Annotated in this window: 32 protein-coding genes (2 of these 32 only partly in view); 24 read left to right on the top strand and 8 right to left on the bottom strand. The window is 40.9% G+C overall.

From position 1 onward, the window contains the following. The 8 genes from DXD68_RS13930 to DXD68_RS13965 all read left to right on the top strand — a co-directional run. On the top strand, positions 1 to 504 hold the 3' end of the coding sequence (locus DXD68_RS13930) for a radical SAM protein (RefSeq protein ID WP_122362170.1). The gene continues 711 nt to the left of window position 1, outside the view; only the last 504 of its 1,215 coding nucleotides appear in the window; the start codon falls outside the window, past its left edge; it ends in the stop codon at positions 502 to 504. A 169-nt stretch (positions 505 to 673) separates the two neighbouring features. Beyond that, positions 674 to 1,258, top strand: coding sequence for a DUF417 family protein (locus tag DXD68_RS13935; protein ID WP_122362171.1), 585 nt, complete (start codon positions 674 to 676; stop codon positions 1,256 to 1,258). 1,023 nt (positions 1,259 to 2,281) lie between these two features. Continuing rightward, positions 2,282 to 3,358: an SH3 domain-containing protein gene (locus DXD68_RS13940; protein WP_122362172.1), complete on the top strand. Its 1,077-nt coding sequence runs from the start codon at positions 2,282 to 2,284 to the stop codon at positions 3,356 to 3,358. 201 nt (positions 3,359 to 3,559) lie between these two features. Then, positions 3,560 to 5,764: an alpha-galactosidase gene (locus DXD68_RS13945; RefSeq protein ID WP_122362173.1), complete on the top strand. Its 2,205-nt coding sequence runs from the start codon at positions 3,560 to 3,562 to the stop codon at positions 5,762 to 5,764. A gap of 56 nt (positions 5,765 to 5,820) precedes the next feature. Beyond that, positions 5,821 to 7,818: an alpha-galactosidase gene (locus DXD68_RS13950; RefSeq protein ID WP_122362174.1), complete on the top strand. Its 1,998-nt coding sequence runs from the start codon at positions 5,821 to 5,823 to the stop codon at positions 7,816 to 7,818. A 19-nt stretch (positions 7,819 to 7,837) separates the two neighbouring features. After that, complete coding sequence (locus DXD68_RS13955) at positions 7,838 to 10,930, top strand: SusC/RagA family TonB-linked outer membrane protein (RefSeq protein ID WP_122362255.1); 3,093 nt, start codon at positions 7,838 to 7,840, stop codon at positions 10,928 to 10,930. A 21-nt stretch (positions 10,931 to 10,951) separates the two neighbouring features. After that, positions 10,952 to 12,529: a RagB/SusD family nutrient uptake outer membrane protein gene (locus tag DXD68_RS13960; protein ID WP_122362175.1), complete on the top strand. Its 1,578-nt coding sequence runs from the start codon at positions 10,952 to 10,954 to the stop codon at positions 12,527 to 12,529. Positions 12,530 to 12,786: 257 nt separating this feature from the next. Next, positions 12,787 to 15,129 carry an alpha-galactosidase gene (locus tag DXD68_RS13965; RefSeq protein WP_122362176.1) on the top strand — a complete coding sequence of 781 codons (2,343 nt, stop codon included), beginning with the start codon at positions 12,787 to 12,789 and terminating at the stop codon, positions 15,127 to 15,129. Between the two features lie 575 nt (positions 15,130 to 15,704). On the opposite strand, the gene DXD68_RS13970 is transcribed toward DXD68_RS13965, so the two are convergent. From DXD68_RS13970 to DXD68_RS14010, 8 genes are all read right to left on the bottom strand, one after another. Continuing rightward, complete coding sequence (locus DXD68_RS13970) at positions 15,705 to 16,301, bottom strand: FKBP-type peptidyl-prolyl cis-trans isomerase (RefSeq protein ID WP_122362177.1); 597 nt, start codon at positions 16,299 to 16,301, stop codon at positions 15,705 to 15,707. A 5-nt stretch (positions 16,302 to 16,306) separates the two neighbouring features. After that, positions 16,307 to 17,851 carry a glycine--tRNA ligase gene (locus DXD68_RS13975; RefSeq protein ID WP_122362178.1) on the bottom strand — a complete coding sequence of 515 codons (1,545 nt, stop codon included), beginning with the start codon at positions 17,849 to 17,851 and terminating at the stop codon, positions 16,307 to 16,309. A gap of 73 nt (positions 17,852 to 17,924) precedes the next feature. After that, on the bottom strand, positions 17,925 to 19,454 hold the full coding sequence (locus tag DXD68_RS13980; RefSeq protein ID WP_122362179.1) for a TonB-dependent receptor: 1,530 nt from the start codon (positions 19,452 to 19,454) through the stop codon (positions 17,925 to 17,927). 41 nt (positions 19,455 to 19,495) lie between these two features. Beyond that, complete coding sequence (locus tag DXD68_RS13985) at positions 19,496 to 20,911, bottom strand: transglutaminase domain-containing protein (RefSeq protein WP_122362180.1); 1,416 nt, start codon at positions 20,909 to 20,911, stop codon at positions 19,496 to 19,498. 305 nt (positions 20,912 to 21,216) lie between these two features. Beyond that, entirely contained in the window at positions 21,217 to 21,912 is a 696-nt protein-coding gene (locus DXD68_RS13995) for a hypothetical protein (protein WP_122362182.1), read from the bottom strand. Beyond that, positions 21,884 to 22,183, bottom strand: a complete 300-nt coding sequence (locus tag DXD68_RS14000; RefSeq protein ID WP_122362183.1) for a hypothetical protein — start codon at positions 22,181 to 22,183, stop codon at positions 21,884 to 21,886. The genes DXD68_RS13995 and DXD68_RS14000 overlap by 29 nt, the downstream gene beginning before the upstream one ends. Positions 22,184 to 22,406: 223 nt before the next feature. Next, positions 22,407 to 24,068 (bottom strand): SusD/RagB family nutrient-binding outer membrane lipoprotein, encoded by a 1,662-nt coding sequence (locus tag DXD68_RS14005; RefSeq protein WP_122362184.1) that lies wholly within the window; start codon positions 24,066 to 24,068, stop codon positions 22,407 to 22,409. Positions 24,069 to 24,084: 16 nt separating this feature from the next. Further along, entirely contained in the window at positions 24,085 to 27,375 is a 3,291-nt protein-coding gene (locus DXD68_RS14010; protein WP_122362185.1) for a SusC/RagA family TonB-linked outer membrane protein, read from the bottom strand. 523 nt (positions 27,376 to 27,898) lie between these two features. Between DXD68_RS14010 and DXD68_RS14015 the strand changes: the two genes are divergently transcribed. The 16 genes from DXD68_RS14015 to DXD68_RS14090 all read left to right on the top strand — a co-directional run. Beyond that, positions 27,899 to 28,453 (top strand): NAD(P)H-dependent oxidoreductase, encoded by a 555-nt coding sequence (locus tag DXD68_RS14015; RefSeq protein WP_122362186.1) that lies wholly within the window; start codon positions 27,899 to 27,901, stop codon positions 28,451 to 28,453. A gap of 334 nt (positions 28,454 to 28,787) precedes the next feature. Next, positions 28,788 to 30,224 (top strand): Gfo/Idh/MocA family oxidoreductase, encoded by a 1,437-nt coding sequence (locus DXD68_RS14020; protein ID WP_122362187.1) that lies wholly within the window; start codon positions 28,788 to 28,790, stop codon positions 30,222 to 30,224. Positions 30,225 to 30,370: 146 nt separating this feature from the next. Then, positions 30,371 to 30,937: an RNA polymerase sigma-70 factor gene (locus DXD68_RS14025; RefSeq protein WP_122362188.1), complete on the top strand. Its 567-nt coding sequence runs from the start codon at positions 30,371 to 30,373 to the stop codon at positions 30,935 to 30,937. Between the two features lie 93 nt (positions 30,938 to 31,030). Continuing rightward, positions 31,031 to 31,993: a FecR family protein gene (locus DXD68_RS14030; protein ID WP_122362189.1), complete on the top strand. Its 963-nt coding sequence runs from the start codon at positions 31,031 to 31,033 to the stop codon at positions 31,991 to 31,993. 164 nt (positions 31,994 to 32,157) lie between these two features. Next, the gene (locus DXD68_RS14035; RefSeq protein ID WP_122362190.1) at positions 32,158 to 35,604 is read left to right on the top strand and encodes a TonB-dependent receptor; all 3,447 of its coding nucleotides are present in this window, start codon (positions 32,158 to 32,160) and stop codon (positions 35,602 to 35,604) included. A 12-nt stretch (positions 35,605 to 35,616) separates the two neighbouring features. Further along, positions 35,617 to 37,110 carry a RagB/SusD family nutrient uptake outer membrane protein gene (locus DXD68_RS14040; RefSeq protein ID WP_122362191.1) on the top strand — a complete coding sequence of 498 codons (1,494 nt, stop codon included), beginning with the start codon at positions 35,617 to 35,619 and terminating at the stop codon, positions 37,108 to 37,110. A 137-nt stretch (positions 37,111 to 37,247) separates the two neighbouring features. Beyond that, positions 37,248 to 39,236 carry a DUF5054 domain-containing protein gene (locus DXD68_RS14045; protein ID WP_122362192.1) on the top strand — a complete coding sequence of 663 codons (1,989 nt, stop codon included), beginning with the start codon at positions 37,248 to 37,250 and terminating at the stop codon, positions 39,234 to 39,236. 160 nt (positions 39,237 to 39,396) lie between these two features. Next, positions 39,397 to 42,561: a GH92 family glycosyl hydrolase gene (locus DXD68_RS14050; protein WP_122362193.1), complete on the top strand. Its 3,165-nt coding sequence runs from the start codon at positions 39,397 to 39,399 to the stop codon at positions 42,559 to 42,561. A gap of 272 nt (positions 42,562 to 42,833) precedes the next feature. Beyond that, positions 42,834 to 43,031: a hypothetical protein gene (locus DXD68_RS14055; RefSeq protein WP_122362194.1), complete on the top strand. Its 198-nt coding sequence runs from the start codon at positions 42,834 to 42,836 to the stop codon at positions 43,029 to 43,031. A gap of 18 nt (positions 43,032 to 43,049) precedes the next feature. Then, complete coding sequence (locus DXD68_RS14060; RefSeq protein WP_122362195.1) at positions 43,050 to 45,932, top strand: glycoside hydrolase family 38 C-terminal domain-containing protein; 2,883 nt, start codon at positions 43,050 to 43,052, stop codon at positions 45,930 to 45,932. Between the two features lie 64 nt (positions 45,933 to 45,996). Further along, a complete protein-coding gene (locus DXD68_RS14065; protein WP_122362196.1) occupies positions 45,997 to 49,149 on the top strand; it encodes a SusC/RagA family TonB-linked outer membrane protein in 3,153 nt (1,050 codons plus the stop codon). Between the two features lie 17 nt (positions 49,150 to 49,166). Then, complete coding sequence (locus DXD68_RS14070; protein ID WP_122362197.1) at positions 49,167 to 50,672, top strand: RagB/SusD family nutrient uptake outer membrane protein; 1,506 nt, start codon at positions 49,167 to 49,169, stop codon at positions 50,670 to 50,672. A gap of 56 nt (positions 50,673 to 50,728) precedes the next feature. Continuing rightward, the gene (locus DXD68_RS14075) at positions 50,729 to 53,155 is read left to right on the top strand and encodes a hypothetical protein (protein WP_122362198.1); all 2,427 of its coding nucleotides are present in this window, start codon (positions 50,729 to 50,731) and stop codon (positions 53,153 to 53,155) included. Between the two features lie 32 nt (positions 53,156 to 53,187). Next, positions 53,188 to 54,303 carry a uroporphyrinogen decarboxylase family protein gene (locus tag DXD68_RS14080; protein ID WP_122362199.1) on the top strand — a complete coding sequence of 372 codons (1,116 nt, stop codon included), beginning with the start codon at positions 53,188 to 53,190 and terminating at the stop codon, positions 54,301 to 54,303. Positions 54,304 to 54,429: 126 nt separating this feature from the next. Continuing rightward, positions 54,430 to 57,030 carry a glycosyl hydrolase-related protein gene (locus DXD68_RS14085; RefSeq protein WP_122362200.1) on the top strand — a complete coding sequence of 867 codons (2,601 nt, stop codon included), beginning with the start codon at positions 54,430 to 54,432 and terminating at the stop codon, positions 57,028 to 57,030. Between the two features lie 96 nt (positions 57,031 to 57,126). Next, positions 57,127 to 57,671, top strand: the 5' portion of a protein-coding gene (locus DXD68_RS14090; protein ID WP_122362201.1) for a LacI family DNA-binding transcriptional regulator. It continues 472 nt past the right edge of the window; only the first 545 of its 1,017 coding nucleotides appear in the window; the start codon lies at positions 57,127 to 57,129; its stop codon lies off the right edge, out of view.

Here is a 57,671-nt window from a genome sequence, read left to right on the forward strand (position 1 = left end):
GAACGGATGGCAGAAGAAACCGGTGGTTTCAGGAAACCGATCGCCCGTTTTTTCTATCTGGGTTTCATCCGTACATTATATAATGTACGTGCTACCAATATCGATCATCCGACACCCTGGGGGATGGACTGTACGGCGGGGGAAACAACATTGGTTATCGACTACGACGGTCGTTTCCGTGCCTGTGAGCTTCGTGAGCCGCTCGGCAATGTGAAGGATTACGATTGCAATATCAGTAAGATCATGCAGAGTGATGCCATGAAGCAGGAGATTGCTGCTATCGGTCATGGCGACACGGCCAACTGCTGGTGTACGCATGGCTGTTGGATCACTTCATCACTGGTTTTCAATCCACGTAAGATGATTACCCAGGTATATAAAGGATACCGTGAAATGAAAAAGCTGAACCGCCCGTTGAATATCAATGAAGATTTGTTGCAGAGCATCGAACGGAAGTATGCCCTGGACGAACAGAAACTGGTAGAACTGGGCATCCGCAATTAAAAATAATTCGTTGTAATAAGGCCGGTTAGCGAGGAAATGTGCCTCTGTTAACCGGCTTTATTGTGTCTTAGGGAATAATTGTCAAATTATCCGGCAGAATTGCCATTTCCCATAGGGTAGAAATGTCAGACCTTTGCATCATAAGTTAAACTGATAAACAAAGAAAGACATGACTACTAAACTAAAAGATTTATTCGACACATTTCTGAACCTGGCAGCTTCTTCACAGAAACTGGGTATTAACCTGATCCGCATAGCTATCCTGATCATCTTCGTATGGATCGGCGGACTGAAGTTCTGGAACTATGAAGCAGAAGGAATTGTTCCTTTCGTGGCAAACAGCCCGTTTATGAGCTTTTTCTATACCAAAAGTGCACCGGAATACAAAGAGTATAAACTGAAAGAAGGTGAATTCAACGAAGCTAAACATCAGTGGCATGTAGAAAATAATACGTATGGTTTCTCTCATGGACTGGGTATTATGATCATGGCAATTGGTATCTTAACCTTCCTGGGTATCTTTTCTCCGAAAATTGGACTGGTGGGTTCCTTATTGGCCATTATAATGACAATAGGTACCTTGTCGTTTCTCGTCACTACGCCGGAGGTATGGGTACCGGACCTGGGAAGTGGCGAACATGGTTTCCCGTTGCTTACAGGAGCAGGTCGTCTGGTGATCAAAGACACGGCTATTATTGCGGGAGCGATCGTTGTATTATCCGACTGTGCGCAACGCATATTAAGGAAGAAATAGGAACAAAAAGTGTTTATTTTAACACTTTGGAAGCAAAAAACAAACATATTGAAACTTGTTAGCTTTTCTTATGCGACGCGAAACATGATTTAGCATAAAACCCCTTGACAAATTTGGATTAAGCTGTATATTTGCATCGTGGTTTTTTCATAATAGTATTAGATTTAAGGTTAACAAAGTTGGTTAGGGCTTGTCGTGAGACAGGCTTTAATTGTTTATAGGGGGGTGCATTCTTCGCGTCCCTCCTGCTTTTTCTCCAAAAGCTATAGTATATTTTCATCAAAGCTATAGTATATTTTCATGAAAGTACTTACTCTTACTTGCTGAGATGCCGGTCTCACCTCTTTTCACACCCCCATCTCGACGATGCTCACATCCGGGTGTCGGGATCATTGAGACCCGGGTGGCAAACGAAATTATCTACTACTTTGCTGATTTTTAGTTATATACTTTATCTAAAAAGACTATAGTCTTTTCTGTTTTTTTAATGGATGATGATAGATGCATGATGGTTGAATGATAGTTGAAAACAGTAACTATCATAATGTAATGTATTAATAATATGGCATCTAAGTCTGAAAATGATAGTATGATAGTTGTATTGCGTTTTTTGTTTGTATACAGGTTGCTTAAAGAGCGGCTTTCTTTATGAATTGTCTCGCTTAACTGTTAAATTTAGCAGTTTTTGTCTGTATTGTATAAAGATTTGTGTTCGGAAACAATTTTTAGCTACAAAGCTCGCAAGGCTTAACATATATTGTCTGTAAAAGACTTGACAAACCCTTGTTTAGGGATTATCTTTGCATTGTGGTTTTTTCATAATAGTATTAGATTTAAGGTTAACAAAGTTGGTTAGGGGTTGTCGTGAGACAGCCTTTAATGTTTTATAGGGGTTTGCATCTAAGATAGATGCAGGCCTTTTTTCTTTTTCTGCAGTTATAATATAAATGAAGTCATGTATTTTGGGTGTTGTATGTAATAAATTATTTACATTTGTGAATGTGAAGCCTAAACTCTAGTATTATGACAACTATGATCAGATGCATTATTTCTATTCTTCTTCTCCTGCTGTTGGTTGCAGTTAGTGCAAACGCACAAACTCAATATGTAGTCGATACAAAAACAACCTTGTTGGTACGAACAGGACCCGGCAAATCCTATAACCAGCTTGGTCAGTTGAAAAGTGGGGAAACGGTAAATGTTTACACTATAAAGAATGGATGGGCTAAAATTTCATATAATGGGAAGACCGGCTACGTATCTGAACAATACATTAAGGCTGCTCTTGTGCAACAAAAGATTGAGAAACAAAGTTCTTTCTCTTCGTTTGATTGGCAGGAACTGATCGATATGGCTTCGAAAACCGACTCCTTGATATGGTTTTATATCTCTTGTGCTTTGGGATTGGTTATGGCATGTATAGGATGGCTATACAAATCTGATTCGGATAATTTTAAAGACAGTGCGGCGGGATTTTATATTTCTTCAGCCATATTTCTAGCACTCTGTATTAGTGAGGTGATTTATTTTGTAACATATAAAGGAGATAAGACATGGTTTTGTTCACCGGATAAGGTCGGATGGATTTGGACTATCATTAACTTTATACTGTTTGCCATCCTGTTGTTCCATCAGGTCATTTCTTTTGTGTGTCTGAATTATGCCAGTTGTTATCATGGCAAACGTAATATAGATTTTCGTTTGGGTGTGTACGGATGGGCAATTGGTATTATTGCAGCAATTATATCTGTCATCTTCTTTAAAGAATATCTGCACATTGTTTTATGGTGTGTTTTAGGTATTCAGTTTATTCAAATCGCTTTGCTTGTGTACAATAATATTCGGGACGACGGCAGTTGGATTAATCTGATATACACCATTGTTTTATACGTAGTAGGTTCAATAGCTACACTTATAACGCTTTTCCATTTCCTGCCTTTGCTGATAGTTGTTCTCATAGGATATGCTATCTTATGCTTTTTTTCTTCTTCCGGTAGTGCAAGATGTGCTAATTGCCGCAGTTATAATAATGGGTATTGTTATTATAAACAAATTTCAGTTAGCAGTGGAGACTACTGCAGTTGCCATCAGTACAGGTAGCTTGTGGGTAGTGTTCTCTTTTATCTGTTTTCCGTTTGTAATAAATGCGTCAAAAAATGACGTAAATGTTGCATTCCTGTTAATTCTCTATGAATTAAGTGCATAAATACAAATAATTGGCGAATCCGTGCTTTCCGTACATCTGTTTATTGGCTTAGTTTGCACCATCAACCTTGAATAAATAAAATAAAACAGATAGACATGAAAGCACTATTGTTAACTGTAGCCCTCTTACTGGGGTGTATGAATGTTTCTTCCCAGGAGAAAGAAGCGGATATCATATCCGTCTCTACGAACGACTTAAATATGGTCTTTTCTATCTCTCCGGATAAAAAGGTAGTATATAACTATTTTGGAGATAAGTTCCAGCATGTTTCCCCTTTCCTTACTAAGAAGTATAAAGAACAACCGGATAATGGTATAGGTTATGCTCCGGCAATCTATCCTGCTTACGGAGGACGTCTTTTCCTGAATCCGGCACTGAAGCTGACACATACCGACGGTGTTCAGACTACCGAATTAATATATGCAGACCATTCGGTAAAGAATGTCGATGCTAACAGAGTCGAAACAGTGATCCGGCTGAAAGATCCTTTGTATCCGGTTTTTGTCAATCTGAACTTCGTTGCTTATCAGAAAGAGAATGTGATCTGCCAGTCTGTTTCGGTCTCCCATCAGGAAAATAGCCGTCTGGCAGTCGAAAATATATCTTCCGCTTATCTCCCTTTACATGCAGATTCCTATTATCTGACGCATTTCCATGGTGCATGGGCTTCCGAAATGCAGTTGGTGGAAGAACAACTGACTCCCGGTGTCAAACGGATAGAGTCTAAGAAAGGGGTACGGACTACACAGTCTGAAAACTCTTCTTTCTTGCTTTCTCTGAACGGACCGGCTTATGAAGATATGGGTGAAGTCTATGGCGGTTCCCTCGCCTGGTCGGGAAATTATCTGAATTCTTTTGAAATAGATGAATGCGGCATGCTGCATATACTGACCGGCATGAATAATTTTGCCTCTACTTATAACCTGGAACCGGGTAAAGTCTTGCAAACTCCGGAGATGGTATGGACTTACAGCTCTGCCGGTAAAGGGCAAGTTTCCAGAAACCTGCATGACTGGTCGCGTAACTATGCACTGGCTCATGGCAATCAGGAATTGCCGATCGTGCTGAACAGTTGGGAAGGTGCCTATTTTGACTTTACAGAGAAGACGATCACGGATATGATCGATGATGCTGCCGGGTTCGGTGTCGAGATGTTCGTATTAGACGATGGCTGGTTTGCCAATAAGTATCCGCGCAACTCGGATAAAGTCGGCTTGGGTGACTGGCAGGTGAATAAGAAGAAATTGCCGCGTGGTATCGACTACCTGGCGAAATACGCTGTCAATAAAGGTCTGAAATTCGGTATATGGATTGAGCCGGAAATGGTAAGCCCGAAGAGCGAATTGGCGGAAAAGCATCCGGAATGGATCGTGAAGAGCGGCAAGCGGGATATTATCCCGATGCGTAACCAATGGTTGCTCGACCTGAGCAATCCGGCTGTACAGGACTTTGTGGTAAAGACTTTCGACGATGTGATTGCCCTGTCTCCCCATATTTCCTATATTAAATGGGACGCAAACCGTCATGTCGATAACTTCGGTTCCGAATATTTGTCGAAAGAAAATCAGACCCACTTTTGGATCGAGTATACAAAAGGATTGTACAGTGCTTATGAACGGATTCGTGAAAAACATCCGGATGTTATGATTCAGTTGTGTTCTTCCGGTGGCGGTCGTCTGGACTTCGGTGCTTTGAAATATCACGATGAGTTCTGGGCCAGCGATAATACCAACTCGCTCGACCGTATATTTATCCAATACAGCACGAACCTTTTCTTTCCGGCAAAAGCCACTGCATCACACGTGTCGACCACTCCGAACCATCAGACAGGTATGATGGCTCCGCTGAAGTTCCGCTTCGATGTCGCCATGACAGGCCGTTTGGGAATGGAGTTGCAGCCGAAGGATCTGACCGGCGATGAACTGCCTTTTGCGGAACAGGCAATCAGGAACTATAAACGTATCCGTCCGATCGTACAGCTGGGCGACCTCTATCGTCTCAAATCTCCTTACGACGGAAACGGATGGGCTTCGCATATGTATATATCGAAAGATAAGAAGGAATCGGTATTTTTTGCTTACAGCCTGAAATACCACGGACGTACAACATTCTTTGAGACCAAGCTAAAAGGACTGGATCCGGCTAAAATGTATAAGATTACTGAATTGAACAAAGCCGGAGACAGTACCTTTTATGGAGACGGCCAGGTTTTCCCCGGCGATTATCTGATGAATGCCGGTATCAGCCTGAAGATCGGGAATACGTATGAAAGCACTGTCCTGTTGATCACAGAGCAATGACACTGTCCGGAATACGGCCGGACCACATTTGAAAACACACATTTAATTATCAATACATGAAACTCATCAATTTAAATCTGCTATTATTGCTCGCCCTGTTTGTGTCCTGTGGTGAACCATCCGTCTCGTCGGGGAAATGGACGGTCAGCTACGATCAGGCGCAGAAAGGCCATCGTATCGAGAAAGAGAATCAGCTTCTTTCCGATGGGGTCTACGCTTCGTACAAACTGGGCGACAGATTGGTCACCACCCGTGACTACAAGAGTAGCCAGTCGAAAGCAACCGCTATCAGCGACGCTTTCGGCGAAGGGTCATTATTGCAGGTCACTTATACCGACAGTAACCTGCCTACACTGGTGCAATCTTTCTACATCTATCCGGAGAAAGATTATCTGTTGACGGAATTTACTCTTCAGGGAGGGGATGCCGATGTCGAATCGAATTATATGGCTCCGGTCAACATCGACCGTATGCCTGCTTTACTTGCCGAAGGGGATAACCGTGCGTTGTTCCAGCCTTTCGATAACGATTGCTGGATCCGTTATCAGTCTCATCCGCTGACTTTCGATAAGTTACGTAGTTATGAGGTGGCTACCGTATTTAATAATAATGATCGCAAAGGACTTGTGATCGGTTCGGTGGAACATTTCGACTGGAAAACCGGTATCGATATGACTCAGGGTGACCGTAATAATATCGGTTCGCTGGTTTGTTTCGGTGGTGTAGCCGATACGTTGACACGCGATTCGAAAGCACATGGTGCACTGAAAGGTAAAGAAGTAAAATCCCCGAAAGTATTTGTCGGCTTCTTCAACGACTGGCGTGCCGGACTGGAAGAATACGGAAAAGCGAATGCGGTGGTGGCTCCTGTAAAGAAATGGCCGGGTGCCGTTACTTTCGGCTGGAACAGTTGGGGAGCACTTCAGTTCAATCTTACTTACCAGAAGGCGTTGGAAGTATCCGATTTCTTCAAGAATAATTTGCAAAACAATCATTTTGTAAATGCGGACGGCAATGTGACGATCGGTCTCGATTCCGGCTGGAACAGCTTTAAAGATGAGGAACTGAAAGATTTCGTAGATCATTGTGCGACTAACGGACAGATTGCCGGTGTGTACTGGACGCCTTTTACGGATTGGGGTAAACATCCGGAACGGACCATCAAGGATGCTCCTGATTATAAGTATAAAGATGTCTATCTGTATGCAAACGGTCAGCCGCAGGAACTGGACGGCGCTTATGCGATCGACCCGACTCATCCGGCCATCGAGGAGATGATGAAGAAGACTTCCGACTTGTTCTACCGTTGCGGTTTCAAATATGTGAAGATGGACTTTATGACACATGGAGCTATGGAAGCCGACAAATGGTATAATCCGGAAATTCAGACAGGTATCCAGGCTTACAACTACGGTATGCAGTTGTTGAATAAGTACTTCGGCGATATGTACATTAATTTGTCGATTTCTCCTGTATTCCCGGCTCATTATGCAAATTCACGCCGTATCGCCTGCGATGCCTGGAATAAGATCAAGGATACGGAATATACGCTGAATGCCCTTTCTTACGGTTGGTGGCAGGATGAAGTGTATCAGTATAATGATGCCGACCATCTGGTGTTGCGTGAAGCGACCGAAGGTGAGAACCGTGCCCGTATGACTTCCGGTGCCATTACCGGTTTGTATATCGTTGGAGATGATTTCAGTAAAGGCGGAAAACAGGTCGATAAAGATCGTGCTATGAAATTCATGACCAATCAGAGGGTGAATGCTGTCGCCAAAGGCATTTCGTTTACTCCGGTGGAAGGGAATGGCGAACGTTCTGAAAATCAATTTATTCATCATGATGCAGACGGAACGTCTTATTTCGCTATCTTTAATTACTCGGAAGAAGAAATGAACACTACAGTTTCGCTTGAACGTCTCGGACTGGAGCCAACCGTTACTTACCGGGCGAAAGAGCTTTGGAGCGGATATGAACAACCTGTCAAGGAAATAATAACAGTGACAATCCCTGCCAAGGATGCGTTACTTTATAAAATTGAAAACAACTAATGTTCTTAAATTATCAATTATGAAACAGATCAAGCTTTTTAGTATTTTGATGATGCTTGTGTTATGCTGCGGTACTGCTTTTGCACAAGGCATAACGATTACAGGTACAATCACCGACGCGAAAACGTCGGAGTCGCTCCCGGGAGCGAGCGTTGTTCTCAAGGGAACAACGCAAGGGACTATATCGGATATGGATGGAAAATATTCTTTGACTGCATCGCCCGGCGCCACGTTGGTGATCAGTTATATAGGATATGACACGAAAGAAGTGAAAGTTGGTAACCAGCCGGTTATCAATGTATCGCTTTCGGAAGATTCACAATCGATCGATGAGGTAGTTATCGTTGGTGCTTCCATGAAGAAAAGCGACCTGACAGGTGCTATTGCACATGTTGATTCCAAAGTGTTGGAAGAAAGACCGGTAACGACCGTCAATGAAGCCCTTCAGGGACGTGTAGCCGGTGTTTTGATCACCAAAGGAACTCGTCCGGGTGACGATTCAAGTATCAAGATCCGTGGTGTGAATACGATCAATTCCGGTTCAGACCCGATCTACGTTGTTGACGGTTTGGTTATGGGTAACGGTTACGGTGGTTTTAACGCCATCAACGTGAATGATGTGGCTTCCGTACAGGTCTTGAAAGATGCTTCGGCTACGGCCCTTTACGGATCACGTGGTGCCAACGGTGTAGTTCTTATCACAACCAAGAAAGGTAAAATAGGTGAGGGACGCGTTACTTACGACGGTTGGGTTGGTTTCTCAAAAATTACCCAGCGCCCGAAGACAATGGATGCACAGCAGTTGTTTGATTTGCGTATAGATGCTTTTGCCAATGGGTATATGCATGATAATCCAACTGCAAACCGTCAGGATTATATAAACAGTACATTGATGAATACTAATACGGCTTTCTCTGATGATGAGTTCGCAACTTATCGTGCAGGTAAGAGCTATAACTGGTTGGATGAGGTAATCAGCAACGGTTTCCAGCAGAACCATTCCGTAAGTTTCTCTAATGCAACGGAAAAGAACAATATTTATATTAGCTTCGACTATGCTAATATCGACGGATTGATTGGCGATTCAAAAGAAAAGAAATATTCTGGCCGTATTAATGCGGAAACTATGATTAAACCGTGGTTAAAGATTGGTACAAACTCTTCTTTCTCTCGTACGGAAAACAATTTGCCGACAGATGATGTGTACGACAAGGCGTTGAATGCAAACCCGTTATTGAGCCCGGAACCGTTCCGTGACCCTTCAACTCGTTATACTTGGGACTATTTGACACTGTATTATCGTGTGCACAATGAAGGAAATAATAATGATTATAACCCGTTCAACTCACAGGAAGTAGCTCGCGAACGTGCCCGTAATCGTTTCCTTTCTTCCAATTACATCAATATCAACCCGATTGAAGGATTGAATATCCGTTCAACATTTGCACTGGATGTTTCTTCACAGACTTGGTTCGAATATACGCCTTCTTATATTCAGGAAGCAATCCGCCACTATAATGGAGATGCACGCGCAAAACACGAAAGATGGTCACAGTTGAATTGGCAGTGGGATAATACAATCACATACGACAAGACGATCAACAAACATCGTATGAATTTCCTGTTTGGTACAAGTACAACCAAAAATACAGAAAACTATACCAAAGCACAAGGTGACCGTTTTGCCAGTGACGATTTGCTGTGGAACGACCTGAAAGGTGCGGCAGCAAATGACAAAAAGGAACTCGATTCTGATTTCAAAGGAAATACCCTGGTTTCTGTGTTAGGTAGAGTGAATTACAACTATGACATGCGTTATTATTTGACGGCTACAGCACGTTACGACGGTTCTTCTAAATTTGCAGAAGGACATCGTTGGGGTGTTTTGCCATCTTTCTCGGCTGCATGGGATATAACGAATGAAGCATTTATGGAAGATCAGAATATTTTTGATCGTTTGAAGTTGCGTGTAGGTTATGGTGTGGTTGGTAATCAGGATATTGAAAATTATGCTTACCGGACACTGTATTTCTCTTCTGTAAGTAACGGACAGGCTTCTTATGCAACCAGCGGTTTGAGAGGTACACCTGGTATTACCTGGGAGAAACAGAAACAAACCAATATCGGTGTGGACATGGCATTCTTTAATGACCGTTTGAATGTTTCTTTGGACGGATTCTTTATCAAGAATGATAACTTGTTGATGAAACACTCTTTGCCGTTAACTTCTGGTTACAGCGAAACATGGGAAAATATCGGTTCTGTGAAGAATAAAGGCTTTGAGGCTACAATTAGTGCAACTCCGATACAGACAAAAGATTTCACATGGAATGTGAATGCCAATATCTCTTTCGATAAGAACGAGGTTTCAAAACTGTATGGTAATGTGACAGAAATATTGAATGGGTCTGATCGTGAAAAGAATATCTTCCTGGGCGAATCTTTGAATAACATTTATACCTATAAGACAGGCGGTATCGCTAACGAATCGAATCGTAGTGAATGGGAAAATCTGGATTTCAATGGAAAACACGTAAGTTTAGGTGATTTGTATCCTTTAGATATTTCCGGCCCCGATGGTGTACCTGACGGTGTGATTGACCAGCTTGACCGCGTAGTGGTAGGTAAGAAAGATCCGAAGTTCTACGGTGGATTTGCTACAGATTTCAGCTATAAGGGTATTTCTTTGAATGCAGTGTTCAATTATTCATATGGTGCAGAAAAGATCAGCTCTTACTATGAGACTTTGATTAACAGTACAGGAACAAGCATGGCTTCAGTTGACCTGTTGGATCGTTGGACACCGGATAATACGGGAGCTTCTGTTCCGCGTGTGATTGCCAATACAACCAGTGGTTATAACCGTTATAATCCGTCAGATATGGATTATACGATTCAGGATGCGTCTTATCTGCGTTTATCTACTTTGACATTGGCTTATTCATTCCCGAAACCATTATTGAGCCAACTTAAGGTAGAAAATCTGCGTGTTTATTTTACAGCCTCCAATCTGTTTTGTTTGACAGGTTATAAAGGGTTTGATCCTGAGACAGGCGATTACGGATATCCTCCGACAAAGATGTATGTATTTGGTTTGAACTTTAGTTTTTAATGATTTAAAAGGATTACAATTATGAAAAAGAGATATAATTTGATCGGACTACTGGCATTGGCGCTAAGTGCCGGGATTACCACGTCTTGTTCCGATTTCCTGACACAGGAGAACAAGAAAGCATTAACGGAAGAACAAATCTATTCGGATGCCGAGTTTATTGAACTGAATCTGAAAGGTATATACAACACTTGGCGGGATAATACCCGTCAAGATGAAAGAGCCTGGTTTTTGATGACCGGTACGGATGAAATTCAGCGTGGAGCTCTTCAGAACAAAGGTGGTGGCGAAGGTGCGGCGATGGACCGTTACGATGCGAATATGAACTCGTTACACAGTAAGGTGAAAGACCAGTGGAACAAACGCTTCCCGGTTGTAACTGCTGCTGCCAAAATTGTCCGTGCATTGGATACTCCGGATTTGGTGGAAGGAACAAAAGAAGCGACTTTACTTGGTGAAGCTTGTTTTATACGTGGGTTTGTCAATTACGAACTGGCAATGTATTGGGGAGAAATTCCAATTATTGACCTGGACAAGATTGAAGAAACCGGATATGGACGTCAGCCACTCGCCGACGTATGGCAGTTCATTATTAATGACCTTGAAAAAGCAGCTAAATACGCACCGAAAAGTAATGAAGCAGGCCGGGCTACCAGTGGAGCTGGTTATACCATGTTGGGTAAGGCTTATATGTCTGCTCCGGTAGAAACTGGTTTGCGTGATTTCAACAAGGCAAAAGAAGCTTTTGAACAGGTAATGGGTATGGGATATCAGCTGGTTCCTTATGCAAATTTGTGGAATTATGAAACACCCAATACAGCAGAATCTATTTATGAATTCCAGTTTAACAACAATCCGAACCGTAATCAGATTCAGTTCCAGATCGGCTCGCGTGTAGCACAGAACTGGTGGACTGATGGTTGTTATTTTGCAGGTTATGATCATGTGGTTGTTACCGAGTATGGATATGAAACAGTAGAAAACGGCGGTATATGGGAAGACGGTGATGTCCGTAAAGAAGAAAGTATCCGTTACGATTTTACCTATAATGGTGAAGTTCCTAACTATGAATGCGTAGCTTGGGAAGATCTTGGTGAAGATCATGACGAATTGAAACCGCACGTAAAAAAATACGAAGACTATCGTACTGACCAATATTCAGGATTGGGTATCAACAATATGTGGAACTCAGGAAAGAATATCCCGGCTCTTCGTTATGCGGATGTTCTTCTTAGCTATGCAGAATGTCTGAATGAACTGGGACAGACAGCACAGGCTGTGGAAAAGGTGAACGAAGTTCGTAACCGTGCATGGGGGTTCAGTATCCCGGCTGATAAGAAATGGGATGCAGGTATGTCACAGGATAATTTCCGTGTGAAGATATTGGATGAACGTATGCGTGAGTTCTTGGGTGAGAACTGGCGTCGTGCCGATCTGATTCGTACAGGCAAATTCGTTGAGTATATCAAGGAACGCAACAAATGGGCGAAACGCTCTGGTACGATCCAGGATTATAATGTTCGTTATCCGATCCCTAACGAAGAGATCGAACAGAATCCGGATATGACTCAGGAAGATCAGAACCCTGGATACAGATAACTATAAAGTTGCTTCCGTTTCCTAAGGAAGAAACTTCGGTTTCCTCCTTAGGAAACTAGAGTTTCCCAGGCAGGAAATTACAGTTCCCTCCGCAGGGAACTACAGTTTCCAAACAGAGAAACTACGAGGAAACTGTAATCAATTGAAGATTAGTATGCTAAAGGCAAAAGGATTGTAAAGGAAAAACACCGGGAAGGTATGTCTTTGCCCGGTGTTTTGTTTAATGAAAACCGAATCAAACTAATATATAATAGGTTATGAGAAATTATTTAAAAGGGACATCCCTGTTTTTGGGTCTTGTATATCTCTTGTTAGGCGCAAAGGCTTTTGCAGGTGAACAGCAAGTGATTACTTCCGGTAACTGGAAGATCGTTTATAACGAAGGCACAAAGACATGCGACTTTATCCATAAAGAAAAGACTATACTGGCAGGCGTTTTTGTTCAGGCGAAAGAAAAAGAAACATGGTTGCGAAGCACGGAATACGGACAGCCTGCTTTTTCGGAAGAAACTGTCGATGATGTCTTCGGTGCCGGGCATAAGTACACATTTACCTATGCTGCACACGATGGAAAGCCGGCTCTGCAACAGTCGTTCTATTTCTATCCGGATAAAAGTTACTTTCTGACAGAAGCTTATATCGTTTCGGAGACTTCAACGTCGAGTAATTATATTGCTCCGATCGTTACTGAGACTGCCAGTTCTTTCCTGAATGCAAGTACCTCCAATCGTGTTTTATCCGTACCGTTCGACAATGATGCCTGGATCGGTTATTCCTCATTGGCATTGTCGGTAGACTCTGTCTCCTTCGAGGTCACTTCCATCTATTCTGGCGATACACGTGAAGGATTGGTGCTCGGTTCCGTTGAACATGATACGTGGAAGACCGGCGTACGCTATTCAACTTCCAACAACCAGCAGTTGAACCGCCTGGAATGTTTTGGCGGGATCAGCCATCGTCTTACTCACGATATCGATGCCACAGGTTCAAAACCTCATGGCAGCATTTCCGGTACGAAACTGAAATCTCCGAAGCTCTTGGTCGGTATGTTCGACGACTGGCGCAAAGGGCTCGAAGCATACGGTGAAGCGAATGCGTTGGTTGCTCCTCCCCGTAAATGGGCAAAAGGAAATATTTTCGGATGGAACAGTTGGGGTGCAATGGCCGAGAAACTGAATTTTACCGGTGCTCTCGATGTCTCCGACTATATCAGCACGAACCTACAACCGAATCATTTCAATAATGACGGTACGGCTTATGTGATCCTCGATTCTTACTGGGATAACCTGAATGATTACCAGTTGAAAGCATTTGCCAAACAATGTGTCGATAACGGGCAGGTTCCGGGTATCTATTGGGCACCGTTCTCCGACTGGGGAGAAGACGGTAGCCGCACGATGGATGGCAGCCAATACAGATACGGAGAGGCTTACCTGTATGTGAACGGAAAACCTAAAAAGATAGCTTCCAGGGCTTTGGATCCGACACATCCCGGAACCCGTGAACGGATGAGCTACTTTATCAACCGTTTTAAGGAACTGGGGTATAAATATATCAAATTTGACTTCCTGAACAATGCGATCCTTGAAGCGGACTCTTATTATGATAAGAATGTTACGACCGGTGTACAGGCGTATAACAGCGGCATGAAGTATCTGACGGAGCTGTGCGGGGATGATATGTTTATGGCTTTATCGATTGCCCCTGCTTTCCCGGCGCAATACGGAAATTCCCGTCGTATCAGTTGCGATGCCTGGGGAGCGAAAGAAGATACCGAATATGTAATGAACGGACTTTCTTATGGCTGGTGGCTCGACAAAGTCTATAATTTTAATGATGCCGACCATCTGGTACTTCATAAAGATGCTTATAACGAAGATGAGAACCGTATGCGCATCACTTCCGGAGTCATAACCGGAACATATATTCTGGGGGATAATTTCAGCCAGAAAGGAACTTGTATCGGTGATCTTGCTGCCCGTCAGAAGGCAGAGAAGTTTACGACGAATGCCGATGTGAATGATATAGCCCGTATCGGTAAATCTTTTTATCCGGTAGAAGGTGCGAAAGCTTCAGGTAAGAATAGCTGGGGAAGAAATCGGGGGGAGAATCTCTTTATGCTGGATACGGATGATTATATGTATGTGGCTGCATTTAATTATAATGCTCAGTCGGTATCGGAGGATATAAAGCTGTCCCGCTTGGGAATCGCTTCTTCCGATGTGAAAGGGATCAAAGAGCTGTGGACCGGTCAGGATGTGTCATTAAAAGGGGAGGAGATTCCTTTTTCTTTGCCTGGTTGCGGCGTGAGGTTGTACAGAATAGATAAGAAAGGTTCCGGGACGGGTGTGTCCGAACTTACTACGCCGGATAAGAAAGTATCTGGTTGGGTGAAGGATGATCATTTATTCATACAGACCGAAAAGGAGTTGAAAGATATTCTTATCTACTCACCACAGGGTACATTACTGAAAAGGCTTCCGGCTTTGTATCCTCAAACCCGCTATGACATCAATATTGCTGATCTGCCCAAAGGTGTATTCCTGGTGCAGGCGGTCACTTCCGTACAGGATTCCGAATGTTTGAAGTTCATAAAATAAGATCCATGTCGATTCAATCAAATCTACTGAAATTGGGGCTTCGGGCTGTTAATTTTAGTAGAATTTGATTGTAATCTATATAGTTTTGTGTTCGGTAACAAAATTTGACTGGAACAAGTGTTATGCTTAACTTTTATTAGTCTGAAAAGACTTGACAAAAGCTTGCTGCAGGCGTATCTTTGTACTGTGGTTTTTTCATAATAGTATTAGATTTAAGGTTAACAAAGTTTGGTTAGGGCTTGTCGTGAGACAGGCTTTAATTGTTTATAGGGATATACATTGTAGTTGCCTATACAATCTTAGTTTGATTCGGGATCAGATCCTACACTGACAAAACATGGTTTTCTGACTCGGAAACGTATGTTTTTCCTCTTAAATACGTAAGTGTTTTCTATAATCTCTCGGCAGTTTTTTTCGAACGGGTAGGCACTCTTTTTTAAGTTTTGCTACTTATAAAATAAGGTGAAGCCGGAAATTATTTCCGGCTTCACCCGTTTGTTGTTTGAATATCAATTGATATGTCTTGTATTTTGAATGGTGATGTCGAGAATTGATAAAACGATTTGTTTGTATTATCAATACCCTTCTTTATCATCAGTACCAGCTACTTCAGATGTGCGTTCTACGACTTCTATTTCAAAGATTAGTGTAGAATAAGCAGGGATATTGTCTTGTTCTGCTGAACCGTATGCCAACTGCTGGGGAATCCATACTTCCCATATTTCTCCTACTTTCATATGTTGCAATGCAATAGTCCAGCCAAGTATAGGCTTAGGAATACCTTGTCCAGTATAACTATTATAATTGGAAGATGCAGCACTTACAGCGAATTTAACTGGTTCGGCATAAGGAACACATTGATCGAAAGGCTCATCTTTCTTGCTGTCAATCAACCATCCTTTATAATAGACCGTGACACGGCTGTTGTAATAGATGGGGATTTGAGGTTCGTTTCCTTCTTTCAGCTTTTTGGCATAAACAAAATTGTCTCCCGCTCCTTGTATACTCATTTTTAAGAAATCCGGATCATTGCCTTTTGCCTGGAATGCTTGTTCGTTTTCCAACTTATATGCTTCAACAATTGCATCATCATTATTGTCGTCATCTTTACAGGATGTAAAAACTACGGACACACAAAAAATCATCAACGCGATTTGCAGGTACTTCTTCATTTAATTTATTCAGTTATCTTTTTTAATAATGACTTCATACTTACCTTTTCAGAGATAATCTCGTGCAGCTTGTCGATGCTTACGCGTTCCTGTTCCATTGTATCACGGAAACGGATCGTTACACAATTATCTTTCAAAGTATCGTGGTCAACTGTTATACAGTACGGAGTTCCAATGGCATCCTGACGACGGTAACGCTTACCGATAGAATCTTTTTCATCATACTGGCAACGGAAATCGAATTTCAGCATGTTAATGATCTCTTCCGCTTTTTCAGGAAGCCCGTCTTTCTTTACCAACGGCAATACGGCCAGCTTGATAGGGGCCAGCGCTGCCGGTAATTTCAATACGACGCGTGTTTCACCGTTTTCGAGTGTCTCTTCGCAGTAGGATCCCGCCATAACACTCAGGAATACACGGTCGACACCGATAGATGTTTCAATAACGTACGGGGTATAGCTTTTATTTAATTCCGGATCAAAATACTGGATCTTCTTGCCAGAGAATTTCTCATGCTGGCTCAGGTCGAAGTCTGTACGGCTGTGGATACCTTCCACTTCCTTGAAACCGAACGGCATTTCATATTCGATATCGGTAGCAGCATTCGCGTAGTGAGCCAACTTCTCATGATCGTGGTAACGATATTTCTGATCGCCCAGTCCCATGGCTTTATGCCATTTCAGACGGGTCGATTTCCACATCTTGAACCATTCCATTTCTTCTCCCGGACGAACGAAGAACTGCATTTCCATCTGTTCGAACTCGCGCATACGGAAGATGAACTGACGGGCAACGATTTCGTTACGGAACGCTTTACCGATCTGAGCGATACCGAAAGGCACCTTCATACGGCCTGTCTTCTGTACGTTCAGGAAGTTCACGAAAATTCCCTGTGCAGTTTCCGGACGCAGGTAAATCTTAGATGCGCCGTCGGCTGTAGACCCCATTTCTGTAGAGAACATCAGGTTGAACTGGCGTACTTCTGTCCAGTTGCGTGTTCCGGAGATAGGACAGGCTATTTCGCAGTCAATAATGATTTGGCGGAGATCTTCGAAGTTAGAATCATTCAGCGCCTTTGCAAAGCGAGTGTGTATCTCGTCGCGTTTAGCCTGATGTTCCAGCACACGGCCGTTGGTAGCACGGAATTGAGCTTCATCGAATGCTTCACCGAACTTTTTAGCCGCCTTGTCTACCTCTTTCTGTATTTTTTCGTCGATCTTAGCCAGGTAATCTTCGATCAGCACGTCGGCACGATACCGTTTCTTTGAATCTTTATTGTCGATCAAAGGGTCGTTGAATGCGTCCACATGGCCGGATGCTTTCCAGATAGTCGGGTGCATAAAAATAGCGGAGTCGATGCCTACTACATTTTCGTGAAGCAGGGTCATGCTGTCCCACCAGTATTTCTTTATATTGTTTTTCAGCTCTACGCCATACTGTCCGTAATCATACACTGCTCCTAAGCCGTCATATATTTCCGAAGAAGGAAATACAAATCCGTATTCTTTGCAGTGTGAAACTAATTTCTTGAAAACATCTTCTTGTGCCATAAATATAATTAATTATTATCGACCTGCAAAGTAAATGATTTTTTCTGTAAGTTACGGCATGTCTGATGGTTTATTAACGTGGTATCTTGATTTGAACGCCTCCTTGTATCATGATTCCCTCTTCTGTATTTCCCTGAATGGAGACAGTTAATGTTTCGCTATGTAGCTGTTTGATGGGCATCCGTATGGATAATTCTCCTTGGGGAGAAAGCGGCTGTAGTGGATGGGTATATAGGATTTTTTCATTGGAAGTGTCTGCGTATTCAGTTTGTTGGATGATCTCTTCGGTTTGTCGGGCAATGGTTTTCTTTACACGTTTTCCTTTCTTAGTCTTTATATAGATCAAGCCGTTGAATGCTGTTGGACCTAAGACTGACCTTCTGCCACCTTTGATTACGCTGACCTCTTCTACCTCTGCCAGTTCAATATTGTCGTAGTAGCTTAAAAAATTTTCGGCATTGTATTCGTTGCCAGTTTCAATGATGATGCCATCGATTACCAATCCGACCGGCTTGTTCGTCCGATGCAGAAGTACCCGCTTGTTGCTGATATATACGCCAGGCAGACGACGTATCAGGTCGAAAATGTGAGTTGGCATCGTTCTTTCAATCTGTTTTTGTGAAAGAGTATAATCGACAAACTGCTCGTACACGTTTGCCGGTTCTTCCTTTTGGGAGGCAGTCCCTTTGATGGAAACTTCTTCCAACTGGATGGTTTGCATATCTTGAGGGACAGTTTTGCATAACATATAAAGATCGTATAAGCGTATGTTTTGTTGTATCTTTTCCTGAAAAGCAGAAGATATATATTCAAGATTTTGTTGCATATCGTCTGTCGGGTATAAGGCAAACAATTGGTTTGATGAATGGTTTCCTGTACTTTCTGTCACATATACGCTATAAGAACCGGTTAAAGGTTGATCTTGAAAAGTCAGTTTTAATATCAGCTCCAAATGTTCTTTCTGTTTGTTGACCGTATTGGAAATAGCTATTTGATTATTATTCAATAAGAATACAGGACGTTCACTGATTCTTTCCCCTTGTTTATCGGTTAGTTCGATGCGTAGAATGCCAGAAAGGAACTTGGATTTATCGAATATCAAGTCTTGCGATTGCGGATTCCATGCTGCTTGATAATAAATCTGTTCACCAGAGCGAAGTGTTAACCGATAAGGTGCTTGAGGATGATTTGATTTTCCGTGTACGGCTACAATCAGTTTGTTAGGAGTCTGGTTGACGGATAGGGCATACGCATTCTCCTCTACCGGCGGTAGTTCCGTATACATCCATTGCCGGTCGTTTCCCCGGTAATAGGCATAATATCTCATTCCCTTTTGAGGAGCAAATTGTGCCAACGCATATTTCGTTGTATGAAATAACAGCGGAGCAATAGAATCTTTGTTTTCATCAACAATAAATCCGGAAACGCTGTCTTCTGTCAATACTTTACAAGCGACCTTGCAAGGTTCGTCGGGAAGTAAAAAACCTCCTTCAGGGAAGAACATCAAGGCGTTTCCCTCTTTTATGGTTTGAGAATGTGCCAGAGATATTGTAAGAAGTATGAAGGCTATATGAAGTAACTGTTTGAGGCTATGTCTATGCATGATTATAAAATTGATGTTACAAACATTATTTGTTTGAAAACTTACCACCAGGAAAGTTCTCCTTTCTCATACGTAAAACATCTACCAATAGTTGTCCCTGATTTGTCTTGTAAAATAAGTAAAGAATTAGTTGGAATATGATGAAAATGTAGTGTATTATTCGTAGCAATACATTGAGATATAGCTCTCCATTTTCCTTGAATCCAACTGCATAAAATATATTTATCCCCATTTATTGGTCTTCTTCTTGATTTGTTATTAAACAAATCTGATATGAAATTATCAGGTAATTCAGTTCTATGTTGCAGACCATAAGTATATTCAATAGATAGAGAATATAAATAGTGGATGACAATATCTTCTAATACTTTTTCATTTGGAACAAGTTCTTTGCAATAACCATTGGAATTAACAATAAAAGGATTCCCGCAGGGAATATTTTTATGTTTAGTGTAATATGTTGGCATATATAGCATATCACTTTTTATATTTCTAAAAGTAACAAATCCTTCTTTTAAGTAACAAGGAACTACGGAGGTTTTCCATTTATTAGAATATGTTGATAAATAAATTAATTTATTAGGCGTTGTATTTGGTATTTCAATAGTTACTGTTAAAAAATACTCTGTACTTACATCTGTAACTTTACAGTCTTCTAAAATAGGAGGAATGTCTTCTACTTTAAGTCCTTCTTTCAATTTTAGTAATTCATTATTGAAAGAGAAGGTTTTTCGAAAAACTTTTGCAGGATATCTATAGATGGATTTTTTTATGTCTTGTCTATTTTCAAAAAGAATGAAAGGACTGTATATGGTTACATTGTCTTGGGTTTCCATCAATGGTCTCATTTTTCCATTTATATAGCCAACTCCCCAACAATGACTTCCTGTAGAGTTTCCCCATCCATATATGAAATCAATACTTGCAGGAATTCCTAGTGATCTATATTGATAAACGAGTAATTTTGCAATGTGAAAGCAATCACCTATTTTTGAATTTTTTAAGGCGTTCCATCCGATTGTTAAATATGAAAAATTATCTTCTCCAAACTTATAGTCGTCTTTTATTTGATAATTTAGAGTGTCACATATTTCTTGAAAGGATTTATCTGATAAATAAGCTAATTCATTTGAGCTTTCTTCTCTCCACTCTTCTATAGGTTCATTATAAATGATTGGTGGTAATAGGTATTCAAAAAAAATATCCAAAGGGATTTTATTTGTTTTTAGAACTTTTTTGTAAGTATTGCAAGCTAATTCAATATCAGATATAAATATATTTTTTGAAGCGTAACATTTATCTAATTCAAATTGTGTAGAATTTGACTTGATGAATTGATAAGATTTAATATTTAGAGAATCTCCTTTTTGTTTGAAATAATATTCGATTGATTTCTTATTCACATCCTGTTTTGATGTGAATAAGAAAAATATTGGTATGAAAAAATAGAATTTCATAATTTTATAGAGATAAATTATATTTTATAATAAAGTCCTCGTGTTGAAAATTGTAACCATACATATAATTATTTTCTTCATCAATATCAAACAAAATAGGAGCAATATCTAACTTGTATTTCGCTATGGGATTACCATTGTAGTCATATTTTTCTAGTGTATAATAAGATTTGGGATTACTTCGTGAGAATCCCATGTATAAAGCGTAAAAATATTTTCCCCCAGCCACTATATTTATATAATGTTTGACATTGTTTTCTATATCACCAATAACAATATCGTTTTTGGGAATATTACTTACTATTTTACTTTTTAAATTTATTAACAGAATATATATCTATTTGCTTTTTATATACATATGCATATATGATACACGAATCATTAGCAGCAACCCATCCCCTGTTTTTATAAAAATAAGTTTCTTTATGACGGTCTCTTTTTATTTTTATTTTTCCTAATTGTTTTTTATTTATTAAATCATATTTTTTAATTGCAAATTCATCGGGTATAGCACTATATATTAGAATAGAGTCTTTTATGATATGCATTTGATTAAAAGATTCGTATTCTTCTAAAAATAGTCTTCTTTTTTGCTGTAATTTGAAATTGTTTATGTCGAATTCTCTAATTTCAAAAGGGGTATATCCCCAAATATACAAATTGTCCGTTTGTGTATTACAAAATACAGGGTATAGTTGAAATTCATCATGTCCATAGCCTTTTGTATCTGTGCTATCAATACATTTTAGTTCTGGAATTTTGTACTGATATAGCATATTAGAATTGACATCATTGCATGATATAAATAATGAATTTTTTTTTATCTTTAAGAAGATAGGACTAATAATACTATTTAAGGAATCTTTTTGTGCAAAAAGATTCCTTTCTTCCTCGAAGTGGTCTGATAATGTTAGTACATTAAACTCTGTGCATGAATATAATATTGATGCACAAAGAATAAATGATATTTGATTATAAAGAACCCTTACATTCACCTTCATAAGCCCAAAATGTTGCTGGCATATAACTACAACTACCACATTGTCTAATGTTTGTTGTGGTTTCAAATTCTGTATGTTTCTCTATATATGTATAACAAGGATATAACCAAGAATTTCCTTCAGGTTCTTTTTCTGTATCCCATGATAAGGCTTCTATATTACTTTTAGTAAGGTCAGATATGGGAGTTGCATTTACTTGTTGATTAAAATTCCATTTGATAAAGGAACATGTAGCTATTGTAATAACTAAATAGGCGATTTTTTTATTCATATTATATTTATTTTATTTGTTTGCAATAAAGAAATTTGAAGATGAGAAATACAATAATTCTAATCTCTTTTAATTTTTGATCGATGATAAAATCGATCACTCTCTTGTTTTATCTTGTCTTGTTGGATTTTTATGTATTTTAAGTAATTTATTAAGAGAGGTGACCATTGCGGTCACCTCTCTTCTTTCATCAATTATGTTGAATACTTAGTTTTGGGTTTCTTTAGTTTTCCCACCAAACACGGCCATGTTCGCTATCCAAACGACCGAAGTTAGATTCCTTTTGCATATCTTCCAAGCGTTTTACCTGGTTAGCATAGTTAGGAGAACCATCTGCCGGCATAGTGAATTTTTTGCGGCGTGGAACTTGCTGTAATTCGCCGTATACATGGATCGGTTCCCAAGTGACCAGAGTAGAGGTTGTACTCGGATAGCCTACGCGTTTGTACATCGCCCACGATTCATTGTTGTTCTTGAAGTGTTCTATCCAAGTCTGGCAATAAATCTGTTCTTTCGCCATAGACGGGTTCCAAGCGATACCTTCTTGTGCCATGTACTCCTCGATTTCAGCATCTGTAATAGCTTCGTAATTGTTGATTTTGCAATAGTCAGCTATCTTGCTCCAGAATTTCAAAGAAGCTTTTACTCCTTCTTCATACCATTCCTGGGCAGTCTTGCCACTGGCAACACCTTCCAATGTAAATTCGGCAGCCATGAAACAGAAGTCTGCGTATGTTACCAATGGTACCCAACCGCCTGCTGTACCTTCGTCTTGTGCTCCCTTCCACAGACGGGTCTGCGGACGATTCATCGGACGCATGTCGATATCATCCAGATAACGCGAAGTACGGCAAACGTCTTCTGCCTGCAAATCATAACTTACATGACCACCTTCCCAACGGCTCAAATCAGTCGGAATGATTTGTTTAGGAGTTGTTGTTTCCAGTGCATTGAATGCAGCGACATTTTCCGGAGTCAAGTTGTTGATCTGGAAGAACAGACGTTTACGCGGGTCGTTGTACTTTTTCAGATAATTCATGAAGCAAACAGAGGCACGGTCCATGTCTATGACCGAATGCCAGTCACCCAATGTAGTCCAGTGATTATCGAAATAAAGGACGAAGCTATCATCGATGTTGTCGAATATATTACCGGATGACAATACTTCTCGTGCAATGGCTTTAGCTTCTTCCGGTTTCCGGTTCAACAGGCGCAAAGCCAGGCGTAGGCGGACAGCATTAGTCGCTTTCACCCATTTGGACATGTCGCCACCATATGCCAAGTCGTAATTTTTGAAAGAAATCTGGCTTGTAGCGGTCGCTAGTTTATTGGCCGCTTCTTTCAGCTCCTGATTCCAGATGGTGTACAACTCTTCTTGTGTTTGAAATGCCGGTTCGAGGATTTCCGGACGTCCGTTACGTGTTCCCCAGGCGTCTGTATAAGCCAATGAACCGTATACGTCGGAGGTTTGGATACCTTTGGTGATCAGCAGGACACGGGCTACTTCTATCAAGTTGCTGTAAGCTGCTTCCTGTTCCGGTAAATTTGCCTGGATGTAATAAGGGATATGTGTTGCGTACTTTCCTGCAGTATTGTAGTTACTGTAGACTGTACCTCCCCATCCGGCACACTCTGTAAAGTTTACCGTTCCATAGCCCCAGATACCTGTACAATACTGCATCCAGCGTAAGCGGCAGGCATAAGAATCTGCCCAAGTTTCTCCGGCATTGAGCATGGCGTTTTCTACCTGATAGAGGTATACTTCCGGATCGACCTCATACACCGTATCGGGATTCTTGTTGATTTCGGTAAAATCTGCATCGCAGGAGGTCAATGCAGTTATAGATGCTAAAGCACCGAAAATATAATATTTAATCTTTTTCATTTGACTATACGTTTGATTAGAATGAAACATTAACACTGAAACCGATGTTGCGAGAGAATACCGCACCACCACTTTCCATATATTCGGAACTGTAAGTTGTGTTCAAACCTTCCGGATGAATGTTGTCGGGCAGACTGTTGTACAGGAAGCCTAAGTTACGTGCCATCAAACCGACGCTTACATTCTGCATATATGCTTTTTCTACCCATTTTTTAGGTAATTGCCAATGTACGGAAACTTCACGCAAAGCAATCCATGAGCATTTGTGGATACCTTCTTCACGGATACCGCTTGACCAACTATATACATTGTCGTAATACTTGTAAGCCGACAGCGGTTCAACCAATCCTTTTTCGTAAGCAGCCTGATAGCTCATACCGGAAACGTCCACACCTTTGATTTCTGTGCCAGGCATGAATACGCCTTCCGGAATGACACCGTCGTTCACTGTTCTTCCATCGGCCAATGTACGAGGTAGACCGCCATATTGCGTATCGCGACCGGCCAGTGAAGACTTGATATTACCGGAATTCATACCATAGTAATAACTAGCAGAGAAGATATCACCACCGAAGCGGGCATCGATTACTGCATTTACTGTAACACCTTTCCAGCTTACGGAAGTATTGGCACCCCACAAGAACTTGGGTTGCAGAGAACCGATTTTTACACTCTTGTTTGAACGAGGATAAGAACCGTCTGCATTCAGTAATTTTTCACCCTTTTCGTTGCGTGTGTAACCATACGAAGTATAGATATCACCGTAAGAACCACCTACGGTAGCCCATCCTTGTGTATCTGTACCACCACCTAACAACTGATATTTGTCAACACCTTCAAACAGGGAAACGATTTTATTTGTATTGCGTGTCAAGTTGAATGACAAGTCCCAACGCCAATCTTTCGTTTCAATCGGAGTACCGGTGATCAATAATTCGATACCTTTGTTCTGGATGTCACCGGCATTGATCCAACGCTTGCCTACACCCGATTCAGATGCGATTGGCAAACCTAAGATTTGGTTCTTTGTATTGGTCTTATACCAAGCAAAGTCGAAACCTAAACGGTTCTTTAAGAAACGCATATCCAAACCAACTTCGATGGAGTGCTGTTTTTCTGGTTTCAAATTTAAATTAGGTAATTCATCCTTATCGAATTTGTAATACGGATAGGTTCCGCTATTCAATTGATTATCGAATGTGTTGTCGAAAGCATAGTAACCAGTACCGGTCGTTAAATACGGTGAACAGTCATTACCTACAATGGCGTAAGAAGCTCTTAACTTACCGAAAGAGATGAACTCCGGCATGTGTTCGCGCAGGCCTTCAACAAATAACCAAGAGGCACCTACCGACGGATAGAAGTAAGAAGTATTACCTGTACCGTTTTCGTAGATCAATGCAGACGACCAGTCGTTACGTCCGGTGATATCCAGGAAGTAAACGCCTTTATAGTCCATATTGGCGAAAGCATAGATAGAATTGATACGTTTCCGATTGGTGTTGTATCTTACTTCTGTTTCAGCTCGTTGTACAGAGTTGGTCATGTCAAACAGACCAGGCACACGCAAACCGTTCTTTGAATCGGTTTTATGATAACCACTCTTTGTGTCCCACTGCTCAACAGCCACACTACCACTAATGTTGAAGTCGTCGAACGAATGGTTGGCAGTCAACATACCAGTAATCTTGTACTGGTCTTTCTTATTTTCATGAATTTTGTAAGCTGCCCCGTCATATTTACTGGCGCCTGTTGCCATTACTTTTGACTCGTTGGTAGTGTACAATTTATAGATGTCACCTTTTACCTTTACAGACAACCAATCCAATAATTTCAGATCCAGATTCAAGTATCCGCGTACACTCATTTCATCTTGTGTGTAGATGTTTTCCAGGTAATCGTAGATGGTTTTAGAGTAACCGTACGGGTCCATTGAGTTGTAACCGTCGCCTGCCGGACTGATATAACGTTTGTCTTTCAGCCAATAGTCTGTATCATATTCACGGGCGATGCTGTACATGAAGTCGTAGATCGGAGATCCTGAGCCACCCTGCCGAGTCGGGTTTTGTGCCGTTGATTCAATATAAGAGAAACCACCTTCTGCTTTCAAACGAGAACTAATATCGTGTGACGCGTTTAAGCTGAATGAATTACGTTTAAACTCGTTGTTGAAAGTCAAACCATCGGAATTCAGATTAGAATAAGAAAAGCGGAATGCACTTTTTTCAGAACCACCTTGCAATGCCACGTTCGTGTTCATGTAACGACCGGTCTTATACAAATTTTGCAAGTTGTTTGTTTTGGCAGAATAGTTCATTTCCTGACCGTCTACATAGAACGGCTTGCCGTCGAAACGCGGTCCGAAACTACGTCCGGCTGAGGTATAACGGTTTTCTGTGCCATCCTCGTTCAATGCCCACACAGGTGATGAACCCGAACCGAATTCATTTTGTAAATCGGGGGTTGCATAAATCTTTTCCCATTGTTGTGTGTGAGAAACGGAAATACCGATACCTTCACCTTTGCGCCCTTTCTTAGTAGTAATCAAGATTACACCATTGGCAGCACGCGAACCGTACAAGGCGGTAGCGGCAGCACCTTTCAAGACAGACATAGACTCGAAGTCATCGGAGTTCAAGTTCTTCAAATCGTTACCCCAGTCTTGACCTTGACCGGTTTTTGTTACTTCATTGTCGATGATAATACCGTCGATCACGAAAATCGGCTGGTTATTACCTCCTAAAGAAGTGTTACCACGGATGATGATACGTTGTGAAGATTGCGGACCGGAGTTACCCATGTTGATTTGTACACCGGCCACTTTACCTTGCAAACCGTTGATCGGGTTAGGAGAGTTTACTTTGGCGATTTCATCTCCTTTCAGTTCGGTCATGGAGTAACCCAGTGATTTTTTGTCACGTGACATACCCAAGGCAGTTACTACAACTTCATCCAAAGCCTGTGAGTCTTCTTCCAGAAAGATTTTCAGCGTTGCCTGTCCGTTGTAAGCAACTTCCTTTGTTTTATATCCGACAAAAGAAATTTGTAATACCTGTCCTTTTTTGACATTTTCCAGTGTGAATTTGCCATCGAGGTCAGTCATAATACCATTAGTGGTGCCTTTGATTACTACGGAGGCTCCGATTACAGGACCCAATGCGTCCTCTACGATTCCTGTAAGTTTCCCACTCTGTTGGGAAATGTTTACACTTTGCTTGTCGGGCAATAAGTCAGCGTAGGCTCCTACTGGAGAAGCTAATGCGCCGGCAAGCAAAATTAAGCTCGGAAATTTCAATCTTTTAGACATAAGCGTTTGATTTATAAGTAAAAATAGATGTGTGTATAATTTGTTTAAGTATGATTGAATTAATCGTAGTTCTAGTAGAACTCTTTCATAATTTCTTCAAAAACCAGATTAGCAGTTAACATTTCACTTTTTGATTATATTATTTAATAACTAATTACAACTAATTTGAGACAAAATTAACCTTTTTAGCGCACACACTCATCTTATTAATCTTCCTAAATTAAATTTAGTCTATTTTAAGCCTGTATATCAGCTTTCTTTTTGACAGAATTCCATAGTTCTACTAGAACAATATCATAATAAAAAACATTATAATGTAACTATATATTTAAAAATCACTATGTTGTATTTGAATTTAATCGAAAGACACTCTTTTTCTATAATTGTTTTTATATGTTAAAATATGGCGTCTCGCTATTTTTTCTTGATCCTCAAAAATCCTTTCTTTGTAATTAGTTGTTATTTAAGTAATAAGGTGAAAACATAACAGGAATACAACTTTACATTATAAAAAAGCAATAATATGAATGACGGTTCGAAAAAAGTAGTAATTCTTCTGGCTCATCCTAACCTGAAAGAATCACAGGCAAACAAAGCTTTAGCCGATGCAGTAAAGGATATTGACGGTGTGATGGTATACGATCTGTATGAATATCAGGATCAGTCTTTTGATGTAAATCGGTGGAGTACGATCATCTCTGATGCTTCAATGGTTATTTTTCAGTTCCCTTTTCATTGGATGTCGGCTCCTTCGCTTTTGAAAAGGTGGTTGGATGAAGTTTTCACTTCGTTGGCGAAGACACCTGCCGTAGCCGGTAAACCGTTGCAGATCGTCACGACAACTGGGTCGGAATATGCAGCTTACCGCAGTGGCGGACGAAATTGTTTTACAATGGATGAACTTTTGCGTCCTTATCAGGGATGTGCGATACATGCCGGAATGGTCTGGAATACACCGTTGGTTGTCTATGGAATGGGTAGTGGAGATGCTTCCAGAAATATAGTGGCAGGAGCTGAAGCCTATAAGCAGCGGGTAGAAGAAGTATTGACCAGTCATACAACGCAGAATATCTGGTGATTATAATGTAATGTGACTTGAATAACTATACGTGGCAACCAGAATCAGTTGCCAATCTAATCGCCTGTCGATAATTGTGGGCAAGCCTGTTGATAATTGTCAGCAAACCTGCCCACAATTGTCAACAGGCTTGTTCATAATTATCGACAGGTAAAAAAGACAGGAGTTTTCAATCTTATTGTGCGGACGAAATTATTGGATGAAGGCAATTGTATTGGATTAATTTAAGAACTTTCTTCTACAAACCCTTTTATATCAGTAAAAAATATCTATTTTTGCGAAGTTGATGTTTTTAATGTTTGCGCAAACAATTAATTATCTAATATAAAATACCATGAAATCAGAAGACATCTCACGCCGCTCGTTTCTGAAGCGGGCATTGGCTTTATCGGCAGCAACTGCAGTTCCTTCGTTTTGGATCCCTTCGAAGGCGGGTGCAATGCCGGGCGTACCGTTCGTAAGTGCGAACGAAAAAGTAAATATTGCATTTATTGGCATTGGTAACCGGGGAGGTGAGATTGCCAAAGAATTGTATAAAACCGGATTGTGTAATGTCGTAGCCCTTTGTGATGTAGACATGGGTGCGGCGCATACACAGGAACTGATCTCTATGTTCCCCAAAGTGCCCCGTTACCAGGATTTCCGTAAGATGTTCGACCAAATGGCGGATAAGATCGATGCTGTAACGGTAGGCGTTCCCGACCATGCTCATTTCCCGATTACGATGGAAGCAATGGCTCATGGCAAACATGTATATGTAGAAAAGCCGATGGCCCGTACTTTCCAGGAAATAGAACTGATGATGCGGGGTGAAAAGAAATATGGTGTTGTTACACAAATGGGTAACCAGGGACACTCGGAAGCAAATTACTTCCAGTTCAAAGCCTGGAAAGAAGCCGGATTGATCAAGGATGTGACAGCTATCACAGCTCATATGAACTCTCCGCGCCGTTGGCATGGCTGGAATCCGAATATCAAACATATGCCGATGGGTGAACCGATTCCTGAAACAATGGATTGGGATACCTGGCTGGGTGTAGTGCAGCACCATGATTATAATCATGATTATCATATGGGACAGTGGCGTTGCTGGTATGATTTCGGTATGGGCGCGCTGGGAGATTGGGGAGCACATATCCTCGATACGGCTCATGAATTTCTGGATATGGGATTGCCCTCGGAAGTGAATCCTTTATATCTGAAAGATCATAATCCATTCTTCTTCCCGATGTCTTCCACGATCCTGTTCAAATTCCCTGAAAGGGGAAATATGCCGGCAATAGATGTGACCTGGTATGATGGTTTGGATAATATTCCTCCTGTACCGGAAAACTTCGGTTCCTCTGATGTCGACCCGAATATACCGACTGTAGCCGGAGGTAAACTTCAATTGATGAAGTTGAACCCGGGTAAGGAGATTTATACGAAAACGTTGACGTTCAAAGGTGGTTCTCATGGCAGTACCTTGTCTGTCATTCCGGATAAGATTGCGAAGGATTTGAATCCGGCTCTTCCTGAATATCAGAAAAGCCCGTCGAATCATTATGCCAACTTCCTGCTGGCTTGCCAGGGAAAGGAAAAGACACGTTCACCGTTCTCCATTGCCGGTCCGTTAAGCCAGGTCTTCTGTCTCGGAGTATTGGCTCAGCGCTTGAATCGTAAGCTGGTGCTCGATCGTGAGACGAAAGAGATCGTCAATGACGATTTTGCTAACCGGATGCTTTCCGGCCAGCCTCCGCGTAAAGGATGGGAAGAATATTATACTATTTAGTAAAAAACTTTTTATTGATATTGATTGAAGAGACAAGCCTGTAGGAGCAGGCTTGTCTTTTTTTATGCAAAAAACGTATCTTATAGAATAATTCTATACTTTTGTCTGGATGAGATCAACTTTCTAACAAATATCATAGACTTCACATGCAAAAGGATGCCATATATAGAAATGCCCCTGATTTTTCAAAAGTATATTCGATATACTTTCCGAAACTGGTCCGCTTTGCCCGTGAGTTTGTTTTGTCGACGGAAAATGCTGAAAATATAATTCAGGATATCTTTATCTACTTGTGGGAGCATCAGGAGGTATTGGGAAACCTTTCCAATCTGAACGCTTTTCTTTTTGTGCTGGTGAAAAACAGATGTATTGATTTTATCAGACAGAAGAAATTGGTGGAACGGAAGAGGGAAGAGTTCGAAATGGTGATGGATAAAGAGTTACAACTGAAAATGTATGCCCTCCAGCAATTTGATGAAAATGCTCTTTCTACAGATGATATTGAAGTCATTTTAAATAATGCCATCAATAGTCTGCCGGAGAAATGTCGTGAAGTTTTTATCCTGAGCCGGATGGAGGGACTAAAATACAGGGAGATCGCCGAGCGACTGAATATATCGACTAAAACCGTAGAAAATCAGATAATTACAGCACTAAAAAAACTTCGTGTCGAACTGAAAGATTACCTTCCTTTATTTATCTTTATTATTTAGCAGTTACTTTTTTTCAAAAAAAGTTAGTTTTCATCTAGGGGTGTTTTTTATTTATTTCGTCGTATTTATGAAATCAATAATATTCTGGAGTTCATGGATGAACAAATAAATAAATATTTCACAGATGAACTTTCTCTGAAGGAGAAGGATCAGCTTCTTGACCAGATTAATGCCAGCGAGGAAGAAAAGAAGGAGTACGCTCGTATGCAAATATCGGTGGCGTTGTCTTCTATGGCTCGTCAGAAAGGGGATGAAGTGTGGAGTTCCCGGAAAATGGAGGAATTGCAGACCCGAATAAGAAGGAAGAGATTCCGCTCTTTTTCCATATATGCGTTAAGATACGCGGCTGTTGCAGCTATAGCCATCATCGGTACATGGTTTGCATTTACGCAATATAGCGGATTGGAAGATACAACGGGTACATTGATCGATGTTCCCAAAGGACAACGTGTTTATATAACGTTGGCTGACGGAACAGAAGCGTGGCTTAGTCCGCGGACGAAAGTAAAAGTTCCGAACCAGTTTAATAAAAAGAACCGTGTGATAAAACTTGACGGAGAAGGATATTTCTCGGTGGCAAAAGATGCAAAACATCCTTTTATAGTCCAGACGAAAAAGTATGATGTAAAAGTACTGGGTACGAAGTTCAATGTTTTTGCCTATTCGGAATCACCTCGGTTCGAAACGGATCTGGTAGAGGGATCGGTTCAGGTATATGACAGGGAGAACCAGGAAAATAATGTGATCCTTTCTCCCAATGAAAAAGCCTATTTGGAGAATAACCGGCTTATAAAGACCGGTTGTGTTTTTGACAATGAGGAGTATCTGAAAAACGGGATATTCAGTTTTACAGGTGTTCCTTTCTCTGAAATACTTAATTATCTTTCATTGTGGTACAATGTAAAGTTTGAGCTGAAGGATGCAACCTCATTGAATCATAAAGTTTCAGGAAAGTTCCGGCAGAACGATGAAGTAAAAGATATTTTGAAAGCGCTTCAGGGAGTACATCGTTTTAATTATAAGATAGAGAATGAGAGTCTCATAGAGATTTACTAAATAATGTTTCACTTAAATCTATTGCCTATGACGTATTAAAAATCAACCTGGGAATAGTAAAAAAACAGGGACAAGTGGTGGTACACCTGTCCCCAAAGTCGTACTATTCTTTCTTTTTTGCACTCAGATAAAAACAGTATTAACTTTAAATTAGAAGCAAAGTTATGAAAAAAAACTTATTGCTATTCGTTGACTTTATTAAAGATATTGAAATTAAGCATCTTATTCGTATTATGAGATTATCCGTCTTTTTAATTCTTGTGGGTATCCTTAGTACTCACGCAACGATCTCTAATTCGCAGAATATTCGGATCACAATTACAGAGAAAACAATCTCATTGGATAAACTGATCAATGAGATCGAGCAACAAACAAATTATCTTTTTGTATATGGGGAGAGTGACATTGATTTGCAACAGAAAGTGAAAGTCGATGCTCGTAATAAACCAATATCCGAAGTACTTGATAAAACGTTGAGAAATTTAGGTATTACGTATGAGTTCTCAAAAAACTATATTTCTCTTCGCAGGGTAGATACGGATAAAACTAGCCTGACCGGACCACAACAGACCAGAAAAGTTTCGGGGGTTATTACCGATATGAATGGTGAGCCGATCATCGGTGCTAATATCCTGGTTAAAGGCACCGTACAGGGAACTACGACAGATCTGGATGGTAACTATACGTTGGAAGTTCCGTCTAATGCAGTCCTTCAGTTCTCTTATATCGGATATTTGACTCAGGAAGTGACCGTTAAAGACAAGGCTGTCATTAATGTAAGTATGAAAGAAGATACAAAGAGTCTTGAGGAAGTTGTGGTGATCGGTTACGGTACGGTTAAGAAAAGTAACCTGACCGGCGCAATCACTCAGGTTAAAGCAGACGATTTACCCCAGGCCGGGAATATGTCTTTAGGACAGATGCTGACTGGGAAGGCTGCCGGTATGCAAGTCTCTTTACAAAGTGCACAACCCGGTGGAGGTGTTTGGATGCAGATCCGTGGTAATGCGTCCGGTGGTGCCGGGAATAGCGGACCTCTTTATGTAATCGACGGTTTCCCTATATCTACGGAAAACATGGAGCCGGGAAGTGGTAACAGATATGAATCAGGGAGTAAATCACCTCTGAATAATTTGAATCCGGCAGATATAGCTTCCATTGAAATTCTGAAAGATGCATCTGCAACTGCTATCTATGGAGCCCGGGCTGCCAATGGTGTTGTATTGATCACAACAAAACGGGGAAAACAAGGTGAAAAGCCGAAAGTACAGTATTCCGGTTCCGTCTCTTTTCAAAAGAGAGTCAAACAGATTGATATGCTGGATGCACAAGGCTTTATGACAGAGACAAACCGGGTTCTTTATGAAGATTATTTGTCAGAAAACAAATTAGGAGTTTATGGCAACACCGATCCGTCTGCGGTGGCTCCTTTTAGTCCGAAATACTCGAATGATCAGATAGCAAATGCCCAGACAACGGATTGGCTGGGAGCCGTGGAAAGAAACGGTGTCATTACACAGCACAATTTGTCGTTGACCGGAGGTACGGACAAGACTTCTTATTATATTTCCGGAAATTATTATGATCATCAGGGAGTAGTTAAGAATAATGGTATTCAGCGTTATTCCGGTCGTGCAAATTTCGATCAGAAGTTAGGTAAATATATTAAAACCGGTATTAACTTCAATGTTAGTCAGGTGAAGAGTGATAACGTGGCATTAGGTAGTGGGCAAAATGAGAATGCCGGAGTTATCAGAGCTGCGATGAATGCAAACCCGTCTCTTCCGATTTATGACGAGGAGGGTAATTATACCTTGGACCCGGATCAGCCGTATTTGGCAAATGCCGTTTCTCTGTTGGATATGGCGGATGAAAGTACGGTTAACCAGCTATTAGGAAACTTCTATCTGATCGTTACTCCGTTCGAAGGGCTGGATCTGAAAATGAATGCCGGTTTCCAGCAAGAGAAAGGTGAACGTAATACATACGTGCCTAAAACTACATTGTATGGACAAAAGGCTGGTGGTGAGGCTTCTAAATCGTATTCGAACCGTTCAAGTAAATTATTTGATTTGACAGCTTCTTATACAAAAACGTTTAATGAAGTACATAATTTTTCTGCAATGGCCGGCTATTCTTATCAGCATTTTAATTCAAATGGTTTCAATGCGGGTAACAGCCGTTTTATTACGGATGCTTTTAAATGGAATAACCTGGCTGCCGGTGAAAATACGAAACCGTCTGTCGGTTCGTTTGATAATGAAGAAGTGCTGGGATCTGTTTTTGCTCGTTTGAATTATAACTACGCTGACCGTTATCTGATCTCTGCCACTATGCGTGGTGATGCATCTTCTAAATTCGCGGAAAACCATAAATGGGGATATTTCCCTTCTGTCGCTTTGGCATGGCGTATGATCAATGAACAATTTATGTCGGAACAACAGATTGTTTCTGATTTGAAATGGCGTGTCAGCTTGGGACAAACCGGTAACTCGAATATTGGAAATAATGCATTGGCTCTTTATTCTACAGGTGATAATTACAATTTTGGCGACCAACAGTCTGTCGGTGTGGCACAAAGCCAGCTGGCAAATCCTAATTTGAAATGGGAGACTACGACTGAATTGAATGTGGGTCTTGATTTCGGATTTCTCCAGAATAGGATTACCGGTTCTATGGAATTCTTTACCCGCCGTGTTTCTGACTTGTTGGACGAAAAGGTCCTTATGCAGTATAATCCGATCAGTAAAGTGATGGCAAATATCGGAGCGAAGGGCAGTAAAGGTTTTGAATTGGGTATTACTTCCCGTAATCTGATCGGTGAGTTTTCCTGGTCGACAGATGTCGTGTTCTCTTTGTATCGTGACCGTTGGCTGGAAAGAAATCCCCAATGGAAAAAAGCGATTTATGAGAATGAAAAGGATATGTTGAATTCCTACTATCTGTATATTTCTGATGGTTTGGTACAGCCGGGCGATATGAATCCGGACGGTACATGCAAATTGCCTCATATGCCGAATGCCAAGCCTGGTATGATCAAGTATAAGGATTTGAACGGACGTGATGAAGACGGAAACTTAGTGGAAGGACCGGACGGTAAGCTGGACGATGCGGATGTTATTTACCTGGGAACAAAAACATCCAAGTTCTATCTGGGCTTTGGTAATACCTTTGCTTATAAAGGTTTTGACCTGAATATATTCTTCTATGGTTATTTTGGCAGACAATTGGAAAACCCGGCTTACGACTGGTATCTGAAACGTTCCTGGTTCCTGAAGAACGGCGTGAATATGGCTACGGCCGTAAGAGATCGTTGGGCTCATGATAATCAGACTGGTAAATATCCGACCAGTATAATGAATCCGTACGATCGGAGTTCTGATTTTTGGCTGGAGAACGCAAACTTCCTGCGTTGTAAGAATATCACATTAGGATATACATTGCCTAAGATTAAAAATTTGGATAAAGTTATACAGAATCTTCGTGTTTACGGAGATGTTCAAAATCCATTCGTTATTACAAAGTATAGCGGTGTGGATCCTGAAATGGACGGTATGGCTGCTTATCCGACTCAATTGACAGTTTCATTTGGTGTAGATATAACTTTCTGATAATTATAGAATATGAAAAGACTTATTAAAAAAAATGCGATATCATTATTGGCTGTTTGTTCTTTAGGACTAACATCTTGTTTGGATTTGGATCCAGTTGTGAATGATAAAATTATTCCGGAAAACTATTTCCAGAACGAAGACGATGCCCGTGCGGCAGTAACAGCTATATATCGTCCGTTTATAGCCGGTTGGAGCGGTAGTATATTTAGTGCTCATGTGGCTAGTTATTTTATGGAATCCAATTTGGTTACGGATGAGATGGGATTAACAAGAAATGACCTGGAGGTCGTTGAACGTTTTTTATGGTCATCAACAGAGAGTAATGTAACGAAGCATTATACAAACTTCATTAAACATGTGAGTCGGGCTACTCTTTTAATGGATGATTTGCAACGTACTCCGATGAATGAGGATCGTAAAAATGAACTGATAGCCCAAGTACAATGTGCTAGGGGGCAGTATATGTTCATGTTGTACGATTTTTATGGTACAGCAGGAGTGGTCACCGATCCGGAAATACTTCGAAATCCGGAAAATGAAGTTATTCTTGAACGTCTTTCTAAAGAGGAATTTGTTAAATTGATAGAAAGTGATTTGAAGAGTGCAGCGTCTGTTTTACCGTCAACTTATGCTGCAAACGACTGGGGGCGTTTTACGAAAGGGGCAGCCTATGCCATATTGGTGAAATTGTACATGCAGGAAAAGCGTTGGCAGGATGCTGAAGCCGCTTGCCGGGAAATTACGAAGCTGGGATACGCTTTGCAGCCGAGCTATTCTTCTGTTTTCTCAGTTGAGAATGCAAAGAATAATGAGATTATATGGGCTATACCTTGTCTTGCAGAAGGAGGAGAGGGTAATATGTGGTTAACACATATTGTTCCTCCGGGATATCCTTTGGCAAACAATAAAATTCAGCGGTGGTATGTTCATAATACTCCATGGAGTTTTTACGATAAATATGAAAAGGGAGATGACCGTTTGAATTCTCTGGTCGGAGAGTTTAAATATTTGCCTGAAGGGGCTACGGACTCTGTGTTGGCTACTCGTGATAATTTCGAACACTTGAAGAAAGGTGCTCTTCCAATAAAATATCCCGAAGATCCAAAGCAAACAACCGAGTATTCAGGAAACGATGTCGTTGTTCATCGTTATGCGGATGTCTTACTGGAGTTGGCAGAGGCTATAAATGAACAAAATGGTCCTACGGCAGAAGCAATTTCTTATGTAGAACAAATTCGTGCCCGGGTAGGTTTGTCTAACTCCATACCGGCAGCTGCTACTGCGAGTAAAGAGGCATTCCGTGATTTCATTTTGGATGAAAGAGGCAGGGAGTTATTCTGTGAAGGGCATCGCCGTCGGGATTTGATTCGTCATGACAAGTTAATTTCTACAGCTCATGAAGAAGGATATACGACTGCTCAACCACATATGGTGTTATTCCCTATTCCACAGAATATCATAGATGAATCTCAGGGGAAAATTAAGCAAAATCCCGGATACTAATATGAATTGGTATTTTAGAGATTGATTGTAGAAATCGGAACAGCATACAGGGTACATCGATAGATCTCAGAAAATATATTCTGCTATTAATAGTTTCTGTATGCTGTTTTTTTTATGAATATAATTATCATTTACACATGAAACGAATTTTAATTTCTCTCTTAATTATATCTTTGGGAATAGTCCAGCTCAATGGACAGGAAATAAATACATCTGTCGAGAAAGTGTATGTTGTTTTCAAAACGCATCTGGATGTCGGTTTTACCGATTTGAGTTCCGTGGTAACCCAGCGTTATATAACGGAATTTATACCGAAGGCATTGGATGTATCGGAAAAGTTACGTGCCGAGAATGCTAGTGAAAAATATGTTTGGACAACGGGAGCATGGTTGATCTGGAAATACCTCCATACGGCATCGCCCAAAGAAGTGGAACGTTTGGAAACGGCTATCCGGCGAGGGGACATTGTTTGGAATTCAGTGCCCTATACCGTCGAGTCGGAATCGATGAATCGGGATTTGTTTGAGACTTGCTTGCTTTTGTCACATAAGCTGGATGAAAAATACGGAAAGAAAACGATTGCAGCAAAGATGACAGATGTACCGGGGCATACACGCAGTATTGTGGCTCCGATGAGCCGTGCCGGTATTCGTTTTCTGCATATAGGCGTGAATCCGGCTTGTCCCATTCCTTCCGTACCTGAGTTTTGCTGTTGGAGAGATACGGATGGCAGTGAATTGATTTTGGTCTATCAGCAGGATTATGGCTCTGAGAATATACTTCCGGGAGGAAAAGTGGTAATCTCGATTAATTTTACTGGAGATAATCATGGACCTCACCCCTATGAAAAAGTGAAGGCAATTTATGCCGATTTACATAAACGTTATCCGAAAGCCCGTTTGATAGCCTCTTCTTTCAATGAAATAGCGGAAGAGCTGATTGCTATGCAGGACCAGTTGCCGATAGTTACATCAGAAATAGGGGATACCTGGATTTACGGTTATGGAAGTGCTCCGATACGAATGGCAAAATTCAGGGCGTTGTCCGAACTCTATTCTCAGTGGTTGCGTGAAAAGAAAATCGACAAGAACAGCGATGCGGCACTTGATTTTGCTTTGGAACTAGGATTGATAGCCGAACATACACAGGGTGTTGATGTGAAAACACATCTTCATAATTGGGACAAATATGATACGGATCTTTTCTTACCGGCTCGTTCTACCGCACCTTTCCGGAAAGCGGAAGCATCGTGGAAGGAATTGGATGATTATATTTATAATGCGATTCAATACCTGCCTCAGAATTTGCAGGTAGAGGCGTTGGCCAAAATGAAAGAGATTGACGAGCCGGTTGTTCCTTCATTTACGGAGAAATCCCAATCGGTGGCTTCAACGCCTTGGCAAGCTGCTGTATTGAAAAATGACATTTTGAAGATAGAAGGATTATCATATCAAATGTATGATGCCGCTGATTATCAGCATTATCTGGATAACTACTTGCGTGCTCATTATGGATGGGCTTTGGCTGATATAGGTAAACCGGAACTGGATAAATCGAAAGCCATAAGTGTCTCTCTCCCTGCACAGACCATCAGGCAGGAGGTTCGTAAAGAGAAGAAAGGAATACGGACGGTGAATGAGCTTGTTTTCCCGGAGCGTCCTGAAGTTGACCGGCGGGTATATCCTGAAAAGATGTATGTGGATGTGTTGGAATATAAGAATGGAAAGAAAGCGGAAGTCACTTTGACTATAAAAGATAAACCTGCGGTCCGCTTGCCGGAGGCCTATTGGTTGTCTTTTAATACGGATGATATTCTTTCGATCGTAGCAGAGAAAGTCGGTGAGCGTGTCGATCTGTTCGATGTGGTAGAAAAAGGGAATCGTCAGCAGCACGGTATCGACCGTTATGTGGATTTGGTGACTTCATCCGGAACCATCCGCATATGGAGTGAAGCCGCTTTCCTGGTTAATGTAGGTGAGGCGAGAGGTATAAACTACTCATTGGAATACCCCGACAAAAAGGGCGGTATTCATTTTAATCTGAGTAATAATCTTTGGAATACAAATTTCCGTATGTGGAATGAGGGATCGTTAACTTATCGTTTCACGATCGAACGGATAGATTAACTATTGTATACAGAAAACATTAATAATCCACGGAATAAACAGCTATTTGCTATTGCGTGGTACTGATGGTTGTTTTTATTTTGTAATCTGTTAGACTGGATGGCTCCGGTTAATATTGCCAGGAAACCATGAGTGTTAATTTGAAATAAAGCTAAAGATCATGAAACATCTATTCTTAATTCTTTTTATTCTTCTATCGCCTCCCGGTATATACGGAGGAAATAAAGTCCTTTTCGAAATAGGAAAGCAGGACAATTCCGCTGCGGAGTTTGCCCTCTATCCCGATAATTACAAAAGTTTTCTGGCGAACTTCGGGGGAGAGAAATCTTTTTATGTAGGATATTCTACTCCTGGAAAACACTGGTCGTATGTTTTGCCGGGACCGTTGGATGGTTGGGCTGGCGGTGGGTACTGGGCCGGATTTCATCCGAGACATTTCCCTTCTATCTATTTTAATTTGGATAAAGTTTCCGGAAAAGGGGAATGTTCTCTTACTTTCTTTTTCACCGGGGCACATAATAGTAAGCCGATCAAAATACGGGTCGAGATCAACGGTCATCGGTTCGAAGAAGAACTGAACGGGGAGAATGCTGCGGAGTTTCTGGAAAATAAGGGGACAGGAAAAGCGAAAGAGATACATATACAATTCCCCTCTTCATGGCTTACTCCCGGTATGAATAAGATCCAATTGGGAACCATAAAAGGCACATGGGCTATTTTCGATTGTATCCGGTTGGAAACACCGGTTTCTGTACAACTTGGGAAAGCGTTTTCTTCGTTGATACGTTCCGTAAAAGCTGCACCTTTTGAATATCAAAAAGAGAATGGAGAACGTATGTTGCCGGTTTTGGTGGATATGAGCCAGTTTGATGCACCCCGGGAGTTGACTTTTGCAGTAGAGGGATGTGCTCCTGTTTCACGTACGATCGAAGTAGGGGAGAGTATCCAGGAAATATTGATGCCGGCTGCACAGGCTAAAGGCAAACAAGAAAAGCTGCAATTTACAATTCGGGATGGCAAAGATGTTATTTATAAAGGTGAAGTGATTCGTAGCCCGCAACCGCTGCATACCTATTCAGACGATGTAGACTTGCTAATGGGTACGGGTAATTCCCGTTGGATGTTCAAACCCGGACCAAGTCTCCCTTTGAGCATGGTGCAGATCGCTCCCGATAACCAGGACGAGATATGGAAAGCCGGATACGAATATACCATAGAAAACATCATGGGCTTCAACCATTTCAGCGACTGGACGATGACCGGCTTTCTGATGCAACCGACCTGCGGCGAACTGAAAGTTAATCCCGGCAGGGAAGATTTTCCGGATGAGGGTTATCGTTCGCGGATTGACAAATCGTCGGAAAAGGCAGAAATAGGTAAATATTCCGTGTATATGACGGATACGAAGATACAAGCGGACATAACGGCAACCCGCCGTGCAGCTTTACAACGATATATTTTCCCTGCCAGGGAAGATGCGCGTATCCTGATCGATATGTTCACTCCTAACGAGTATCCGCATAATCTGGTCAATACCCGTGTAACGAAAGTCAGCGATACGGAAATAGAAGGTTATGCCACTTATTATAATGCATTTACCGGATATACATTGGAGCAGAGTTATACATTGTATTTCGTCCTCCAGTTCAGCAAACCTTTCGATTCGATGGGCGGATGGGTGAATGAAGGTGTTCAGCCGGTAACCGGTTATATCCCCGGATGGAACAGGAATCACGAGTTTGAAACCCCTGCGGAAATCAGGCAGAATATCACCATGATAGAAGGCAAAGGCGATGTCGGTATATTCCTGAATTATAAGACGAAAGAGAACGAAGAAATCTTAGTCCGTTCCGGTGTTTCTCTGGTAGATATGGCAGGGGCACGCAACAACCTGAAGCAGGAACTGGCTGATCCTTTTGGATGGGATTTTGAGAAAGTAGTGAACAATGCCCGTGCCGTTTGGGATGAATACCTGGGAAGAATAGCGATTGAAACGGACGATTATCTGCAAAAGAAGAAGTTCTATACCAACCTTTACCGCGCGTTAGCAGCCAAAGCAACCTGGAGCGATGTCGACGGTCGTTTTGTGGATGAAGATGAAAGGATCAGGCAGTTGGAGAAACCGGACGATTGTATCGTAAGCGGTGAATATTGGAATACATTCTGGAATAATCAGCAGTTATTCAATCTGATGGCTCCGGAAATATCCAGCAAATGGGCACGTTCGGCCATTCAGCTTTATCAGAATAGTGGGTGGTTCAATACGGATCCTGCCGGGATAGAACATACCGGTGTGATGGTTGCCATGCATCCGATTTCCCAGATACTGGGAGCCTGGCAAAGCGGTATACGTGACTTTGACTTGAATATAGCGTATGACGGTTTGAAAAAGATGATGACAACACCTCCTCAGAAGTATGAAGGTGGTGGAACTGTCGGAGTAGAGAACCTGGTTCCTTATATGAAGTATGGGTATATTCCCGCAGGGAAAGGAACTGTCTCCAATACGATGGAGTATGCTTACGACGACTGGTGTCTGGGACAGATGGCTAAAGTGTTGGGAAAGACCGATGACTTTAAACTGTTTGATGAACGTTCGAACAATTGGTCTAATTTGTTTGATCCGAAGTCCGGCTTTATACGTCCTAAGGACGAACACGGCAATTGGGTAGAGCCTTTCGATCCGTATCATACACCCGGGTTTACCGAAGGAAATGCCTTCAATTATTCCTGGTTCGTACCTCATAATCCGGATAAATTGATCGGTATGGTCGGTAAAGACCGTTTTATAAGCCGTTTGGATAAAGCGATGGAGCAGTCGGCGCATGCCAATTTTAATGCGGCAGGTGATAACTTTTCTGCTTTCCCGATCAACCACGGAAATGAAACCTCTATGGAAGTTGCCTATCTCTTTAACTGGGCAGGTGCTCCCTGGCTGACGCAGAAATGGGTACGGGCAATACAGGAGCAGTATTACGGAACCACTCCTTACGATGCTTATCCGGGGGATGAGGATCTGGGACAGATGAGTAGTTGGTTTGTCATGAGTGCTCTCGGTTTGTTCCAGATGGATGGCGGATGTTCTGAAAAGCCGTACTATGAATTGGCTTCTCCGCGTTATCCCAAAATCACGATCCGGCTGGATGGAAAATATAATCGCGGCGAGACTTTCGTGATAGAAGCTCCCGACGCATCCAAAGAGAATAAATATATTCAATCGGTTACCTTGAACGGTAAACCGGTAAATGGTTTCCGGATTTCGCAGGAAGAGGTATTGAAAGGAGGGAAGATTGTGATCGAAATGGGGAAAGAAGCCAAACAATAAAATTTTTTACAAAAGAGTGACTAAAACCAATAGGTATATTCTTACAGATTATAATTAACAAGTTTAGAAGAGCTATATCATTACTCAATATAGAGTTTGATATGGCTCTTTTTTGATGATAGAATACAATATCATTAAAGTTGTATTCTGAGATAAAAAAACGTAATCGTAAGATTGTGTAAGAAAATAGTATGATAGTATAATAATAATAGTTAAGAATATTGCTTGCTTTGCATTGTTTTAATCGGTTAAATAGTAAAACTATATACATTATGGCTTTAAAAGAACAATTTTTAACAACGATGCTGGTTGGAAAGCCAGATCGTGTTCCTATTACAGTATGTTTATTCAGTCAGGAATTTTCACAAGAAGTATTAGGAGATTACATCATTTTGTATGATGGTAGAGTACAAGCCCAATTGAAATCAATTAGGCACAGATGGTTTATGGATTCTAATTATAATAAATAATTTAACCGATTAAATACCATGAAACATCAATTTATTGCAGGGTTGCTTTTATGGAGCACAGCAGCGTTAGGAACTGTTCAGCCGGATTTACTGGATGTTCGAGTGTGTAACCATTATAAATACCGGTCTGATAAAGAGGCTGGTCGTGAAATCGTTTTGACTTATCGGGGAAATAAGAATATAACCGGTGCAAAAGTTGAAATATTCTCAAAGAAAGGTAATGAAACAACTGTGTTACGGGCATCCCGGCCTGATTCTATTCCGGTTCTATTATTACCTCAGATCGGTTTGGCGAAAACCGATACGATTATTGCCAGTTTGCAAATCGAAGGGGAAAAAGTATCCCGAGAAGTAGTCATTCCGGCAATGAGACATTGGACTGTTTATATTTATCCTCATTCTCATGTAGACATAGGCTATACAAATACGCAGGAAAATGTGGAGTTCATTCATAAACGAAATCTGGATGTAGCGATGGATTTAGCTGAAAAGACGGCTAATTATCCGGAAGATGCCCGTTTCCGTTGGAATCCGGAAGTCACCTGGCCGATCGAACGTTACCTGAATAGCGAATCACCGGAAAAGAAAAAGAAGCTGATTGAGGCAATAAAGAAAGGCTATATATCTGTCGATGCCGGTTATGTCAGTACAAATACAAGTGCCAGTAGTGATGAGGAATTGTTGCAACTCTTCTCTTTCGGTAAAAAAATGGAGAAAGAGACGGGTAAAGAGGTAAAAACAATGGTTCAGGTGGATATACCCGGTGTATCCTGGGGAGTTGTCTCTGCAGCTAATCAATTGGGTATTTCCTATTGCTTATCCCTATTTAACGGTTATGACCGGACAGGGCTTTCTCCGGAAATGAATTTCAAACCTTTTTGGTGGATAGGTCCGGATGGAAAGTCGAAAGTATTATTTTTACAACCAGGTGCTTATACTCCAGGAGCTTTGGCTAAGGGTAAATATTTCTGGCCTAAACTGGCAGGGCAAACCGATCGGTCTAAACTGATTCCTGTTGTTAAGACAGATAATCCAAGAGAAAACTTCATCGATTCTTATTTGGCAGATATGTTGCCTAAGCTGGAGAAAGATAAAGATTATCCGTATGATGTTTTCCCGATGACTTGGTGTATGGCCGATAACACGCCTATTGATGTGGATCTTCCCGATGCCGTCAAAAGCTGGAATGAAGAATATGCTTTTCCACATGTGAAAATCTGTACGGCAACGGAAATGATGCAAGCTTTTGAAAAGTATGCAGACCAATTGCCTACTTTACAGGGGGATTACACGGAATACTGGACGGACGGTCTGGGTACTAGTGCGGAAAAGACAGGAGAAAGTCGTGAGGTAAAAGACAAGTTGGTACAGGCCGAAATTTTATGGGGCATGTTACAACCAGGCAAAGAAGAACCTACTGATTTAATTCAGGAAGCATGGCGCAATATTATTTTAAGCACGGAACATACCTGGGCGTATATGGCACCGGCTCAACAGCCGATCAGTGATAATATCTTGGCTACCAAATTGGGTTATTTCGATAAAGCAAAAGAGTTGACCGATCAGGTAATGGAGATGGCTTATAATAATATAGAAGATAAAAGCTCGGATATTGTTACCGTATTCAATACCAATACATGGACACAAAGCGGATTGGTTACATTATCAAAAGAGATTGCAAACTCTTTTCAGTCGTTGCAGGATGCGAATGGTAAGTATGTTGTATCTCAAAAGCTATCTACTGGAGAATTGGTATTCATGGCAGAGGAAGTTCCGGCCTTGGGTAATAAAACATTCAAATTGAAAAAAGAATCGCACTCTAATCGTTTATCAGAATCGTCTGGTACAACATTGGATAATGGCATTGTAAAAGTTATTGTCGATCCCATAACAGGAGACGTGATTAACCTGGTATATAAAGGAGAAGAATTTGTTGATTCGCAGGCTCTTTCGGCCCTGAATAGTTTTCGGTATTTGGAAGGAGGTAATACTTCTGCTCGCGCATTAAAAGATACGGAGATAAAGGTTTCCGTCGGGGAAAGAGGTGAGCTGGTCAATTCATTGATTGTTACATCCAAAGCGAAAGGTTGTAATAGCCTGATACGTGAGATCCGGCTGACAAAAGGTTCTGCAAGTGTTGAGTTTAATAATGTAGTTGACAAGCAGGCCGTTTTAGAGAAAGAGGGTATTCATTTCGGTTTTGCGTTTGATGTTCCTCAAAGCAAGGTCAGAGTCAATATTCCTTGGGGAGTTATGGAGTTGGAAAAAGACCAGCTGAAGGCTGGAAACCGAAACTGGATTACTTTGCAGCGTTGGCTGAACATATCCAATGAGAATAAAGGTATAACTTGGTGTTCAATGAATGCATGTGCATTTGAAAGCGGAGACATCACGGCTAACATTATTGGTGGAGCTGATGGTTCTCCGAAATGGATCCGGGAAATCCAACCCAGTTCAGTAATTTATTCATGGGCTTTAAATAATCATTGGCATACGAATTTCCGTTTAAGCCAGGATGGTAAGATCAGCTATAAATATCGTGTTTTACCTCATATCGGTGCGTATGATGTAGTTCGTTCGAATCGGTTTGCGATGGAACAATATCGTCCGTTGATTGCTGTGCAGACTCAAAAAGAGTTTAGGTCTAAAAATGCTTTCTCTATTAGCGGTAGTGATAAAATTGTATTGTCTAATTATCAGGTAATCAATAAAGGAAAGTCCAATACGATTCGTTTGTTGTCTCTTTCTGACAAAGAAGAACAAGTTGTTTTGCAATGGGCTATAAGACAGCCTAAATCTATTTATTACTATGAAAATGGTAAAAAGGTCAAATTGCCCAATAAAGAAAATCAGATAACTGTTCCTGCTAAAGGAATTATGGCTTTGAATATAGAGTGGTAAAAGTATAAATTTTAACAATACAGGTTGCCTCAAAACTGGGGCAACCTCCTTAAATTCTATAATTATGATAAGAAGAATTATGAGTGTGGCTATGCTGATAGCTACTTTGTCGCCTTTCTGTCTGGAAGGTACACATGCTGAAAATAGTAGCATGGTTGTTCATCAGAACAAGAAGCAGATCAGAGGTTCTGTTCTTGATGAAAGCGGACAGCCTCTGATTGGTGTTAATATCGGAGTGAAAGGTACCACTTCAGGAACCATAACTGATATGGATGGTAAATTTAATTTGGATGTTAGTCCTAATGCGACATTAGTTATTTCGTATATAGGTTACAAAACGATTGAAATTAAGGCTAGTGATAATTTGAAAATCACCTTAAAGGAAGATGCGGAAGCCTTGGATGAGGTTGTTGTTATTGGATATGGTGTTGCCAGAAAGTCTGATTTAACCGGTTCAGTTGGGAATGTGTCTTCTGAAAAGATAGCTGAGCGGCAAGTTGTAAATCCTATAGATGCTTTGAGTGGAAAGATTGCGGGTGTGGTTGTTAATAACAATTCCAGTCGTCCGGGTGGATATTTATCTGTGGTTGTCAGAGGTATAGGATCTATTAAAGCGTCAATAGATCCCTTGTATGTTATCGATGGAGTTGTGGGGGCAGATATTTCTTTGATAAACCCGAATGATATAGAGTCGATGAACGTTTTAAAAGATGCTTCTTCCATTGCTATCTATGGTGCCCGTGGTGCAGCTGGGGTAATCCTTGTGACGACGAAGCGTGGTAAGTTTAGTAGCGGTACGACTGTATCTTATAATATGAATCTGGGGGTTGCCCATATGGCGAATAAACTGGATTTGTTGAACTCTTCAGAGTTTATGTCTTTATTGAATAAATCTTTTGAGAATGATGGTTTCGAACCGGTTGATTGGCATAAGGTGAACCCCAATTTATTTGATACAAATGGGAACCCGCTTTATGATACAGATTGGCAGGATGCTGCTACACGTACTGCTTTTTCGCATCGTCATCATGTGACATTAAATACGGGTTCTGAGAAATCTCGTACGACAGTGTCTCTGGGATATCAGAATGAGCAGGGTATTATGTTGGAAAACTTTTATACTCGTTTCAATGCAAAATTGACGAATGATACGAAGATAAATGATCATATATCATTGTCGACTTCATTGAATTATAATTATTCAGAAGAGAATCAGATCGATAACTATGCTGTGGGCGGCGTAACTCCGAATCGTTCTATGATCGAAATGTTCCCAGTTGTTCCTGATTATTATGCAGATGGTAGTTATGGAAACTTTGGTGACTTTTTATTCCCTGCGGCAAAAAAAGAAAATGGAGACTATGCTTTGAATGCAGCCGGTAAACGTGTGCTGGATTATGATAATCTGAATCCGTTTTGGGCAAGTTCAGATGGTCCGATACAAGTTGCTAAAGAGATAGATCGTCGTCATACCAACTCACATTTATTAGGGAATGCAGATCTTTCCATCAAAATTATTGATGGTTTGACTCTTAAGTCGACAGTTGCTGCCGAAGTCAAAATGGCGAGAGACCGTTTTTATTCAGGGAAGGATTTGATTGAATTTTCCTCTTCCGGAGCAAATGCCAGTATTGGAATGACTCATTATGTGTATTGGCAGTCGGAAAATTTCTTGACATGGGATAAACAGTGGGGAAAACATAAATTAAATTTGATGGGTGGTGCTTCCTGGAATGGTGCCTATTCTGAATATTTAGGTGGTTCCGGTACCGGCTTTGTTACAGATTTCTACAAATGGAATAATTTGGGAGTGGCAGAGAAAGCGGGTATACCGAGTTCCAGCTTTACCGAGTGGAGAATGAATTCTTATTATGTAAGAGGAAATTATTCATTTGATAGTAAGTACTTGTTGACTGCTACTGGACGTTATGACGGGTCTTCTGTTTTTGGTAAAAATAATCGTTATGCATTCTTCCCGTCTATGGCGTTGGCGTGGGTGGTAAAAAATGAAGATTTTTTACAAAGTGTGAATGCAATCTCTAATTTGAAATTGCGTGCAAGTATAGGACAGACCGGTAATGCCGGAATTGGCGCTTATTCTACATTAGCCACAATCGCTAATACCAATGTTGTTTTTGGAGATAAAGAGATAAGCAAGGGTATGGTACAATCAGGAATGCCGAATGCCGATTTGAAATGGGAAACTACCACACAGTATGATTTCGGGGTAGATGTAGGTTTCCTGGATAACCGTATTATGGCTGAATTGGATTGGTATTGGAGAGATACAAAGGATTTGTTGCTGGGCAAACCTGTTTCTTATATAACCGGTTATGGTTCGGTTATGGCTAATATTGGACAAATCAGAAATCGCGGTTTTGAATTTACATTGAATACTCATAATATTAAAGGGAAAGACTTCAATTGGTATTCAACGTTGTTGTTTAGTATGAACCGAAATAAGGTAGTCAAATTGACGGATGACCATTCCGATATTTGGGATGGTGGCTTTATCGGTATCAATTATAATCTGATTCGTGAAGGTGAGGCATTGCGTACAGTTTATGGTTTGAAGCGTGACGGTTCTGGAACATGGGGTACCAATGAGGCAGAAGAGGCAGCTCGTTATGGGAAAAAACCGGGCGATAAGAAGTATATAGATCGGAATAATGACGGAAAGATCGATTATGAGAATGATGGATTTACTTTAGGAAATCTGTATCCGGATTTTGAAATGAGTCTTAGTAATACGTTCTCGTATAAAAATTTTGATTTGACTTTGGATATTCAAGGTAAAAGTGGAAATAAGGCAATCAATTTGGCCCGTATGGTATGTGAACAAAGAGGTTGGTATGCGAACAGTTATGCGAGTATCTTGAATTATTGGACACCGGATAATCAAAATACGATGATAGAACGTCCACGTACTACCATCGGTGGAAATGCTCAGGAATTGCAGATTGACGACGACCTGATTGAAGATGCTTCTTACATTCGTTTTAAGAATTTAATGGTCGGTTATACAGTTCCTGCTTCTTTTGCCAATAAATTGGGGGCTAGAAACCTTCGGGTATATGCAAATTTGGAAAACTTTTTGTTGATTACCGGTTATTCCGGTTATGATCCTGAAACTGCGAATATGTCAGGACAAGGAGTTGAATTCTTTTCTTATCCTAAGACAATGAATTTTAATTTCGGTTTGAATGTTACTTTTTAATAAATAATTGAACAATCATGAAAAATATAGTTATATCTTCGTTTCTAGTTTTGAGTGCGGCTTTATTGGGTTCTTGTAATGACTTTTTGGATACACCTCCTAAGTCTACTCAAACATTGGATCAATATTATCAGAATGAGGAAGAGGCTCAAGTGGCTGTTAATGGTTTATATTCCAGGTTAGGTACACGTTTTACCTATGCCGGATACGGTGAGGCTCCTGCTTTTATGCTGGAATATCCGACTGGTTATTGCTATTATACGGCTGGACAACAATCGTTGATTAATCCAGATTTGGAAAAGCTGAATTATTGGGATCGTAATTATGTGGATTATTGGTGGCAGTCTTGTTATTACGGAATTGAGGCTTGCAATATGTTTTTGGCAGCAGTTCCTCAACTTCCGGAAAGCAATGCTATCGACCAAATGCTGGGAGAAGCCCATTTCTTACGTGCTTACTATTATTTTCATCTAGTGCGTATATTTGGTGATGTTCCTTTGAAATTGACTCCAACAGATGCACCGGCAGATGGTATGCTGATTCCTACATCTATAAAAGAGATATACGAACAGGCAATTTTACCAGATTTGGAAGCTGCCTCTTCGTCTCCTATTTCTTATACACCATCTTCCGGTAGAGTGTCGATGGAAGCTGTTAATGCCTTATATGCACAAGTCTATTTGACAATGGCTGGAAGTCCGTTGAATGAAACCGATAAATATCAATTGGCAGCTCAAAAAGCGGAACTGGTTGTAAATTCTTCGCATCTGTCTTTGCTTCAATCGGATACAAATATGAATTGGTTTGAAAAGTTCAGAAGAAAAGAGTTTGACAATACGGGTGAGTATATTTTTATGGCTAATTACGGAGAATCTCCTGCCCCAAGACAGCATTACTCTCAATTCTTTGTTCCGGCTGCGGCTGTGAAACTAACAGGTTTTGTCGGATTCGGTTCGATGATGCCAACTCCGGATTTTATCGATTCATTTGAAGAGGGTGATTTGCGTGCAGAAGAAAAAGGATTCTTTTTTACCTCTTATAATAGCTGGGATAATAGTGGTACACTTAATTTTGAACCGGCTGTCTATAAATTTTTCGAACCGACATTAGTGGGACAGGGTGGTTATTGCGGAAAAAGCCTCCCTCTGATTCGTTATGCAGAAATGCTATTGACTTATGCAGAAGCAACAGCACGCTCTGGTGCGATTACGGATAAAGCGATTGATGCGGTCAATCAGATTCGTTCTCGTGCAGGGTTGGAGCCTTTATCGACTGCTGTTACAAGCAATAAAGAAGCCTTTATTGATGCTGTAATGACAGAACGCGTACATGAACTCTGTTTCGAAAATGTCACTTTCTTTGATATGATTCGTACACAGAAAGCATATAATACGAAAACGAAGAGTTGGGTAAATCTGGAAGGATTCGTAGAACCTTCAGGGGCTGTATTCAAAACGGCAGAACATACTTATTTCCCGGTTCCATTGAGAGAAGTTCAAATTAATCCGGATTTAAGGAAATAGTTTCTAAAATAAAAGAGTTGTGAACTTTGTCACAACTCTTTTAAATAATCATTACAATGAATAAAATCAAATTATTAGTAGTAGCTTGTGTAAGCTGTTGTACTTTGTATGCTCAAGAGTCGATAGACGCGACCAAACAGATTGAATATATTGATTTAGTGCATTTGTCGCATACAGATTACGGATATACGGACAATCCGGAGATCGCACATGAACTCCACGAAAGATATATCGACATCGGTATCGATGCCGTATTGGAAAGTATCAACGATAAATCCAAACCAACATTCTGTTGGACGGCAGAGGCTTTGGCCAGTGTCTATGAATGGTGGCAGCATGCTTCACCTTCCCGACAGAAAGACTTGTTGAAAGCGATAAAAAGTGGACAATTTGAAATAACGGCTGCTCCGTTCAATGTAAATCCGTTGCATAATGGTACGCAAGTGACGAAGTTATTGAACTGGGTTCCTGAGGATTTATGGAAGACTTTTCATCCGGAAGTCGCTATGCAAAACGATGTAAACGGCTTTCCTAGAGCGTTGGTATCCGGATTGATGGAGAAAGGTGTCCGTTATTTCTGGTCAGGCTTGAACTTGCATTGGGGTGGTATTTTCCATAACCCTCCTCATGCTTTTTGGTGGAAAATGCCGGACGGGAGGAAGGCTTTTGTTTGGTTAGGAATGCCTTATTGGACGGGTTATGGCTTTTTCAGTGAAACTGGATGGCGCTATGCCCAGCGTCCTGCCAGCAATACGCAATTCCGCACTCCGCGTCCGGATGATATATTGAAAACAGATGAAGCTTCCATGCACAAGGCGCATAAAGTGTGTCTCGACCGAATCAATCAGATGGTGAAAGAGGGCTATCCGTACGATTTTATCGCTTTGTCTTTTACTAACGAATATCGGTGCGACAACGACGCTCCTTTCCCTGCACTGGCAGAGTTTGTTGCTAAATGGAACGAGATGGGATTTTCTCCCCGTTTGAATTTGACCACTGCTACTAAGTCAATGAAAAAGATGGAAGCTAGAATTGGTGACAAGGTGGATACTTATGAAGGAGAATGGCCCGATTGGTGGTCGTTTGGATTGGCTGCTGAACCTCGTGCTCTTTCAGCTTCCCGTCAGGCAGATATGTATTTGAAGATAGCTAAATCTCCAGCATGGGGAGCTTGCCCTTCGGCGATGGGGCGTCACGAAGATGCTGTTTTGAAAGATATTTGTTTCTTCTATGAACACACGTTAGGAACCTGGGATTCTACTTGGGATACCTATAGCTTATGGTCGCAAGGACATTTTAATGTGACATACGGTTATGCCTTTCGTCCTTTCGAAAGAGCTAAATGGCTGTTGGCACAGAGGGTTCGTGCGAAACTGAGTAATGAAAAAGAAGGTGTTTATCTGGCCAATTCGGGTAAAAAGCCTTATACAGGTTGGGCTAAGCTCGATCCACTGTCTTTTGTTCGGACAGCCTACAAGTCTGTATTAAATCCGGAGACAGGTGAAAAACAGAACCTGGTATTTCATGATGGTAAAGCGATGATATGGGTGAAAGACCTTCAGCCCGACCGAGTATATCGTTATGTGTTAGCCCTTGATAGTATCAGCCAACAGAAAGAAGCCAGTCGGAAACCAGAAATTCGTACTGATAAAAACGGATGGCCTATCTATATCAAATGGGCAAACAGTCCGGAACCGTTGCAAGGCGATGGTATCGGTGAGTTCTATTCGTTCAATTCATTGGTAGGCAGAAGCCTGGCACGTGATTGGCGCAATCCGGACTCTTTGGCTCGTAGGCAACAGATTGCTATGCATTCAATTGAACGACATGCTTCGTTTAAGGGGGTAGAGTGTGTGGAAACTCCTCATTCTTTCATCTATAAACAAGCATTTGAGCATAATTCGTTAAAGAGCGGTGTTCGTATTTTAGAAGTTTATAAGGAAGAACCTCGTGTCGGTGTGGATGTCAAGATCGATCGTCTCTCGAATGCAGACCCGGAGATTATGTATATCCGTTTCCCGTTTGCTGAAAGTTGCGGTGCTCCTTTGACCAGTATTGGAGGAATGCAGTTTGCACCCTATACGGATCAGATTCCGGGAACTTGCACAGATTTCTTTGCAGTTGATGATTGGATTAAGTATCCGGCAGGCGCAGGAAAAGGCTCCTGGCTGTGGTCGAGTCGCGACGTGGCTATGGTTTGTTTCGGAGGCAATCAGTTTGGTGTAAAGAGCCGTACGTTACCAGAGAAACCGAATGAGTTGTGCGCAATGGTTTATAACAATATGTGGGAAGTGAATGTATTGGACGATTGTATCGGTGAAATGGAATTTAAGTTCGATATTCAATGGAATAATGAAGAGGAGAAGACTCCTCAGCAACTTTCAGATGCTGTTCGTGGCTATTTGATGGAACCGGTTATTTTCGTCAATCCGGCTACTCGCGTAGATAAGCATTCTTATAAGCATTTGAATGAAATCAGATGATATATGTTTAGCAATAAATAAAATATGAAATTATGACACCAAGAGAAAGAATGTTTGCTTTATTACAAGGCAAGCAGCTAGATAAAGTGCCTTGGTTTGGCGATTTGGATTATTGGGCTAATTCATTAATAAAGAGAGGCCTTAAGCCAAATGATTTTATTACTACCGATGCCTATCTGGATTGGCATCGTTCATTAGGAGTTGGCTATTATCTTCAAGGACATTTTCCGTTTAAAGAGATATATCATGATTGTGAGGTTTCTTCGTGGACGGAAGGCAATTGCAGGTATCGTAAGGTGGTGACACCTTATGGCGAATTGAGGGAGTGCTGGGAATATTGTGATGAAACTTTTTCGGAAGCACCGGTCGAATATCTGTTGAAGTCGGAAGAGGATATACCGGCTATGATTTATCTGTACGATCATCTGAGTTATGAACCGGATTATGTCTATGCTCTGCAAAGGAAACAGCAAGTGGGAGACCAAGGAGCCCTGTTATGCTATCTGCCGAAAAGTCCTTTTATGCATTTGGTTGCACTGGAGGCTGGGATCGTAACGGTAACGATGTTGGCTTATTCGGTTCCCGAGCAGTTTGAGGCTTTGCTGAAAAGCATGAAACGTGCTTTTGATCAGGCTGCACAAATATCAGTAGACAGTCCTGCGGAATTATTGATGATCCCGGAAAATCTTTCTTCCGAGATGGTAGGGGGAACATTTTTTGAAATGTATATGAAAGAATATCAGACAGAATGGACTACCAAGATCCGAGAAGCAGGTAAATATTCATTTATTCACATGGATGGTACGTTGCAAGGACTGCTGAAGCAGGAGTCTTTGGTCGGATTTTCCGTTTTGGAGGCACTTACTCCTTATCCGGTAGGGGATATGTCTATTGAAGAAATGATTCCTTTATTGGAGGATTCCAAAAGTATTTTTTGGGGAGGTATTCCCGGAGTTTATTTTACGGCTCATATCTCTGACGAAGAGTTTGATCGTCATGTTATAGCGGTACTTGAAATAATGCGTTCTATCCCTAGATTTGCTTTGGGCGTGGCAGACCAGGTTCCACCGGATGGTTTGGAATATAGGGTGAAGAGGGTGGGTGAATTAGTCGAGAAGTATGGAGCTTACTGTATTGCTGACCTTTGAGCATTAATCCTATCATGAAAAAAAAATGTTCTATGTGTAAACTTATATGACAATGCCAGGCGAACCGAATACCGCAAGAATAAGAATACGACATATAAATTATAATAACTTAAAATAAATACGAATATGAAATATTCATTGCTAATAGCATTCTGTGTCGTCTCATTTTGTACGACTGCACAAAGTAATTATCTGAAAGAAGGGCATGTGAATTTTGCTTTATCCAGCCATCAGGATATGGCCTGGATGGATGTTCCGGATAAATGTACGGAATTTCGTATAGAGAAGCTTTTAATGCCTAGTTTGCGCATGTTGGAAAAAGATAGTTCTTATTGTTTTACAATGGAATATGCTTTGACTTTGGAAGAGTTTTTAAACAAATATCCGGAACGTAAAGATGAATTAATGCAGCTGACTGCTAAAAAGCGTTTGGACTGGGGAGCTACGTTTAATCAACCATATGAAGGTATGTTGTCCGGAGAATCATTAATTCGTGAAACTTATTTAGGAAAACGTTGGTTACAGAAACAGTTCCCCGGATGTGAATTTGTTACGGCTTTTAATCCGGATGTGCCCGGACGTTCTTTACAGACCTCACAGATTCATGCAAAAGCGGGTATCAAATATGGTATAATCTCTCGTTTCGAACCCGGAATTTATCAGTGGTTTTCCCCGGATGGTAGTAGTATCCTTTGTAAATCAAATGGTATCTATTGTGATTACGCAAGAACGCTGGCAGGGAAAAAAGAAAAAGAAGAGAAGAAAGAGTATATACGCTCGATCGTTCATTTTTGGGATCCATATTATAAGGAAAATAAAATGCCATCTGAATTGTTTTTCCTACACACGGATGACAATGAAGAACCTTATGATTATCAGCAAATATTTAAAGAATTATCTGCAGAGAAGGATATGCCGGAGTTTGGATATACAACCATTTCAACGGCTATGGATAAATTAGTCAGCAAGAAGTCTAAACCTACCCGTTTGGAAGGTGAATGGCCTGATTTATGGCTTTATATACATAATCCGACACATCATGAGGCAGTTTCCATGATGAGAGATGCACAGAGGAATTTGGTCAATGTTGAGAAATTCGGGGCAGTTAGAGGTTTGTTGACAGGTTCTTTTGCATCATACCCGCAGGACAAACTGAATGAGGCATGGAAATGTGCCATTTATCCGGATCATGGCTGGGGTGGAAACGGAGGTTATATTACCGATGAGATTTATAAAGAAAAGTTCCGTCAGTCTCAAGCGTCTGCAAATGAAATGTTGGAAGATGTATTGGGTGAGATTGGTGGTATGATCGAACATAAACAAGAAGGTTTACCAATCGTTGTATTTAATCCGGAAAGCTGGCTTCGTAATGATATTGTGATTACTAAAGTAAACGTTTATGGTTTAGGTCGGGGGCATTTTGTCTTAACAGACGATAAAGGTCAGCATATTCCATTCCAATATTTACCCATAAAGGGGCAAACAAAAGATGGCGATATACAGATTGCATTTCAGGCAGATTCTATACCATCCATAGGCTATAGATCCTATTATTTGAAACATGTAAAAGATGAAATTTTTGAAGATGCTGTAACAGCTTCTAATAAAATAGATATTGATAATCCTTATTATCGTATTTCATTTGCTGCAGGAGGTATAAAAAGTATTTTTGACAAACGATTGAATCGCGAATTACTGCGTACGGATAAATTCCTGGGAGGAGAAGTCTTCTGTACCCGATCAGTAGGTAATGGCGCTGGTGAATTTAAAGAAATTCAGCCTATCACCATGGAAGGATTTGAAAAGAGTTCGGATTATTCTCCGTCCTGGAGTATTATTGAAAGTGGAAGGGTGAGAGAGGTTAGAGAATGTCGTTCGAAATTCAAGCATGCGACTGTCATTCAACGAATCATTGCATACCAAAATTTCCCTAAAATTGATATAGAGATTGACTTGGAAGGATTTACCGGAGAAGCCTACCAGGAGTTCCGGATGACTATGCCATTGAATCAGTCATCGTCATTAATCAGTTATGAAGTTCCGATGGGGGTTGTAGAAATAGGAAAGAACGATCTATCTATTTCTGCAGGACATGCAGGTGGATTACATTATACTACCCCACTAAATGAAACACCACTTCGTGAATGCCAAAATTGGTTTGCCTCTTCCGATGATTTGTCAAACGTTATGCTCTCATCTAGTGTTGGCGTATTCGGATATAAGGATGCTACATCCAATCCTGTTGATTATCCGGTTTTACAACCTGTTTTGTTGGCATCCCGTAAGAGCTGCCATTGGAAAGGAAATTGGTATCTTCAGCAGGGAAACCATTCGTATCGTTTCTCCTTGCATTCGTCTGATGGTGACTGGAAAAAAACTCATCAGTTAGGTACACAATCTGCTCAACCTCTATTAACTGCAGTGGGGGTGAAAAACGGGAATAATAAAATATTGTCACCTTTACAGTCGTTCTTTAGTGTGGATAAGAAGAATGTAATGGTCAGTACGATTAAGAAGTGTGAGGATGATGACAATGTGGTTGTTCGATTATTTGATATAGAGGGCATGGATAGCGATGTCTCTTTGTGGTCTTTCAAGCCTATAAAGAAAAGCTGTCAAACCAATATCATTGAAGAACCTCAGAAACTTATTGATAACAAGGGGGATATCTTACCTGTTAAAATCGGACATCATTCGATTGAGACTTATAAATTAGAGTATAAATAATTTAGAGATTCATAAAATATACTAAATCGCTTTACTATAATTCTATTTATAGAGTTGATTTAGTATATTTGAACCGATTAAATAACTTTGTAAACAATGAAAGTTTCTCTTAAAGATATTGCTCAGGCACTGAATTTATCAAAAGCTACTATCTCATGGATTTTGTCCGGACAGGGTGAGGCCAAAGGTTTTAGTGAAGCGACAATCAAACGTGTAAAAGAATATGCCGATTCGGTTAATTATCGACCGAATCAGGTGGCTCGTAGCTTATCTTTGGGAACATCTAATACATTGGGGTTGATAATACCGTTCATTGGGGATACATTCTACGCTCAATTGGCTCAAGCTGTTGAAACAGAGGCAGCACGTAATAACTATGCATTGTTTGTGTGTAGCTCGGAAGGGGATGGAGATAAAGAATATAAATTGATACAGATGTTGAAGTCAAAGCAGGTTGATGGCATTATTGTTGCTCCGACTAAAGTTTCCAGAAAAGGGATTGACCTTTTGACTAAAGATTCTTTACCATTTGTGTTGGTGGACCGTTATTATCCGAATGTTCCGACTAATTATGTCATTGTTAACAATAGTCAGAGTTGTTATGACCTTGTTTACCATATAGGTAAAAAAGGAGCCAAGAA

Origin of the sequence: Parabacteroides sp. TM07-1AC (assembly GCF_003480915.1) — a bacterium.
In the GTDB taxonomy this organism is placed as follows: domain Bacteria; phylum Bacteroidota; class Bacteroidia; order Bacteroidales; family Tannerellaceae; genus Parabacteroides; species Parabacteroides chongii.

Excerpts from the sequence above, each read along its gene's own strand:
- DXD68_RS13940 (WP_122362172.1), top strand. The coding sequence starts at position 2,282 with ATGACAACTATGATCAGATGCATTATTTCTATTCTTCTTCTCCTGCTG.
- DXD68_RS14005 (WP_122362184.1), bottom strand. The coding sequence starts at position 24,068 with ATGAAAAAGATTAAATATTATATTTTCGGTGCTTTAGCATCTATAACT.
- DXD68_RS13960 (WP_122362175.1), top strand. The coding sequence starts at position 10,952 with ATGAAAAAGAGATATAATTTGATCGGACTACTGGCATTGGCGCTAAGT.
- DXD68_RS14070 (WP_122362197.1), top strand. The coding sequence starts at position 49,167 with ATGAAAAATATAGTTATATCTTCGTTTCTAGTTTTGAGTGCGGCTTTA.
- DXD68_RS13965 (WP_122362176.1), top strand. The coding sequence starts at position 12,787 with ATGAGAAATTATTTAAAAGGGACATCCCTGTTTTTGGGTCTTGTATAT.
- DXD68_RS13985 (WP_122362180.1), bottom strand. The coding sequence starts at position 20,911 with ATGAAATTCTATTTTTTCATACCAATATTTTTCTTATTCACATCAAAA.
- DXD68_RS14040 (WP_122362191.1), top strand. The coding sequence starts at position 35,617 with ATGAAAAGACTTATTAAAAAAAATGCGATATCATTATTGGCTGTTTGT.
- DXD68_RS14015 (WP_122362186.1), top strand. The coding sequence starts at position 27,899 with ATGAATGACGGTTCGAAAAAAGTAGTAATTCTTCTGGCTCATCCTAAC.
- DXD68_RS13995 (WP_122362182.1), bottom strand. The coding sequence starts at position 21,912 with ATGAAGGTGAATGTAAGGGTTCTTTATAATCAAATATCATTTATTCTT.
- DXD68_RS13975 (WP_122362178.1), bottom strand. The coding sequence starts at position 17,851 with ATGGCACAAGAAGATGTTTTCAAGAAATTAGTTTCACACTGCAAAGAA.
- DXD68_RS14085 (WP_122362200.1), top strand. The coding sequence starts at position 54,430 with ATGAAATATTCATTGCTAATAGCATTCTGTGTCGTCTCATTTTGTACG.
- DXD68_RS14060 (WP_122362195.1), top strand. The coding sequence starts at position 43,050 with ATGAAACATCAATTTATTGCAGGGTTGCTTTTATGGAGCACAGCAGCG.
- DXD68_RS14080 (WP_122362199.1), top strand. The coding sequence starts at position 53,188 with ATGACACCAAGAGAAAGAATGTTTGCTTTATTACAAGGCAAGCAGCTA.
- DXD68_RS14050 (WP_122362193.1), top strand. The coding sequence starts at position 39,397 with ATGAAACATCTATTCTTAATTCTTTTTATTCTTCTATCGCCTCCCGGT.
- DXD68_RS14010 (WP_122362185.1), bottom strand. The coding sequence starts at position 27,375 with ATGTCTAAAAGATTGAAATTTCCGAGCTTAATTTTGCTTGCCGGCGCA.
- DXD68_RS14045 (WP_122362192.1), top strand. The coding sequence starts at position 37,248 with ATGAAACGAATTTTAATTTCTCTCTTAATTATATCTTTGGGAATAGTC.
- DXD68_RS13935 (WP_122362171.1), top strand. The coding sequence starts at position 674 with ATGACTACTAAACTAAAAGATTTATTCGACACATTTCTGAACCTGGCA.
- DXD68_RS13980 (WP_122362179.1), bottom strand. The coding sequence starts at position 19,454 with ATGCATAGACATAGCCTCAAACAGTTACTTCATATAGCCTTCATACTT.
- DXD68_RS14035 (WP_122362190.1), top strand. The coding sequence starts at position 32,158 with ATGAAAAAAAACTTATTGCTATTCGTTGACTTTATTAAAGATATTGAA.
- DXD68_RS14000 (WP_122362183.1), bottom strand. The coding sequence starts at position 22,183 with ATGAATAAAAAAATCGCCTATTTAGTTATTACAATAGCTACATGTTCC.
- DXD68_RS13950 (WP_122362174.1), top strand. The coding sequence starts at position 5,821 with ATGAAACTCATCAATTTAAATCTGCTATTATTGCTCGCCCTGTTTGTG.
- DXD68_RS14030 (WP_122362189.1), top strand. The coding sequence starts at position 31,031 with ATGGATGAACAAATAAATAAATATTTCACAGATGAACTTTCTCTGAAG.
- DXD68_RS13945 (WP_122362173.1), top strand. The coding sequence starts at position 3,560 with ATGAAAGCACTATTGTTAACTGTAGCCCTCTTACTGGGGTGTATGAAT.
- DXD68_RS13970 (WP_122362177.1), bottom strand. The coding sequence starts at position 16,301 with ATGAAGAAGTACCTGCAAATCGCGTTGATGATTTTTTGTGTGTCCGTA.
- DXD68_RS14025 (WP_122362188.1), top strand. The coding sequence starts at position 30,371 with ATGCAAAAGGATGCCATATATAGAAATGCCCCTGATTTTTCAAAAGTA.
- DXD68_RS14075 (WP_122362198.1), top strand. The coding sequence starts at position 50,729 with ATGAATAAAATCAAATTATTAGTAGTAGCTTGTGTAAGCTGTTGTACT.
- DXD68_RS14020 (WP_122362187.1), top strand. The coding sequence starts at position 28,788 with ATGAAATCAGAAGACATCTCACGCCGCTCGTTTCTGAAGCGGGCATTG.
- DXD68_RS13955 (WP_122362255.1), top strand. The coding sequence starts at position 7,838 with ATGAAACAGATCAAGCTTTTTAGTATTTTGATGATGCTTGTGTTATGC.
- DXD68_RS14055 (WP_122362194.1), top strand. The coding sequence starts at position 42,834 with ATGGCTTTAAAAGAACAATTTTTAACAACGATGCTGGTTGGAAAGCCA.
- DXD68_RS14065 (WP_122362196.1), top strand. The coding sequence starts at position 45,997 with ATGATAAGAAGAATTATGAGTGTGGCTATGCTGATAGCTACTTTGTCG.